Source organism: Flavobacterium tyrosinilyticum (assembly GCF_023656565.1).
GTDB classification, from domain to species: domain Bacteria; phylum Bacteroidota; class Bacteroidia; order Flavobacteriales; family Flavobacteriaceae; genus Flavobacterium; species Flavobacterium tyrosinilyticum.
Map to the genome: position 1 here is coordinate 1 of NZ_JAMOKG010000004.1, position 57671 is coordinate 57671.

At 32.7% G+C, this 57671-nt stretch carries 59 protein-coding genes and 4 tRNA genes (1 of these 63 running past the window's edge); 39 read left to right on the plus strand and 24 right to left on the minus strand.

Annotated features, from left to right (window positions below; all coding sequences use genetic code 11):
* Nucleotides 1-512 precede the first annotated feature (512 nt).
* The 12 genes from thrS (at nt 513) to NCC77_RS20125 (ending at nt 12320) form a co-directional block, all read left to right on the plus strand.
* Complete coding sequence (gene thrS / locus NCC77_RS20070) at nt 513-2459, plus strand: threonine--tRNA ligase (protein WP_250837182.1); 1947 nt, start codon at nt 513-515, stop codon at nt 2457-2459.
* A gap of 16 nt (nt 2460-2475) precedes the next feature.
* Nucleotides 2476-3030 (plus strand): translation initiation factor IF-3, encoded by a 555-nt coding sequence (gene infC / locus NCC77_RS20075; protein WP_095931668.1) that lies wholly within the window; start codon nt 2476-2478, stop codon nt 3028-3030.
* Between the two features lie 99 nt (nt 3031-3129).
* Nucleotides 3130-3327 (plus strand): 50S ribosomal protein L35, encoded by a 198-nt coding sequence (gene rpmI, locus NCC77_RS20080; RefSeq protein WP_026727505.1) that lies wholly within the window; start codon nt 3130-3132, stop codon nt 3325-3327.
* A 100-nt stretch (nt 3328-3427) separates the two neighbouring features.
* Entirely contained in the window at nt 3428-3772 is a 345-nt protein-coding gene (rplT, locus tag NCC77_RS20085) for a 50S ribosomal protein L20 (protein ID WP_007810721.1), read from the plus strand.
* A 140-nt stretch (nt 3773-3912) separates the two neighbouring features.
* A complete protein-coding gene (locus NCC77_RS20090) occupies nt 3913-4485 on the plus strand; it encodes a Crp/Fnr family transcriptional regulator (RefSeq protein WP_250837183.1) in 573 nt (190 codons plus the stop codon).
* Nucleotides 4486-4564: 79 nt separating this feature from the next.
* Nucleotides 4565-4999 (plus strand): carboxymuconolactone decarboxylase family protein, encoded by a 435-nt coding sequence (locus tag NCC77_RS20095; protein WP_250837184.1) that lies wholly within the window; start codon nt 4565-4567, stop codon nt 4997-4999.
* Nucleotides 5000-5166: 167 nt separating this feature from the next.
* On the plus strand, nt 5167-6891 hold the full coding sequence (locus NCC77_RS20100; protein WP_250837185.1) for a tetratricopeptide repeat-containing sensor histidine kinase: 1725 nt from the start codon (nt 5167-5169) through the stop codon (nt 6889-6891).
* 161 nt (nt 6892-7052) lie between these two features.
* Nucleotides 7053-8675, plus strand: coding sequence for an ATP-binding protein (locus NCC77_RS20105; protein WP_250837186.1), 1623 nt, complete (start codon nt 7053-7055; stop codon nt 8673-8675).
* A gap of 27 nt (nt 8676-8702) precedes the next feature.
* Entirely contained in the window at nt 8703-10457 is a 1755-nt protein-coding gene (locus NCC77_RS20110; RefSeq protein ID WP_250837187.1) for an ATP-binding protein, read from the plus strand.
* 8 nt (nt 10458-10465) lie between these two features.
* Nucleotides 10466-11134, plus strand: coding sequence for a response regulator (locus NCC77_RS20115; protein WP_250837188.1), 669 nt, complete (start codon nt 10466-10468; stop codon nt 11132-11134).
* Nucleotides 11135-11280: 146 nt separating this feature from the next.
* Nucleotides 11281-11448, plus strand: a complete 168-nt coding sequence (locus tag NCC77_RS20120; protein WP_172426959.1) for a hypothetical protein — start codon at nt 11281-11283, stop codon at nt 11446-11448.
* Nucleotides 11449-11516: 68 nt separating this feature from the next.
* On the plus strand, nt 11517-12320 hold the full coding sequence (locus tag NCC77_RS20125; protein ID WP_250837189.1) for an endonuclease/exonuclease/phosphatase family protein: 804 nt from the start codon (nt 11517-11519) through the stop codon (nt 12318-12320).
* Nucleotide 12321: 1 nt separating this feature from the next.
* Here the strand turns inward: NCC77_RS20125 and NCC77_RS20130 are convergent, their stop codons facing one another.
* The 10 genes from NCC77_RS20130 to tgt form a co-directional block, all read right to left on the minus strand.
* Nucleotides 12322-13581 carry an asparagine synthetase B gene (locus NCC77_RS20130; protein WP_250837190.1) on the minus strand — a complete coding sequence of 420 codons (1260 nt, stop codon included), beginning with the start codon at nt 13579-13581 and terminating at the stop codon, nt 12322-12324.
* A 350-nt stretch (nt 13582-13931) separates the two neighbouring features.
* Nucleotides 13932-14597 carry a response regulator transcription factor gene (locus NCC77_RS20135; protein ID WP_250837191.1) on the minus strand — a complete coding sequence of 222 codons (666 nt, stop codon included), beginning with the start codon at nt 14595-14597 and terminating at the stop codon, nt 13932-13934.
* A gap of 117 nt (nt 14598-14714) precedes the next feature.
* Complete coding sequence (locus NCC77_RS20140; protein ID WP_250837192.1) at nt 14715-15506, minus strand: sensor histidine kinase; 792 nt, start codon at nt 15504-15506, stop codon at nt 14715-14717.
* A 22-nt stretch (nt 15507-15528) separates the two neighbouring features.
* On the minus strand, nt 15529-16161 hold the full coding sequence (locus NCC77_RS20145; protein WP_250837193.1) for a hypothetical protein: 633 nt from the start codon (nt 16159-16161) through the stop codon (nt 15529-15531).
* A 20-nt stretch (nt 16162-16181) separates the two neighbouring features.
* Complete coding sequence (locus NCC77_RS20150; protein WP_250837194.1) at nt 16182-16535, minus strand: hypothetical protein; 354 nt, start codon at nt 16533-16535, stop codon at nt 16182-16184.
* A gap of 135 nt (nt 16536-16670) precedes the next feature.
* Entirely contained in the window at nt 16671-18215 is a 1545-nt protein-coding gene (gene dnaB / locus NCC77_RS20155; RefSeq protein WP_248727994.1) for a replicative DNA helicase, read from the minus strand.
* A 140-nt stretch (nt 18216-18355) separates the two neighbouring features.
* Complete coding sequence (locus NCC77_RS20160) at nt 18356-19309, minus strand: acetyl-CoA carboxylase carboxyltransferase subunit alpha (RefSeq protein WP_095931683.1); 954 nt, start codon at nt 19307-19309, stop codon at nt 18356-18358.
* 112 nt (nt 19310-19421) lie between these two features.
* Nucleotides 19422-20312: a DMT family transporter gene (locus NCC77_RS20165; protein WP_250837195.1), complete on the minus strand. Its 891-nt coding sequence runs from the start codon at nt 20310-20312 to the stop codon at nt 19422-19424.
* On the minus strand, nt 20299-21387 hold the full coding sequence (locus NCC77_RS20170; RefSeq protein ID WP_250837196.1) for an LptF/LptG family permease: 1089 nt from the start codon (nt 21385-21387) through the stop codon (nt 20299-20301). The genes NCC77_RS20165 and NCC77_RS20170 overlap by 14 nt, the downstream gene beginning before the upstream one ends.
* Before the next feature lie 97 nt (nt 21388-21484).
* Nucleotides 21485-22615 carry a tRNA guanosine(34) transglycosylase Tgt gene (gene tgt / locus NCC77_RS20175; protein WP_095931686.1) on the minus strand — a complete coding sequence of 377 codons (1131 nt, stop codon included), beginning with the start codon at nt 22613-22615 and terminating at the stop codon, nt 21485-21487.
* 375 nt (nt 22616-22990) lie between these two features.
* Between tgt and NCC77_RS20180 the strand changes: the two genes are divergently transcribed.
* The 3 genes from NCC77_RS20180 (at nt 22991) to NCC77_RS20190 (ending at nt 25406) form a co-directional block, all read left to right on the plus strand.
* On the plus strand, nt 22991-23293 hold the full coding sequence (locus NCC77_RS20180; protein WP_250837197.1) for a hypothetical protein: 303 nt from the start codon (nt 22991-22993) through the stop codon (nt 23291-23293).
* Between the two features lie 248 nt (nt 23294-23541).
* Nucleotides 23542-24390, plus strand: a complete 849-nt coding sequence (locus NCC77_RS20185; RefSeq protein ID WP_095931688.1) for a transketolase — start codon at nt 23542-23544, stop codon at nt 24388-24390.
* A 62-nt stretch (nt 24391-24452) separates the two neighbouring features.
* A complete protein-coding gene (locus NCC77_RS20190; RefSeq protein WP_250837198.1) occupies nt 24453-25406 on the plus strand; it encodes a transketolase family protein in 954 nt (317 codons plus the stop codon).
* 321 nt (nt 25407-25727) lie between these two features.
* Here NCC77_RS20190 and bamM read toward each other — a convergent pair whose 3' ends face one another.
* Entirely contained in the window at nt 25728-26921 is a 1194-nt protein-coding gene (gene bamM / locus NCC77_RS20195) for a BamM family beta-barrel-assembly machinery protein (RefSeq protein ID WP_250837199.1), read from the minus strand.
* A 79-nt stretch (nt 26922-27000) separates the two neighbouring features.
* Between bamM and NCC77_RS20200 the strand changes: the two genes are divergently transcribed.
* A complete protein-coding gene (locus tag NCC77_RS20200; protein ID WP_248728003.1) occupies nt 27001-27393 on the plus strand; it encodes an RNA-binding S4 domain-containing protein in 393 nt (130 codons plus the stop codon).
* A gap of 160 nt (nt 27394-27553) precedes the next feature.
* Nucleotides 27554-28054: a phosphoribosyltransferase domain-containing protein gene (locus tag NCC77_RS20205; RefSeq protein WP_250837200.1), complete on the plus strand. Its 501-nt coding sequence runs from the start codon at nt 27554-27556 to the stop codon at nt 28052-28054.
* Here the strand turns inward: NCC77_RS20205 and NCC77_RS20210 are convergent.
* The gene (locus tag NCC77_RS20210; protein WP_250837201.1) at nt 28046-28564 is read right to left on the minus strand and encodes a shikimate kinase; all 519 of its coding nucleotides are present in this window, start codon (nt 28562-28564) and stop codon (nt 28046-28048) included. The genes NCC77_RS20205 and NCC77_RS20210 overlap by 9 nt on opposite strands.
* Before the next feature lie 126 nt (nt 28565-28690).
* On the opposite strand from NCC77_RS20210, the gene NCC77_RS20215 reads away from it, so the two are divergent.
* The 3 genes from NCC77_RS20215 to NCC77_RS20225 all read left to right on the plus strand — a co-directional run bounded on the left by NCC77_RS20215 (nt 28691) and on the right by NCC77_RS20225 (nt 29002).
* Nucleotides 28691-28763, plus strand: a tRNA-Lys gene (locus NCC77_RS20215).
* Between the two features lie 40 nt (nt 28764-28803).
* A tRNA-Lys gene (locus tag NCC77_RS20220) sits at nt 28804-28876 on the plus strand.
* Nucleotides 28877-28919: 43 nt separating this feature from the next.
* Nucleotides 28920-29002: transfer RNA gene (locus tag NCC77_RS20225), tRNA-Leu, on the plus strand.
* 134 nt (nt 29003-29136) lie between these two features.
* Here the strand turns inward: NCC77_RS20225 and NCC77_RS20230 are convergent.
* On the minus strand, nt 29137-30054 hold the full coding sequence (locus tag NCC77_RS20230; RefSeq protein WP_250837202.1) for a beta propeller repeat protein: 918 nt from the start codon (nt 30052-30054) through the stop codon (nt 29137-29139).
* Nucleotides 30055-30309: 255 nt separating this feature from the next.
* Between NCC77_RS20230 and NCC77_RS20235 the strand changes: the two genes are divergently transcribed.
* The 9 genes from NCC77_RS20235 (at nt 30310) to NCC77_RS20275 (ending at nt 37851) form a co-directional block, all read left to right on the plus strand.
* Nucleotides 30310-30711, plus strand: coding sequence for a helix-turn-helix domain-containing protein (locus tag NCC77_RS20235; RefSeq protein WP_250837203.1), 402 nt, complete (start codon nt 30310-30312; stop codon nt 30709-30711).
* Nucleotides 30712-30895: 184 nt separating this feature from the next.
* Nucleotides 30896-30968 (plus strand) — tRNA-Lys (locus tag NCC77_RS20240).
* A 195-nt stretch (nt 30969-31163) separates the two neighbouring features.
* Nucleotides 31164-31664 (plus strand): tetratricopeptide repeat protein, encoded by a 501-nt coding sequence (locus NCC77_RS20245; RefSeq protein ID WP_250837204.1) that lies wholly within the window; start codon nt 31164-31166, stop codon nt 31662-31664.
* Between the two features lie 217 nt (nt 31665-31881).
* Nucleotides 31882-32781, plus strand: coding sequence for a MerR family transcriptional regulator (locus NCC77_RS20250; protein ID WP_250837205.1), 900 nt, complete (start codon nt 31882-31884; stop codon nt 32779-32781).
* A 39-nt stretch (nt 32782-32820) separates the two neighbouring features.
* Nucleotides 32821-34287: a phytoene desaturase family protein gene (locus tag NCC77_RS20255; protein ID WP_250837206.1), complete on the plus strand. Its 1467-nt coding sequence runs from the start codon at nt 32821-32823 to the stop codon at nt 34285-34287.
* A gap of 4 nt (nt 34288-34291) precedes the next feature.
* On the plus strand, nt 34292-35131 hold the full coding sequence (locus tag NCC77_RS20260) for a phytoene/squalene synthase family protein (RefSeq protein WP_250837207.1): 840 nt from the start codon (nt 34292-34294) through the stop codon (nt 35129-35131).
* Between the two features lie 235 nt (nt 35132-35366).
* Nucleotides 35367-35807 (plus strand): sterol desaturase family protein, encoded by a 441-nt coding sequence (locus NCC77_RS20265; RefSeq protein ID WP_250837208.1) that lies wholly within the window; start codon nt 35367-35369, stop codon nt 35805-35807.
* Between the two features lie 110 nt (nt 35808-35917).
* Nucleotides 35918-36388: an SRPBCC family protein gene (locus NCC77_RS20270; protein ID WP_250837209.1), complete on the plus strand. Its 471-nt coding sequence runs from the start codon at nt 35918-35920 to the stop codon at nt 36386-36388.
* Between the two features lie 167 nt (nt 36389-36555).
* Nucleotides 36556-37851, plus strand: coding sequence for a cryptochrome/photolyase family protein (locus tag NCC77_RS20275; protein ID WP_250837210.1), 1296 nt, complete (start codon nt 36556-36558; stop codon nt 37849-37851).
* Between the two features lie 287 nt (nt 37852-38138).
* On the opposite strand, the gene NCC77_RS20280 is transcribed toward NCC77_RS20275, so the two are convergent.
* Together NCC77_RS20280 and NCC77_RS20285 are read right to left on the minus strand one after the other, a co-directional pair.
* On the minus strand, nt 38139-39443 hold the full coding sequence (locus NCC77_RS20280) for an ABC1 kinase family protein (protein ID WP_250837211.1): 1305 nt from the start codon (nt 39441-39443) through the stop codon (nt 38139-38141).
* Nucleotides 39443-40102 carry a TetR family transcriptional regulator C-terminal domain-containing protein gene (locus tag NCC77_RS20285; RefSeq protein WP_250837212.1) on the minus strand — a complete coding sequence of 220 codons (660 nt, stop codon included), beginning with the start codon at nt 40100-40102 and terminating at the stop codon, nt 39443-39445. Before NCC77_RS20285 ends, NCC77_RS20280 begins: the two co-directional genes overlap by 1 nt.
* A 98-nt stretch (nt 40103-40200) precedes the next feature.
* On the opposite strand from NCC77_RS20285, the gene NCC77_RS20290 reads away from it, so the two are divergent.
* The gene (locus tag NCC77_RS20290; RefSeq protein ID WP_250837213.1) at nt 40201-41112 is read left to right on the plus strand and encodes a TIGR01777 family oxidoreductase; all 912 of its coding nucleotides are present in this window, start codon (nt 40201-40203) and stop codon (nt 41110-41112) included.
* A 3-nt stretch (nt 41113-41115) separates the two neighbouring features.
* Here NCC77_RS20290 and NCC77_RS20295 read toward each other — a convergent pair whose 3' ends face one another.
* From NCC77_RS20295 to NCC77_RS20310, 4 genes are all read right to left on the minus strand, one after another.
* Nucleotides 41116-41682, minus strand: a complete 567-nt coding sequence (locus NCC77_RS20295; RefSeq protein ID WP_250837214.1) for a YceI family protein — start codon at nt 41680-41682, stop codon at nt 41116-41118.
* Between the two features lie 242 nt (nt 41683-41924).
* Complete coding sequence (locus NCC77_RS20300) at nt 41925-42320, minus strand: VOC family protein (protein ID WP_250837215.1); 396 nt, start codon at nt 42318-42320, stop codon at nt 41925-41927.
* Between the two features lie 42 nt (nt 42321-42362).
* On the minus strand, nt 42363-42911 hold the full coding sequence (locus NCC77_RS20305; RefSeq protein ID WP_095929541.1) for an acyl-CoA thioesterase: 549 nt from the start codon (nt 42909-42911) through the stop codon (nt 42363-42365).
* Nucleotides 42912-43041: 130 nt separating this feature from the next.
* Nucleotides 43042-44415 (minus strand): DNA recombination protein RmuC, encoded by a 1374-nt coding sequence (locus NCC77_RS20310; RefSeq protein ID WP_250837216.1) that lies wholly within the window; start codon nt 44413-44415, stop codon nt 43042-43044.
* A gap of 183 nt (nt 44416-44598) precedes the next feature.
* Between NCC77_RS20310 and NCC77_RS20315 the strand changes: the two genes are divergently transcribed.
* The 5 genes from NCC77_RS20315 to NCC77_RS20335 all read left to right on the plus strand — a co-directional run bounded on the left by NCC77_RS20315 (nt 44599) and on the right by NCC77_RS20335 (nt 48798).
* Nucleotides 44599-45474, plus strand: coding sequence for a protease complex subunit PrcB family protein (locus NCC77_RS20315; RefSeq protein ID WP_250837217.1), 876 nt, complete (start codon nt 44599-44601; stop codon nt 45472-45474).
* A 7-nt stretch (nt 45475-45481) separates the two neighbouring features.
* Nucleotides 45482-45883 (plus strand): hypothetical protein, encoded by a 402-nt coding sequence (locus NCC77_RS20320; protein WP_250837218.1) that lies wholly within the window; start codon nt 45482-45484, stop codon nt 45881-45883.
* Between the two features lie 87 nt (nt 45884-45970).
* Nucleotides 45971-46486 carry an RNA polymerase sigma factor gene (locus tag NCC77_RS20325; RefSeq protein WP_235831011.1) on the plus strand — a complete coding sequence of 172 codons (516 nt, stop codon included), beginning with the start codon at nt 45971-45973 and terminating at the stop codon, nt 46484-46486.
* The gene (locus tag NCC77_RS20330) at nt 46483-48243 is read left to right on the plus strand and encodes a hypothetical protein (RefSeq protein ID WP_250837219.1); all 1761 of its coding nucleotides are present in this window, start codon (nt 46483-46485) and stop codon (nt 48241-48243) included. The genes NCC77_RS20325 and NCC77_RS20330 overlap by 4 nt, the downstream gene beginning before the upstream one ends.
* A gap of 45 nt (nt 48244-48288) precedes the next feature.
* Nucleotides 48289-48798 carry a MepB family protein gene (locus NCC77_RS20335; RefSeq protein ID WP_250837220.1) on the plus strand — a complete coding sequence of 170 codons (510 nt, stop codon included), beginning with the start codon at nt 48289-48291 and terminating at the stop codon, nt 48796-48798.
* 50 nt (nt 48799-48848) lie between these two features.
* Here the strand turns inward: NCC77_RS20335 and NCC77_RS20340 are convergent, their stop codons facing one another.
* The 3 genes from NCC77_RS20340 to NCC77_RS20350 form a co-directional block, all read right to left on the minus strand.
* A complete protein-coding gene (locus NCC77_RS20340; protein ID WP_250837221.1) occupies nt 48849-52217 on the minus strand; it encodes a T9SS type A sorting domain-containing protein in 3369 nt (1122 codons plus the stop codon).
* Nucleotides 52218-52606: 389 nt separating this feature from the next.
* The gene (locus tag NCC77_RS20345; protein WP_250837222.1) at nt 52607-53359 is read right to left on the minus strand and encodes an SDR family NAD(P)-dependent oxidoreductase; all 753 of its coding nucleotides are present in this window, start codon (nt 53357-53359) and stop codon (nt 52607-52609) included.
* Nucleotides 53360-53514: 155 nt separating this feature from the next.
* On the minus strand, nt 53515-53889 hold the full coding sequence (locus NCC77_RS20350; RefSeq protein WP_250837223.1) for a hypothetical protein: 375 nt from the start codon (nt 53887-53889) through the stop codon (nt 53515-53517).
* Nucleotides 53890-54034: 145 nt separating this feature from the next.
* Here NCC77_RS20350 and NCC77_RS20355 point away from each other — a divergent pair, with 145 nt between their 5' ends.
* The 4 genes from NCC77_RS20355 to NCC77_RS20370 all read left to right on the plus strand — a co-directional run bounded on the left by NCC77_RS20355 (nt 54035) and on the right by NCC77_RS20370 (nt 56250).
* Nucleotides 54035-54241: a hypothetical protein gene (locus NCC77_RS20355; RefSeq protein WP_250837224.1), complete on the plus strand. Its 207-nt coding sequence runs from the start codon at nt 54035-54037 to the stop codon at nt 54239-54241.
* 46 nt (nt 54242-54287) lie between these two features.
* A complete protein-coding gene (locus NCC77_RS20360) occupies nt 54288-54860 on the plus strand; it encodes a pseudouridine synthase (protein ID WP_250837225.1) in 573 nt (190 codons plus the stop codon).
* Nucleotides 54861-54921: 61 nt separating this feature from the next.
* On the plus strand, nt 54922-55380 hold the full coding sequence (locus tag NCC77_RS20365; RefSeq protein ID WP_250837226.1) for a tRNA (cytidine(34)-2'-O)-methyltransferase: 459 nt from the start codon (nt 54922-54924) through the stop codon (nt 55378-55380).
* Between the two features lie 51 nt (nt 55381-55431).
* The gene (locus NCC77_RS20370) at nt 55432-56250 is read left to right on the plus strand and encodes a hypothetical protein (protein WP_250837227.1); all 819 of its coding nucleotides are present in this window, start codon (nt 55432-55434) and stop codon (nt 56248-56250) included.
* Here the strand turns inward: NCC77_RS20370 and NCC77_RS20375 are convergent.
* A complete protein-coding gene (locus tag NCC77_RS20375; protein ID WP_250837228.1) occupies nt 56237-57013 on the minus strand; it encodes an ABC transporter ATP-binding protein in 777 nt (258 codons plus the stop codon). The two genes, NCC77_RS20370 and NCC77_RS20375, sit on opposite strands and share 14 nt — an antisense overlap.
* A gap of 107 nt (nt 57014-57120) precedes the next feature.
* A protein-coding gene (locus tag NCC77_RS20380; protein WP_432442330.1) for a FecCD family ABC transporter permease crosses the window boundary here: on the minus strand, nt 57121-57671 show its 3' portion. 475 nt of this gene lie beyond the right edge of the window; 551 of the gene's 1026 nt are visible here — the last part of the coding sequence; its start codon lies off the right edge, out of view — the gene reads right to left on this strand; its stop codon occupies nt 57121-57123.

Sequence of the window (57671 nt, forward strand, 5' to 3'; positions counted from 1 at the left end):
TCCCGTAAAGGCGCCAAAACGTCAAGTTTTCCCCTCTCTTGCTTCCAAAACCCGCCCTTTTCCCTTTAAGCCGCCTCTGAAAACTAGTGCCCTAGCCCCGATAGAAGCGGAAATCCTTTTGCTTTTTCTTTAAAAAGCAAAAGATTGGAGCGGATAGCGGGAAACAGCTCCTAATAAATGCCAAATCTCAATTTTTTAAAATCCCAAATTCCAAATGCTGACGCTAAAAGGGCTTCGGCTCCGCTCAGCCTGACAGCTTAAACTTTATCCTTATGTATAACGTATAAAAAACAAACCCGACTGGTTTTGGAAAACTCTCGGGTTTGCGATAACTTAAAGGCCCTCGGCCTCACTCAGTGGGACAGCTTAAACTTTCTTCTTATATATAGAAGTAGAACTACCTTATATATAGCAGAACAAAAACTATACTTATATATAATGAGTAAACTTGTACTTATATATTGTATGTATTTTTGTAATCATGTATATTTGCATTCACAAAATTATAAACAATGATCAAGATTACTTTACCCGATGGGTCAATTAGAGAGTTCGCTCAAGGCGTAACTCCAATGGAGGTCGCTAAAAACATTAGCGAAGGTTTTGCTAGAAACGTGATTTCTGCATCTTTTAATGGTACAACTATTGAAACCGAAACTCCATTAACGACCGACGGTAATCTTATTTTATATACTTGGAATGATGCGGAAGGAAAAAAAGCTTTCTGGCATTCGACTTCGCACGTAATGGCGCAAGCTCTTGAGGAATTATACCCTGGAATTAAATTAACTCTTGGGCCTGCAATTGCTAATGGTTTTTATTATGATGTAGATTTTGAAGATCAGAAAATTTCTGAAGCTGATTTCAAAAAGATTGAAGATCGTATTCTTGAAATTGCAAGAGGAAAGTTCGATTTCAAAATGCGTCCGGTAACTAAAACGGAAGCATTGGAAATGTATAAAGACAACGTTTACAAGACTGAATTAATTTCAAATCTTGAAGACGGAACTATTACATTCTGCGACCATTCTACTTTTACTGATTTATGCCGTGGTGGACATATTCCAAATACCGGAATCATTAAAGCTGTGAAAATCATGAGTGTAGCTGGTGCTTATTGGAGAGGTGATGAGAAAAACAAGCAGTTAACTCGTGTTTATGGAACTTCGTTCCCAAAACAAAAAGATTTGACTGAATATCTTGAACTTCTTGAAGAAGCAAAACGTCGTGATCACCGTAAATTAGGAAAAGAACTTGAATTATTTGCTTTTTCTCAGAAAGTTGGTCAGGGTTTACCTTTATGGTTACCTAAAGGGGCTGCTTTAAGAGAACGTTTGGAGCAATTTTTAAAGAAAGCACAAAAGAAAGCTGGATACGAGCAAGTGGTTAGTCCGCATATTGGTCAAAAGGAACTTTATGTTACTTCTGGTCACTACGCTAAATATGGAGCTGATAGTTTTCAACCGATTCACACACCAGCTGAAGGAGAAGAGTTTTTATTGAAACCAATGAACTGTCCTCACCACTGTGAGATTTACAATGTAAGACCTTGGTCTTATAAAGATTTACCTAAACGCTACGCTGAATTTGGTACTGTATATAGATATGAGCAATCTGGAGAATTACATGGTTTAACTCGCGTTAGAGGGTTTACTCAAGATGATGCGCATATTTTTTGTACTCCAGAGCAATTAGATGAAGAGTTCAAAAAAGTAATTGACCTTGTATTATATGTATTTGGTTCACTAGGCTTTGAAAACTTTACTGCTCAGATTTCATTAAGAGATCAAGAAGATAGAGAAAAATACATTGGTACTGATGAGAACTGGGAAAAGGCAGAAAATGCTATCATTAACGCAGCAAAAGACAAAGGTCTTAATACTGTTGTAGAATATGGTGAAGCTGCATTTTATGGTCCGAAACTAGATTTCATGGTAAAAGATGCTTTGGGAAGACAATGGCAATTAGGAACAATTCAGGTAGATTACAACTTACCTGAACGATTTGATTTGACTTACAAAGGCGCTGATAATGAATTACATCGCCCTGTAATGATTCACAGAGCTCCTTTTGGATCTATGGAACGTTTTATAGCAATTTTGCTAGAGCATACAGCAGGAAATTTCCCACTTTGGCTAATGCCTGAACAAGCTATTATCTTGTCTTTGAGCGAGAAATACGAAAATTATGCTAAAAAAGTTTTAGATTTGCTAGAAAATCACGAAATTCGCGCCCTAATTGACAACCGAAATGAAACTATCGGTAAGAAAATTAGAGATGCAGAGATGCAGAAAATTCCGTTTATGCTTATCGTTGGTGAGGAAGAAGAGAAAAACGGAACAATTTCTATTCGTCGTCACGGACAAGAAGGGAAAGGTAATATCACAGTTTCTATCGAAGAATTTGTTTCGATTGTAGACGAAGAAATAAAAAAGACATTAAAAGTATTTACAGTTTAACTTAAATTAGAAAGTCATAGCAATAAAAAGTAACAGAGGTTTTCAACCTCGAGTAGAGAAAAAAGATGCGCACAGAATAAACAATCTTATTCGTGTTCCTGAAGTACGTCTTGTAGGTGAAAACATTGAACCAGGGGTTTTTAAAATTGCCGATGCGCTACGTTTAGCTGACCAATTTGAATTGGATTTAGTTGAAATTTCGCCAAACGCTGAACCACCGGTTTGTAAAATCATGGATTACAAGAAATTTGTTTACGAACAAAAGAAAAGAGATAAGGCATTAAAAGCTAAATCTTCTCAGGTTGTTGTAAAGGAAATACGATTTGGTCCTCAAACTGACGAGCATGATTATGAATTTAAAAGAAAGAACGCTGAGAAATTCTTAAAAGAAGGAGCTAAGTTAAAAGCTTTCGTTTTCTTTAAAGGTCGTTCTATCATTTATAAAGATCAAGGTCAAATTCTATTATTACGTCTTGCTCAAGATTTAGAGGAACATGGTAAAGTTGAAGCTATGCCTGTTTTGGAAGGAAAGAGAATGATTATGTTCATTGCTCCGAAGAAAAAGAAATAGTGTTCAGTTTTCAGTCTCAGTGTTCAGCATTGAACTTGAAACTTTAAACCTGAAACAAAAAATATAAGTAAGTAAGAATAAATTAAAACACTAGGAAAAATGCCTAAAATGAAAACAAAATCTAGCGCTAAGAAACGTTTTAAAGTTACTGGCTCTGGAAAGATTAAAAGAAAGCATGCTTTTAAAAGTCACATCTTGACTAAAAAATCTAAAAAACGTAAATTAGCTTTGACACACTCAGCGCTAGTTCACCAAACAGATATGAAAAGCATCAAACAACAATTAAGAATTATCTAATAATTCTTTAGGTTAAAAAAATATTTATATAACCTTGGAGTATGGCTTTAAGTTCCTTTGATTCAATTCAGGACGCCTGCTACAAAAACACATTAAAATTATGCCAAGATCGGTAAATTCAGTTGCTAAAAGAGCAAGAAGAAAAAAAATAATGAAGCAAGCCAAAGGTTTCTTTGGAAGACGTAAAAACGTTTGGACAGTTGCTAAGAATGCAGTAGAGAAAGCAATGTGCTACGCTTACCGCGATAGAAAACAAAACAAAAGAAATTTCCGTGCTTTATGGATTCAACGTATCAACGCTGGAGCTAGATTGGAAGGAATGTCTTATTCTCAATTCATGGGGAAAGTTAAAGCTAACGGAATCGAATTGAACCGTAAAGTTCTTGCAGATTTAGCTATGAACCACCCAGAAGCTTTCAAAGCTATTCTTAATAAAGTAAAATAAACGTTTTATAAACTCAATTTAAGATTACTTACTTATTATAAAAAAACCATTCGTTTATTCGAATGGTTTTTTGTTTTTAAGGAAATTCTAATTAAGAAACCAAATAATAAATTACTTTTACTTAAGTAACTTTCTTCGTAATGCAAAACGCACTTATCCTACATATCAAAAAATTCATTTCTCTTGAGCCTTCAGATATTGATAAATTGGAATCATGTCTAGAACTTTCGAAAATAAAAAAGAAAGAGCAGATTTTAAAAGAAGGGCAAATTTGCAATACTATGTACTTTATTACGAAAGGCTGTATTAGGCAATATATCATCAATTCTAAAGGAGTTGAACAAACTTTGCAATTCGGTATCGAAAATTGGTGGATTACGGATTATTTAAGTTACCATAATGATGTTGCTTCAAGTTTTTATTTACAGGCTGTAGAGAATTCAGAAGTGATTGCCATTGACAAAACAATTTTAGAATCACTGTTAATTGAAATACCAAATCTAGAAATGTATTTCAGAATAGTGATGCAAAAAAGTTTTGGCGCTATGCAAATGCGCATCAAGTTCTTGTTTACAATGTCGGCGGAAGAAAGATATCATCACTTTAATGACCATTTCCCAGAATTTGTTCAACGTGTTCCTCAGTATATGCTTGCCTCCTATTTAGACTTCTCTGCTGAATTTATGAGTAAAATACGAGCTGGAAAAGTCTGATTGGAATTTCTTGAAGTAGTTCAAGTTTTTAAAAGCATGCATTGCTGACCTTTGTAATGAACTTTTAAAACATATAAAAATGAAACCAAGAATTGTTATTCCGAATGTTGCTCCAGAAGCTTATCAAGCATTAATGAACTTAGAGAAATATATTTCTACAACTTCATTAACTCCCGTTCATAAAGAATTAATCAAAATCCGTGCTTCTCAAATTAATGGTTGTGCATTTTGTATTAATATGCATACTGCTGATGCTAGAAAACACGGCATTTCTGAACAAAGAATTTATTTAATTAGTGCTTGGCGCGAAGCTGATTTTTACACCGAAGAAGAAAAAGCAATTTTAGCTTTAACAGAACAAGTAACCTTAATTGGCAATCACGTTTCTGATGAAGTTTACGAAAATACAGCTAAATTATTTGATGAAAAATACCTTGCAGAAATACTTTTGGCTATCATCACAATTAACTCTTGGAATAGATTAGCAATTACTACCGGAATGCGTGCATCATAATTTATAAAGAGAATATTTACAAGCAATTAGAACTCAAAAGCCCTTATCGATAAAGGGCTTTTCGTATTCATTTAGAAATCAGAATTAAAAAAAGTGTAAATTGAAAATATTTTAAAATACCGTATTTATACTCTTTCATGATTTCTAGAATTTTTTATTTTTGGCGCATGATACCAAAAAGATTACAAATAGTTACCTCTCTAATAACTACTTTATTACTGCTTTTTTCTTGCCAAAAGCAAAATACAGATAACTCAAAAAAAACAAAAAGAGAGAACGAAATTCATAAGCTCATAAGCAAAGCAGACCAATTTTACAAGAATCACAACAATACTGACAGCGCATTTTTTTATTACAATAAAGCTAGAGCCGTTTGCGATCTTAAAGAAGATCTGAAAAATTATGTTTCCTGCATGTATTACATGGCCGAAATTCAACAGGACCATGAGGATTTTGTGGGAAGCATTAAAACATCAATGGAAACAATTCCGTTTTTAAATCGAATAAAAAATCCAGATTATGTATGGAATATCTATAGTGTTTTAGGAAGAAATTATTATTACACTTATGACTATCCAACTGCTATATACTATTATTCTAAAGCTTTTACTTTAAATACCAGTAGAATTAACAAACTTGAAGCTAAAAATAATATCGCAGTTATTTACCTAAAGCAACAAAAGTTTGAGAAAGCATTGCCTATTTTTATTTCAGTAAGTAATGAGAAAATTGTACAGCAAAGTCCTGAAAACTATTCTAAAATATTAGATTATATAGGTTATTGCTATTATAAACTTAAGAATCCAAAAGCATTGTCTTTTTTTGAAACGAGTTTAAAAATAAAGTCACAAGCAAATTATACCGATGGTTTGGGCAGAACTTACTACAATCTTGCCGAATACTACAAAAACGACAAAGCTGATTTAGCAATGAAATATGCGCAATTAAGCTACAAAAATCACACATTATCGGGCAACACCGACGACCGTTTAGTTGCTTTAAAATTTATTATAGAAAACAGTTCTGATATTGATTCAAAAAAATATGCACTTATTTATACAAAAGTGATCGATAGTATTTATGAAGTAAGGCAAAAAGCTAAAAATCAATTTGCAAAAATTAAATACGACTCTAAAAAAGAAAAAGAGGAAAACCTGAAATTAAGAGCACAGAAAATTAAAAATGAGCTCCAAATAGCAAAACAGGAAAGCAGAAATATTGTTTCATATGTCATAATTATATTTGCCTCATGTCTAATTGTTTTTCTATATTTTTTTCTTACTGTACGAGCTAATCGCCAAAAAATTGAAGCAACTTATCAAAGCGAAATCAGGATTTCAAAAAAATTACATGATGAGTTGGCTAACGATATTTACCATACCATGGCATTTGCCGAAAACAGAAATCTTTCTTCTGAAGAAAACAGAAATCATTTATTAAAAAGTCTTGACAATATTTATTCTCGAACAAGAAATATTTCGAAGGATAATACTCCTGTTATTAGTAATCAAAATTATATAGTCTCTCTGAAAGAGATGATCTCAGGATTTGACACGCCAAATATTAATCTATTAATAAATGGTTTGAATACTATTTCTTGGGATAAAATTGATAAAAATAAAAAAATATCAATTTACCGAACTATACAGGAATTACTTGTAAACATGAAAAAACATAGCGATGCAACTCTAGCAGCATTAACCTTTAAAGAACTGGAGAATACTATAATAATCAATTACACCGATAACGGAAAAGGAATTGATACAAACAAAATGGTTTTAAAAAATGGTTTGCATAATATTGAGAACCGAATTCATGCTGCCAAAGGCCATATTGAAATTCATTCAGATTTGGGAAAGGGTTTCAAAGTTTTAATTAAACTTCCAGTATAATGATTAAAGACCTATTTTTCTTTTTTCAAAAAAAGCATCTTGTTTTTTATTTGCTAATCTTCGTTCTAATTTTAGCACTATTCTTTTCTATACAGTCTTCTGAAACAAATGAACACCGAGTAAATTATAATAAAACTGACCATTCAGCTGAAATAAAACAAATGATGCAAAAAGCAAATGCTTTTTGGGATTTAGAAAAAAACGACAGTGCCCTTTTTTATTTCAACAAAACACAATTATTATGTGTTCCAAAAGCTGATTATGCAGATGATTATGTAGGTGCATTAAACAATATGGTAGAAATCTTTCAGCAATATGGAAATTATTCTGAAGCAGAAACTACCCTTATAAAAGCATTCCCTTATTTAGAAAAAACTACCAATGTAAAGTATGCCGTTAATGCTTATACCTTCATGGCCTATAACTATTTGTATATGTACGACTATGAAAAGGCGTTATATTATCATAGAAAAGCATTAAAAAAGGCAATCTCAACTTTTAGAAAAGCACGGATATTATCTGAAATTGCATTTGCATATATGCACCAGGAAAAATATCAAGAGGCAATAGATCTATTAGAACCAATTTCTAGATACAGAATTGAAGATAAAATCACACCTTCAAACACAAATATTCAGCGTGCAGCGATATTGTATAATTTAGGTCTTTGCTATTTACGACTTGGAGGCCATAAAGAAGCTTCATTCAAATGCTTTAACGAAAGTTTAGAATTGACTCTTACACTTGATGACGATTATGAACTAATTGGCAATTACTATGCTTTTTATTTATATTACTCGAAATACAATAATCCAGAGCTAAGAAAAATTAATGCAGAGAAAGCCTACTATTACTCTAAAAAAGCAAAATCGGCAACAAATGAAATTAACATGTTAGCCCATCTACTGGAAGCGGATAATGCTGGAAATTCAAAAAAACACTGGAAAGTTTATAGTAAAAAAATTGACAGTCTCCTTATTAGCAGGAAAAAAGCAAAAAATCAATTTGCCGATATTATATATACTTCAAAGAAAGATAAAGAAGAAAATTTAGAACTCAAAAATCAAAAAGCAGAAAACGAATTAGAGCTTCAAAGGCAAAAAAATAGAAGTTTTATTTCATACATAATGATTTCTATCAGTACTTTCGCTTTGTTTTTTATTGCTTATTATATTACTCATAAAGGGCGAAAGGAAAAAAACGATGCTGTTTTTGAAAGCGAGATACGTATATCAGACAAATTGCATAATGAACTAACAACAGATATCTATGATACATTAGTTTTTGCAAAAAATCACAAATTAGAAAATCCTGAAAACAAGGAAAAATTTCTTTATAACTTGACCAATATTTATTCAAAAACAAGAAATATTTCAAGAGAAAATAGTGCAATCATAGTTAATGAAGATTACGAAAAAGTCCTAAAAGAAATGATTTCAGGATATACAACTTCTAATTTAAATATTATTATAAATGGTTTAAACTCATTATCTTGGTCTAAAATTGATCGTGTAAAAAAAATAACTATTTTCCGTGTTGTTCAAGAAATTTTTGATCAGGCAAAAATTATCAGTGATGCTTCGCTGGCAAGTATCACATTTAAGAAGAATGAGAGAACTATAGTAATTACCTATGCTGACAACTCTACCAAAATTCAGGATGATGTTAATTTAAACAAGAGATTTGCTACTATCGAAAATCGCCTTAAACCAGCACGAGGAACCTTTAATGTTGCTTTAAATCCAAATCAGGGATTTAAGGTTTTTGTAAAACTTCCAATATAAATAAAGCTTTAACCATAAGGTCCTCAAATGAAAATATCTGCTTTTGTTCCAATTTTAGTTTCCGTTCTTTTTCTGCTGGTCATTCCGACTTCTTGCGAAAAAGAAATTCCGGCAGTTATAAAAAGAACTGACAACACCGCAGAAATAAAAAGGCTGACCATAATAGCTGACAATGATTTTGACCAAAATGAATATTTGAAGGCCTATAAAAATTACCTAACTATAATTCACCTTTCAGACCCTGAAAAAAACAGAATAGATTATGTCGACGCCTTAATTTCTATAGCGCTAATTCAGCTATATGAAGGCAATTATCTGGAAAGTGAAGCTACCGCTACTAAAGTATTACCGCAACTTAAATACCTAAAAAAACCAAGGTTTGCTTGGGAAACGTACAAAATTATTTCAGAAAATTATTCTGCAACAAACGATTATGACAATGCGCTTATATATGCAAAAAAAGCATACAATCTCCATGCAAGCCCGAGAAGGAAAGCAAATGCATTAGCTAATATTGCATTAGTTTACATGTATCAGGGTGATCATAAAAAAGCGATTAAAATCTATACACAACTAACCACTACTGGTTATTATGGAAATAAGAAAAAAACAAATTCTTTAAAAGATTATGAAGCATTAGACTATGCAGTAATGAGGAACAATATAGGGATTTCTTATGCCAATTTAAATGATTCTAGAGCGCTACCCTACTATCAAGAAGCTCTTAAAACTAGAATTAAATTAAATGATAGACAGAACTTACCAGATAGTTATTCAAATCTTTCCGATTATTACTTAATTTCAAATCCTGCTTTGGCAAAAAAATATGCCGAAACAGCTTATAAACATGCGTGTGTTGTAAATACCTATAAGCAAAAAAAGTACGCTCTGGAAACTTTAATAAGAACCAGTACGGGAAATGATACAAAAAAATATTCTAAGATTTATATCGATTTTAGAGACAGTATTAATAAAATTCGTTTAACACAAAAAAATCAATTTGCTAATATAAAATATAATTTCACCAAGGATAAAGAAGAAAACTTAGAGCTTAAAATTCAAAGAGCAGAACATAAATTGGAAATGCAAAGACAAAAGAACAGGAGTTTTATCTCTTATATCGCATTATCAATAACCATTTTCATATTCATTTTTCTAATTTTTTACCTGACTTTAAAAGGCAAAAGAGAAAAAAATGATGCTGTTTTTAAAAACGAAATTCGAATTTCTGACAAATTAGAAAACGACCTTGAAAAAGATATTCATGAAACTTTATCTTTTGCCCAAAACAACAACCTTGAAAACGTCAGTAATAAAGAACAATTTCTTAATTACCTAAGCCGCATTTATTCAAAAATGCGCAGTATTTCTAGAGAAAATAGCACTATACAAACCAATGAAAATTACTCAAATGGTCTAAAGGAAATGATTTCGGAATACTCTACTTCAAATTTGAATATCATAATAAATGGTTTAAACACTTTTTCGTGGTCGAAAATTGATCGTGTAAAAAAAATTGTTGTTTACCGCGTTATTCAGGAAATTTTTGATTCGATGAAAACCCTGAACAATGCTTCGCTAGTAAGTCTAACCTTCAAAAAAGAAGAGAAAAATATCATCATAATGTACGCTGACAACGGCACAAATATCACCCAAAAAAGTACTATTTTAGAAAAAAGACTACAAAATGTGGAAAACCGTATTAAAACAATAAAAGGAACTCTTAATTTTGACCCATATTCAGAAAATGGTTTTAAAGTAAATTTCAAATTTCCAATATAAGAAAATATATGTTTAAAAAAGTTTTAGTTGCCGAAGATCTAGATAGTATCAGCATTGCAGTTGTTCAAGTACTTGAAGAATTACAAGTTCCCGTAATTCATCACGTGAAATATTGCGACGAAGGATTACTTAAAGTAAAAAAGGCATTGGCTGAAAAAGAACCTTACGATTTAATGATTACAGACTTATCGTTTAAATCTGATCATAGAAAAGTAACTTTAAATAGTGGCGATGAACTTGTTGAAGCTGTAAATAAAGTGCAGCCAGAACTAAAAAAAATAGTTTTTTCTATAGAAGATAAAAGTTATAGAATTAAAACTCTCTTTAATGAACTTGGCATTAATGCTTATGTTACAAAAGGAAGAAATAGTATTTCTGAATTAAGAAATGCTATAGAAAGCACATTTAATAACGAAGAAAAAATTCTTTCTTCTGATTTGTCTTTTAATTTTAATGATAAAGCTTTAATTGAAATTGAGTCTTATGATATCTCCATTTTAAAACTTTTATCTCAAGGATATATTTTAGAAAGCATTTCTAGAGAGTTTAAAGATTCATCTATAACTCCTAACGGAACAAGTAGTATAGAAAAAAGAATCAATAAGTTGAAGATTTATTTTAAAGCTAATAATAATGTGCATTTAATTGCAATTGCAAAAGATTTTGGGCTAGTATAATTTTTTATCATGCTTTACGGTTTCCCGTAAGGATAACACTTTTTATACTCCTAAATTTGTGATGACCTATTAACCTACCAATGAAACCAAAAAGTAAAGCGAGTATTATATTCTCTAGACTTAATACCACACAAAATAGAATCCTTATGAAAACAATGCTACTTTGCCTCTTTTTATCAATAAGCTTTGCAGTTATTTCTGAAAAAACTGGATGGCTAGAAATTGATTGGAAAATAATATTTATTCCAGCATTATTAGTTTTACAAATTATAATTATCGGGACAGCTCTAAAAAATCGATATAAAAAACATTAATTAATTTTAAGAAAGGCTTAATTATTGCTGGAAGAGAAGACTTATATCTTAGTTCCATTAAATTTTTCATGAAAAAAACGCTTAGCCTCGTCTTATTATTATTTGTATTTATATCTTTTGCACAAACCAAAGTAGTATCATGGAATATCGAAAACTTTGGAAAATCGAAGTCTGATACTCATTTAAATTATATCGCCAAAATAATTTCTAATTATGATATAATCGCAATTCAAGAAGTGGTTGCCGGAAACGGAGGTGCTCAAACTGTTGCTAAACTTGCCGCAGCACTTAATCAAAAAGGAAATAAATGGGATTACAGCATAAGTGATCCTACTTCTGGAAGCAGTTACAAAACGGAACGGTATGCTTTTATTTGGAAAACTAATAAAGCCAAATTGAAAAGTAAGCCTTGGCTAGAAAGAAAATATAGCCTAGAAATTGATCGCGAACCCTATTTCGCCACATTTGAAATTAATAAAAAGACGATCACTCTAGTTAATTTTCATGCCATAACGCAAAAAAAACAACCCGAAACCGAAATCAAATACTTCAAGTTTTTACCAAACGAATATCCTGATTTGAATCTTGTTTTCTTAGGCGATTTTAATTGCCCAGAAAAACACACTGTTTTTAATCCGTTGAAAAAAAATGGATATGCTTCTGTATTAAAAAATCAAAAAACTACTCTTAAACAGCAATGCAAAAACAATATTTGTCTTGCATCTGAATTTGACAATATCTTTTATAAGACATCCAATCTAAAGGTAAGTAATTCTGGAATTATTAAATTCTACGAAGATTTTGATTCTTTACAAAATGCAAGAAAAATATCCGATCATATTCCGATCTGGTTTGAGTTTTCTCTCAACTAATCTAAGTTTTAAGTTTCTTTTTTCTAGCAGCTGGAAATAGAACATTATTCAAAATCAATCTATATCCAGGCGAATTAGGATGCAAATCTAAAACCGTTGGCGGATCTCCAACCTGATGTTGAAAATCTTCTGGATCATGTCCTCCAAAAAAAGTAAACATTCCCTTGCCTTTTTCTCCATGAATGTATCTTGACTCGCCATTTAATTCGCATGTTCCCATAATCAAGATATTCGATTTTATTAAAGACGTATCAAAAGAAGTGGTCTGTCCCATAAAACCTTTTACTAATTGTGTATGGTTCTGACATAACATACTTGGAATCGGATCCCATTTTGCAGAAAATTCCATTAACGTAAAATAATCTTTATCCATCACAATGCGTCTTTTCGTCGTCATGTCGATATCCGAAAACTCATAAACTTCCGGTCTTCTTTCTAAAGTAAAGTTTTTGAAGGCAAAAGAATTATTATAATTTAATTTTGACTGATAATTTGATTCGCTAGGATCTCCGTCAAACATAGCTTCGCAAATATCAACTCCATCTGCTGCAAGGGCAATATCAAAACTATCTGTTGCAGAGCACATGGCAAACATAAAACCGCCACCAATTACAAAATCTCTAATTTTTTTTGCAACTGCTCCTTTTTCCTGCGACACCTTTGCATATCCTAATTTTGTCGCCAAAGCTTCAGCATCTCTTTTTTGATCAATATACCAAGGTGTGTTTTTGTAGGCTGCATAAAACTTTCCGTATTGTCCGGTAAAATCTTCGTGATGCAAATGAAGCCAATCGTACATTAATAACTGATCGCTTAAAACTTCCTCATCATAAATGGGAGTAAAAGGAATTTCGGCATAAGTTAAAACCAAAGTTACAGCATCATCCCACGGTTGTTTTCCTTTTGGAGTATAAACAGCAATTTTAGGTGCTTTTTCTAAAATCACCGATTCCATGTTTTGAGAAGGGCTCGAAATTTCGTTTAAAATAGAAGCCTGTTCACTATCTGAAATCACTTCAAAACTAACTCCTCTTATTTTACATTCTTTTCTAATTTCATCAGCATCAGGAAGCAAGAAAGAACCTCCTCGATAATTTAAAAGCCAGCTTGCTTTATAATCCCTACTCAAGCACCAGTAAGTAATTCCATATGCTTTTAAATGATTTTGCTGCGTCGTTTCGTCCATCGGAAGTAAGATAAACGAAGCTTTTGCATTAAATGACATTAATAGTATAAAAAGGTAGAATAAACTTTTATTCATCAGAAAATTATTTTAGTAAAGATATAAAAGCCATCAGCAAAAAAGGAATACTTAGAATCTTTTCTTACTTATAAAGAATGTTAAATAAAAAGCTTGAAGAAAACTTGATTTTTAAACCATAAAAAAACAGGTAAAAACACCTGTAATTACGAAGAATATTCTCTATACATTTGCTATCCCAGGTTCATAAAACTAATCGCTGTAAAAAAACAACCAACCATGAAGTTTAATGAAAGTAATAACCAACAAAAGGGTCTGAATATAATTCAGAAAATAGGACTATGTGTTCTAGTCATAACAATCATATTATATTATGTGCTGTCAATTCAGTTTTTGACAGCATAATATTTTTAGATTGTTAAAACTGCTAATTCATTCTGAATAGCATAAACAACTAAGCCAGCTATATTTCGTGATTCTGTTTTAAGTAATAAATTATTTCTGTGTCCTTCTATAGTTCTGGGGCTTAAAAAAAGATGTTCTGCAATTTCTGCTGTAGTTTTTTGCTGGCAAATTAATTGCAGAATTTCTATTTCGCGCGGCGAAAGGAAATTAGTTTCTAAACCTCCTCTTGTATTTTTAGGAGAAACTATTGTTTCTTGAATTGTTTTTAAAACATTTTCGTTGTAATAGAATCCTTTTTTTGCTACTTCGTTTATGGTATGAATTAAATCTTTTGGAGTTGTATTTTTTATTAAGTAAGCTACTGCTCCAACTTGAATCATATTTGCAACAAACGATTTGGTATCGTAGCTAGTCAATGCAATAATTTTAATATCGGGAAACGTTTTTCTAATAATTTTTGTGGCTTCGACTCCGTTTAAGACCGGCATCTTTAAGTCCATTATTATTATATCGGGCGTTATTTCTCTTTCGTTCAGTTGCGTAATAAGCTCGTCACCATTTGAGGCTTCAAAGAGAATATCTATATTTTCTTCTCTCTGTAGTAAAAAAGAAATTCCTTTTCTAAACAAAATTTCATCATCGACTAGAGCAATTTTAATAGAAGCATTCATCGTATTTTGGTTTTGGTCGTTTAATTTGGTTTGTCGAAATTACAAAATATGAATTAGAAAAAATCTAAATACCTTTATTTTATTGACCAAAAACCTTAATAAAACACATAATTTGCCTTAAAAAGTAAAATTTACAACAATCCCTTTATTAATTTCAGAGTTAATTTCGATTGTTCCCTGCAAAAATGATATTCGGCTATCGATATTTTTCATACCCAAACCTTTTTGATTTTCGGCATTTGAACAATTAAAGCCAACGCCGTTATCTACATAATCACAAGTATTTATTCCGTCTTTATTTGCAAAAGAAATCCATATCTCTGATGCTTTTCCATGACGAATAGAATTATTCATTAATTCCTGCAGAATCCTAAAAACATGCAAATGCCTGTCTATGTCTTTCTCATCAAAATCGATGTCATTTTTATAATATGTTTTTACCGATTTACTCGATTCAAATTCTTCGCATAATTCTTCAATACCAGCACTTAAACCAAATTTTTCGAAAACCGGTGGCAGCAAATTGTGCGCAATTTTTCTAGAATTGTCTAATGCCTTTGTAGTCAAAGCAATTATGTTTTCTGTAATTTCTGCAGTTTCTGCTTCGGTAAGATTTGGCGCTGTAAGCAAATGACTGTTTAAGGAGACAATATTTAATTTCGAACTAATATCATCATGAAGATCTTGCGCAATTCTTTTACGCTCTTCTTCTTGCGTTACAATAATAGCATGCAGCTGCTCTTTTTGATATCGAAGTATTAGGTCTATTTTTTCTAATTCTTTTTGAATGATTTTTTTTCTAGAAAAATAAAAGAATATAATTAATGCAACTGCAACAATTATAAAAAATAGCGAGATATACAATATAATAGCTACTAGTTCTTTTTCAGGGATTGAATTGGGTTTCATAATCTATTTTTAATAATACAAATTAGTTTTCTAAAGATTTTTTAGAAAAACTTACCTTCCATTCATATAATATAACTAATTGATAAACTAAAAATAAAAAAGCATTTAGTTTCCATGAAAAATATTTAACTTCTAAACTTAATGTCAAGGTTAAATTTCCAATTAAATACAAAACAGTAGATCCTAACATAAAAAAGATAACCGCTATTGTTATATAATAATAAACCTTCTTTTCGGTCAGCATATTATAAAAATGTAGCAAGCCGAAAATAACACAACACAAAGATGTTAAAGTAATAGCAAATAAGTTGAATTTTAAAAACTCTTTTGGTTCTAAAAGAAATTGAACACAAAAAATGAGTATCCCCGCTAACAAAATACTTTTTACAAATATTTTTTGACTTCTTATTTTTATCAATGAATTATAAAATAGACCTAATAAAACCATTTGTCCTATAATAAAAACATTAACTAAAAATAAATTATTAAAATGCAAATGATATAGTAACTCCATTGACATCTGCATTAAAAATGCAAATGCTAAATAAAGAACAAAAAAACCATTAACTTTTTCCTTACGGAAAAAGCTAATGGAATATAATACTAGATTAATTAATAAAATCAAATAACCTGAATAAATTAAAAAATCGTCCATTCGTAAAAAAAGATCTTTAATTAATACGGTGGGCTTGGTCTAGTTCCATCGTATACAATGTCATCAGCAGCTCCTTCGCCACCTTCTACTCCATCTCCTTTACCGTAAACATTAATCCATTTTTTAGTTTTCTCATCGTATTTGGCTCCTACAAAAAGTAATGTTTTTTCATTTTGATCATTTATTCCCAAATAAGCCCAAACAGCTTCTGTATCAAGTTCTAGCACTTTTTTCAAACTTTCTTTAGGTATTAAGAAAGCTTTTACTTTGTTCTTTGAGTCTTCGACAGATTTATCGTCGTCATATCTCTTTTCCCACTTGTCTGCAGTTGCTACAGGAATCTGAATAGGTCCTGGAAAGGTTTCTTCATTCATAATTTAAATTTGTTATTGGTTAATAATTTATAAAAAACTAATAGTTTGTAATTGGTTTAGCTAAACTACTGATTTTTATTAGACGATTAACATAAAAACATAAAAAAAACCTTAATAATAAGGCTTTTTTAACTTTTAAAATGGAACATCGCTGTCGTCATCATCATCATTTAAATTACTTCCGAAAGCTTCGTTAGCAGATGGTAAATTTTTTGTTAGGAAAGGATTATCATCATGATTCATTTTAGATGGCAAATCATCGTAACCTCCAGTAAACTCTTCAAGGTTATCAAACTTACCTAAATGTCCTAAGAATTTAAGACGAATATTTTCAAGACCACCGTTACGGTGTTTGGCTATAATAAACTCTGCCTGACCTTGTGTCGAAGATGCTTCATCATCATCCCATTCTTCGATTTTATAATATTCAGGACGATAGATAAACGATACGATATCGGCATCCTGCTCGATCGCTCCAGATTCACGAAGATCCGAAAGAAGCGGACGTTTACTAGATCCACGGGTCTCAACGGCACGCGATAACTGAGAAAGTGCAATTACAGGAACGTTCAACTCTTTTGCCAAAGCCTTTAAGTTTCGGGAAATTGTCGAGATCTCCTGCTCACGGTTTCCTCCTCCTTTTCCGCTTCCCCCTGCAGTCATCAACTGCAAGTAGTCAATAATAATTAACTTAATTCCGTGCTGTGAAGCCAAACGACGACATTTTGCACGTAAATCGAAAATTGAAAGCGACGGTGTATCATCAATAAATAATGGCGCTTTTTCTAAGTTTTTCACTTTAGTACTTAGCTGTTCCCATTCGTGCTTTTCTAATTTACCTGTTCTTAGTTTTTCTGAAGACAATCCTGTTTCAGAAGAAATAAGCCTTGTAATTAACTGAACCGATGCCATCTCCAGAGAGAAAATCGCAACTGCATGTCCGAATTGAATACTTACGTTTCTCGCCATCGAAAGGACGAAGGCCGTTTTACCCATCCCGGGACGAGCCGCAATAATAATTAAATCGGAAGGTTGCCATCCAGAAGTTACTTCATCTAGTTTCTCAAATCCAGTTGCAACACCACTCAAACCTTCTTTACCAGCGATTTCTTCAATACGTTTTTTCGCTTGAAGAACCAAACTTTGAGCGGTTTCAGAACTACGCTTGATATTTCCTTGCGTTACTTCATATAATTTAGATTCGGCTTTATCCAGCAAATCGAATACGTCTGTAGTTTCATCATACGATTCTTCGATAATTTCAGATGAAATACGAATTAAACTTCTCTGAATAAATTTTTGAAGAATAATACGCGAGTGAAACTCGATGTGGGCAGAAGACGCAATTTTTTGCGTAAGCTGAATCAGATAAAAATCGCCTCCAGCCAAATCTAACTTTCCGTTTTTCTTTAACTGTGTCGAAACCGTTAAAATATCAATTGGCTGTGTTTCGGTAAAAAGCTGTAAAATCGCTTCAAAAATATGTTTGTGCGCGTCTTTGTAAAAAGCATCTGGCTGTAAAATATCAATTACATCATCTACCCCTTTTTTATCAATCATCATCGCACCAAGAACAGCCTCTTCTAAGTCTATAACTTGAGGAGGAAGCTTACCTTTTTCTAGATTGATAATTGTGGTTTTGTCGACCTTAACAGGGTTTACATTTTTGAAATTTTCCATATAGCGAAAGTAGCAAAATTTAAAAAAAATCTGCTATCGAGTTATAACTAATAATTGTTTATAAATAATATTGATTTGTTCATAACCAAAAAAAAATCCGAAACCGCAGGGCTTCGGATTTTTAATCGTTAAATATGAATTTACTCTTTATACTCGCCCATATTACTGTATTTGTCCATTCTCTGGGCAATTAAATCGGCTGTTGATAAGTCTTTCAATTCGTTATATCCTTTTGTAATATATTCCGCTACTGTTTTAAAAGTAGTTTCTCTGTCATAATGCGCTCCGCCTAATGGTTCTGGAATTACATCGTCAACCAATTTTTGTTTTTTCATATCAGAAGAAGTCAGTTTTAATGCTTCTGCTGCACGCTCTTTGTACTCCCAGCTTTTCCATAAAATAGAAGAGCAAGATTCTGGAGAAATTACAGAGTACCAAGTGTTTTCTAACATATATACACGGTCTCCAACACCAATTCCTAAAGCTCCACCTGAAGCACCTTCACCAACAATAATAGTAATGATTGGCACTTGCAGACGAACCATTTCAAAAATGTTTCTAGCAATAGCTTCTCCCTGTCCTCTTTCCTCAGCTTCAAGTCCTGGGTATGCACCTGGAGTATCTACCAAAGTAAGAACTGGAATTCCGAATTTCTCTGCCATTTTCATTAAACGCAAAGCTTTACGGTATCCTTCTGGATTAGCCATACCGAAGTTACGGTACTGACGTGTTTTTGTATTGTAACCTTTTTGCTGTCCAACAATCATAAACGACTGACCGTTTATTTTTCCAAGACCACCAACCATTGCTTTATCATCTTTAAAACCTCTATCTCCATGAAGTTCTAAGAAAGTATCTCCACAGATTGCTCTAATGTAGTCTAAAGTATAAGGTCTATTTGGGTGTCTTGACAATTGTACCCTCTGCCAAGCCGTAAGGTTTTTATATATTTCTTTTTTAGTCTCTACTAATTTTTTGTTGATTTCCTTGCACGTCGGCGTTACGTCAACGTCAGATTCTTTTCCAATAATAACGCACTTTTCTAACTGTTCTTCAAGTTCTTTAATTGGAAGCTCAAAATCTAAATATTCCATGGATTTTTGAATTTTGTTTGTAAATCGAACCGCAAATATAAAAATATTATATCATTGGCGAAGTTAATTGTTATTTAAAGTATAAAAATGCAATTTAAAAATAAGTAAACTATTACAAGTTTTCTTTCTTGTTCTGATAATGTTTGAAAACACCGTTTAGAATAACTGTTATGATGATTATGACAGCTCCGATGTAAAACTCGACACTCATTTTTTCTTTTCCTCCCAAGATAAAATAAGCCAAAACTATCCCGTAAACCGGCTCCAAATTAGTCGTTAACATTACGGTATAAGGCGTTAATCGCTGCATCACTTTTACCGAAGCAGTAAAGGCGTAAGCTGTACAAATTGAGGCCAAAATCAATAATAAAACCCAATTATTTAAAGACATTTGGAAAAAATCCGCTGTAAATTTTCCTTGAAATAAAAAATAAATGGTGATGAAGAAAACGCCCGCTCCAAATTCATAAAATGTAATTACTGAAGGTTCGTGATCTGAAATTAATTTTCCATTCATTAAGGTAAATAAAACCCCTAAAATGATGGCTGCCAAAGCGTAATAAACTCCCGTAAGATATTTTATTTCAACTTGAAGAATCAATCCTAAACCAGCTATAATTATTAGTCCGAAGAAGACTTCGTACCAAAGCACTTTTCTTCCATAAAATAAAGGTTCTAATAAAGAAGCGAAAAAAGCTCCCAAAGAAAATATGGAAAGCGTAATGGACACGTTGGACACATGAATTGCTTTAAAAAAGAAAATCCAGTGTAATGCTATCAATAATCCAACAAAAATCAATTTAAAAAATTCTTTTATCGGAACTTGAAAAGATTGTTTTTTAAATGCAATAAATCCGCCAAGAAAAATCATAGCAATTAACATTCTGTACCAAACCAGATTATCGGCATCAATTGTAATTAAAGCACCTAGAATGGCTGTAAAACCCCAGATAAAAACAATTAAGTGTAGATTTAAATAACTTTTTAAATTATCGTTTCGCATTACGTAATAAGTAAACTGCCAAAATTCCGAAAACAATATTCGGGAACCAAACAGCTAATAAAGGTGAGAATGTAGATTTTTCGGCAAGTGTACCAAATATTTTATCAAAGAATACAAATGAAAACGCGATTGCAATTCCAATAGCAAGGTTCATTCCCATTCCGCCACGGCGCTTCATAGAAGAAACCGAAACCGCAATAATCGTCAAAATAAATGCTGAAACCGGAATACTGTATTTTTTATAAAGAACAACCAAATAGGTATTGATGTTTCCTGAACCTCTTTTTCTTTCTTTTTCAATAAAATCGATCAGTTTACCCAAAGTTAGCGTTTCGGCAATATAAACTACTGGAGTTAAATCTGCCAATTCAAATTTAAAGGCAACATTTTTTTCTGGAGCTTTTTCAATTACATCATTTAATTCTCCTACAGTTCTTTTAGTATAATCGTATAAAACGTAAATCTTCTTTTTAGGATCCCATTTTATGCGGCTTGCAGTGATTTTATAAGTCAGTTTTTCTTTTTCAAAATGTTCTAAAGAAAAGTTGAAGGCCGTTTTTGATTCTTCGTTAAAACTGTTTACAAAAATAAAATCGTGATCGTTAATTTGTCTGAAAACATTGGTATTTTCACCACGCATGAGTTCCTTTCCATTACCTTTCAGATACGTGTATCTAAAATTGTTATAACCTTCACTCGCAGCAGGAACGATAAAAAATCCCATTAGCAAAACAAAAATCGAAACGATAGTTGCACCTATAATATAAGGACGCAAGAAACGTGTATATGAAATTCCAGAACTTAAAATCGCAATAATTTCTGTATTGTTGGCCAGCTTTGAAGTAAACCAAATTACTGATAAAAACAAGAATATCGGAAACAGTGAATTAATAAAATAAATTGTGAAATTGTAATAATAGAAGGCAATATCTCCAAACGGAATCTTGTTCTCAAGCATTTTATTTACCTTTTCAGAAACATCAATTACGATTCCGATTGGCGCAAATAAAAGAAGCATCACAGAAAATGTCCCGAGGTACCTTTTTAAGATGTATTTATCTATTATTGAAAGCATATAGTTTTATTGTTTCAAGTTTTTTAGTTTCAGGTTTCAAGTTGTTGGATTTCGTCCTCTAGAGAACCTGAACCCTGAAACTTGAAACTTTAAATTCTTAAAGGCGCTGACTCATATTTTTAACCATCATTTCTTTCCATGGTCTAAAATCTCCGGCTAAGATATGTTTTCTTGCCTCACGAACCAACCACATATAGAAACCTAGATTATGAATGGTAGCAATTTGCTTTCCTAAATATTCGTTGGCCGCAAACAGGTGACGTAAATAGGCTTTTGTATATTCTGTATCTACAAAAGTATGTCCCATTTCATCAATTGGAGAAAAATCTGCTTCCCACTTTTTATTTTTGATGTTGATTGTTCCGTTTGCTGTAAACAACATACCATTTCTGGCATTACGAGTTGGCATAACACAATCGAACATATCAATTCCTAACGCAATATTTTCTAAAATATTAATTGGAGTTCCAACCCCCATTAAATAACGAGGTTTATCTTCAGGAAGAATTTCGCAAACTACCTCAGTCATGGCATACATTTCTTCAGCTGGTTCTCCAACAGAAAGTCCGCCAATTGCATTTCCTTGCTGTCCTGCATTAGCTATATATTCTGCCGACTGGCGACGTAAATCCTTATAAGTACTTCCTTGAACAATCGGGAAAAACGTTTGCTCGTAACCGTATTTATAAGGAACTTTTTCTAAATGATTGATACATCTGTCCAACCAACGATGTGTCATGTGCATAGAACGTTGCGCATAACGGTAATCGCAAGGATAAGGCGTACATTCATCAAAAGCCATAATGATATCGGCACCAATGGTACGCTGAATTTCCATTACATTTTCTGGCGTAAAAAAGTGGTAAGAACCGTCAATGTGCGATTTAAATTTCACCCCTTCTTCTTTAATTTTTCTATTTGAAGAAAGAGAATATACTTGATATCCTCCAGAATCAGTCAAAATATTACGATCCCAGTTCATGAATTTATGAAGTCCTCCGGCTTTCTCTAAAATTTCTGTCTGCGGACGCAGATACAAATGATAGGTATTTCCAAGAATAATATCCGGATTAATATCGTCTTTCAATTCACGCTGATGCACTCCTTTTACAGAAGCAACAGTACCAACTGGCATAAAAATAGGAGTTTCTATAACTCCGTGATCTGTAGTAATACTACCCGCTCTTGCTTTTGACTGCGGATCTTTTTGTAATAAATCAAACTTCATAAATTCGTTTTTCAGTCGGCAAAGATAGTTTAATTTCAGGGAAATATTATGAATTAGAAAAATTGTCAATTAGAAATTTAGCTAATATTTTCTTAATTTCAGATTCTATTTTTAAGATTTGAACTTATCCTGATTTGGGCGTTCCCTAACGGTCGGGCTATCCGCTATATCTTTTGCTCAAGAACGTATCATTTTAATTAAGAAGAAACATTTATCGCAAAAGGATGCCGCTTCTATCCCTAACGCAAACGGTTCCAAAAGAAATTTCATCCGTAAAATCGGAATGTAAAAACTGCAACAATCCTATTATTAAAGTATAACAAACTCATTTCTTTCTTTTTGTAATTTTAATATTCAACTAAAATTTTAGAAATCATGATAAATTCAGAAGATAAATTAGACGAAATCAAGGATGAACAAATTGAGAAAAACCTTGAAAACATGGATTACCCAGCAAACGAAGATATTTACAATCAAGAAGAAAGATTAGAAGATATCGATCCTCAAGATATTTCTGGAGAAAGAATAATTAATAATGACAATCACGAATGGAAGCAGAACAGTGATAAAATCGGAAACGATTTGGATGTTCCAGGTGCTGAGCTAGACGACACACAAGAAGACATTGGCTCTGAAGATGAAGAGAATAATTATTATAGCGAAAGCGATACCAATTAGACACCTTACTAAATTCTAGATTTTTTTTGCCGCAAATTAAACAGATTCAGCTGATTTTTAAAATCATTCTAATCCGTTTAATCTGTGGCAAAACTTTTATATACAATTATCAATTTCTTTGATTTTATTTAAATCTGATAAAAAAAGATCAAAAAAATTTAACAATTGAAACAAACTAAAGCAGAAAATCATTTGTCTCCCCACAAAATATCCGTTACTTTTGCTACAGTTTAAAATTTTACATATAAATGAAGCCTAACACACAACAATTAAGCGATTTAACGATCCAAGTAAGAAGAGATATTCTTAGAATGGTACATGCTGTAAACTCTGGACACCCAGGTGGTTCATTAGGTTGTACTGAATTTTTGGTAACATTATATCAAAACATAATGGACCGCAAAGAAGGTTTTGATATGGACGGAATTGGAGAAGATTTATTTTTCCTTTCAAACGGACACATTTCACCTGTCTTTTATAGCGTTCTAGCACGCAGTGGTTATTTTCCAGTTTCAGAATTAGCAACCTTCAGATTATTAGATTCTCGCTTACAAGGACACCCAACAACTCACGAAGGTTTACCTGGAGTTCGTATTGCATCTGGTTCATTAGGACAAGGTTTATCTGTAGCTTTGGGAGCAGCTCAAGCTAAAAAATTAAACAAAGACAATCATATCGTATATAGCTTACACGGAGACGGAGAATTGCAAGAAGGCCAGAACTGGGAGGCGATTATGTACGCTTCTGCTAAAAAAGTAGACAACATTATTGCAACAATCGACCTTAATGGCAAACAAATTGACGGAACAACTGATGAAGTTCTGCCAATGGGAAGTATTCGCGCTAAATTTGAAGCTTTTGACTGGGATGTTTTAGAAATCAAAGAAGGAAACAGCATTGATGCTATCATCGCTGGTTTAACTGATGCTAAGTCAAGAACAGGAAAAGGAAAACCAGTTTGCATTTTATTGCATACAGAAATGGGTAATGGTGTAGATTTCATGATGCACACTCATGCTTGGCATGGTAAAGCACCAAACAATGATCAATTGGCTAGTGCTTTAGCTCAAAACATTTCAACTTTAGCAGATTATTAAAAAGTGCTCAGTCTAAGCAGACAGTTTTCAGCTTAGAAACTTAGCATCTCAAAAAATAAAAAATGAAAAAATACGAAAATACAGGAAGTAAAGATACTCGTTCTGGTTTTGGAGCGGGAATGACTGAATTAGGTCAAAAAAATGAAAATGTTGTTGCATTATGTGCTGACTTAATTGGATCATTAAAATTTGATGATTTCAAGAAAAACCACCCAGAGCGTTTTTTCCAAATCGGAATCGCTGAAGCTAACATGATTGGAATCGCTGCAGGTTTAACAATTGGTGGAAAAATTCCTTTTACAGGAACTTTCGCAAACTTTTCTACAGGTAGAGTTTACGATCAAATTCGCCAATCTGTTGCTTACTCAGATAAAAATGTAAAAATCTGTGCTTCTCACGCTGGTTTAACTTTAGGAGAAGATGGAGCAACGCACCAAATCTTAGAAGATATTGGTTTAATGAAAATGTTGCCTGGAATGACTGTAATCAATACTTGCGATTACAATCAAACTAAAGCTGCAACTTTAGCATTAGCAGATCACCATGGTCCAGCTTATTTACGTTTCGGACGTCCAGTTGTACCTAACTTTACTCCTGCTGATGAGCCTTTCGTAATCGGAAAAGCAATTTTATTAAACGAAGGAACAGATGTTACAATCATTGCTACTGGACACTTAGTTTGGGAAGCTCTTATTGCTGCTGAAGCTCTTGAAGCAAAAGGAATTTCTGCTGAAGTAATCAACATCCATACAATCAAGCCTCTTGATGAAGAAGCTATTTTAAAATCTGTTGCCAAAACGAAATGTGTAGTTACTGCTGAAGAGCACAATTACCTAGGAGGTCTTGGAGAAAGTGTTTCTGGCGTATTAGCTTTAAACAATCCAACTCCACAAGAACTTGTAGCAGTAAAAGATAGTTTTGGAGAATCTGGAACTCCGGAGCAATTAATGGAAAAATACAAATTAAACAATCAAGCAATTGTTGAAGCTGTAGAAAGAGTTATCAAAAGAAAATAATTTAAGTTTTCTTACTTATAAAAAAACCTCGGAATTTGCATTCCGAGGTTTTTTTTTTAGTTTTATTAGTACCAAGAGATATGTCAATAGATTTTTTGGGCATTGGTATTACTCCATCAATACTGCAAGTAATAATGAAATTTTCATTTGATGGTAAAGGAGCCATAAATCTCTAAGATCTATTCTACTTCATAAATATTGTAATGTTGCTCTTTACTATTGGTAAAATGCGCAAAATAAAAAAACACAGCATCAATAATCAATACCAATAAAAAAGCCTCGAAATTAACATTTCGAGGCTTTTTATTTAAATTCTAAATTTTAGTTCTTTTGGTAAGGATACGTTTTATCCAAATGAATTCTTAATCTTCCTGGCGCTGTATAATCCTCCTCAACAAACTTACGAGGATTTGTGATTGACTCTGGCTTTGCAGGATCAGTAAGTTCTCCTGTTGGTCTTCTAGGAATAGCCCACAATTCGCTTTCATCTACATTTGGAGTAGCAGGATTATCCAAAATAGGATCGTAAGGATAATATTTGCTTAATCCTGAAAAAGGAGCATCTGTAGGTTTTGTAAGTTCAAATCTTGTTGTATAACCATCGCCATCATCATCATGATCTAGAAAATCTGGAATACCATCACCATCTGTATCATCTGGGTTAGCAGGTGGATTAGGATATGTAGTTGTGTCTCTATAATCGCGAACAAAACCGTCACCGTTAATATCCTCCTGATAATCAAATACACCATCTGGATTTTCTAATAAAACACCATTAGAATAACCATTATTTTCATGATCCATTCTTCTGATATCATAAAGCTTAAAGCTAAAGATTAAAGGCGCATAAGTTGGAATGGTACTTGAAGAAGGTGGCGCAGCATAGTATCCTAATCCTGAAGGTATGAATAAAACACCAGCACCAAAATCTTGGTAATTTGGGGTTCCATCGTCATTATAAGTCGTTGTTCCTGTTTTAAACAGAGGAAAGATTTCACTCCATCCTTTTATAACATTACCTACATACATATCAATAATACTCTTTGGATATATAACCTGATCAAAGAAAGTAGTTGTTAAGTGTTCTGGCTCTGTATCTGTCTTTTCTACACGTTTTAAATATTCTCCTCTATAAGCAGTAAAAACACCATCCGTATTCATTGGAGCAACACCACTACCTTCTCTTAAAATCAAATAATACATTTTATAAGTTATACCATGTATGTATGGGATTTCTCTTAAAACCAGCTTTGGATAAGTAGCACTATTTAAGTAAGACATTATTGAGGGTTGTGAAGCAGCATCCGTTATGGGCGAAATTGTTACATCCATATCGGCTGTCACAGTAATATAATTTGTCTTTAAATACTCTTCAATATCTGCATTATCAGTATTAAATTGCTCTTGATAATCCCTTAAAGGAACAACTTCTGTTTTATCATCGTCATTTTTATTACAAGAAACGATGGCAAGACCAGCAAGTAACAAAACAAAATAATATTTAAATTTATTCATTATTATCATTTTTTTAGGTGCGCAAGATACAATATTGATTTATTTTTGTAAAGAATTTAACTTGGATTTTAGAAAAATTATGAGAATAGATAAATACTTGTGGTGCGTTCGATATTACAAGACTAGAAACATGGTAACCGAAGCTTGCAAAAAGAATCAGATCACTGTAAATGGGCAAGTTGCAAAACCTTCAAAAGAAGTTTTTCCCACAGACCGAATTACATTTAGAAAAGATCAAATTACACAAATTATAACGGTTTTAGACATTCCGCAAAATCGAGTTGGAGCTAAGTTGGTAGATATTTATCAAAAAAACGAAACGCCTCCAGAAGCTTTTGCACATTTAGAGCTATTAAAATTATCTAAAGAACATTCGAGAAGAACTGGCGCAGGACGTCCGACCAAAAAAGATCGAAGAGACATTGACGATTACGGAGACGATATTTATGATGAAGAGGAAGAAATAGAATAAATCTTCAATCTTGAAATTCCAAATTCCAAAAAAAAAGCAATCAAATTCCAGATCCTAAAAATAAACTTATCTCAAAACTTGGAATTTGGAATTTAAAAAATTGAAATTTGGATTATCTATATTGGATTTTAAATTAATTACCTTAGCAAAAAAACACACTATGAGCAGCAATATAATCTTGACCAATCAAGAAATCGAACATAAAATAAAACGTATCGCTTACCAAATTTACGAGACTTTTGTAGACGAAGAAGAAGTTGTAATTGCCGGAATTGCTTCTAACGGATTTCTTTTTGCCGAAAAAATCGCTACGGCGCTTAGCAATATTTCAACCTTAAAAGTTTCGATCTGCGAAGTCAAAATAAACAAACAAAATCCACAACAAGCCATACAAACTTCATTAACGCGTGAAGAATACAAAAACAAAGGCTTAGTTCTAGTTGATGATGTCTTGAACTCTGGAACTACATTAATCTATGCTGTTCGTCATTTCTTAGACGTTCCGCTTAAAAAATTCAAAACAGCAGTACTTGTTGACCGAAATCATAAAAAATATCCTGTAAAGGCAGATTTCAAAGGCATTTCGCTTTCAACTTCTTTACTAGAGCATGTTCAAGTTGTTTTCAATTCAGAAAACGGCGACTATGCTTCTTTAAGTTAATATATCTAAAATATCCTGAACCGTTTCTTCGACAGATTTATCATCAACGGAAACTTTATGTTTTGCTTGATTGTAATAATAACTTCTGTCGAATAAATGTTTCGCGATAAACTCTTTCATTTCTTCCTCATTCATATTGGCAATCAAAGGGCGTTTGCTTTTGTTATGAATCAATCTATTATATAAGGTATCAATTGATGCTTTTAAATATACAGACACCACATCGTCTCCTTTTAATAATTCATGATTATTGGCATAACATGGAGTTCCTCCTCCAAGACCAATAATAGTATTTTCTGAAGATTGCAGCAATTCGACGAACATTTCATGCTCTAATTTTCGAAAATACACTTCTCCATGCTTCTCAAAAATCTCATTTATGGATAAATTCACTCTTTCTTCGATACATTTATCTAAATCTAAGAACGGAATATTTGTAATTTTTGACAAATTTTGGGCAATTGTAGACTTTCCGCAGCCCATATAACCTAACAACACAATTTTTTTCATATTAATAAAACCTTATAAACTAAGCATTTGAGAATTTTTCCAAAAAAAAGACAAATTTATGATAAAATAGCTTGGAAACTTCAAAAAAAACTCCTTATATTTGCACCCGCATTCAAGAAATTAAATGACTCGATAGCTCAGTCGGTAGAGCACATCACTTTTAATGATGGGGTCCTGGGTTCGAGCCCCAGTCGGGTCACAAATTTTGTGATTAACAAATTAAATTTCTTGAAAGCAATGACTCGATAGCTCAGTCGGTAGAGCACATCACTTTTAATGATGGGGTCCTGGGTTCGAGCCCCAGTCGGGTCACAAAAGGTCGGGTAATTTATTTTACTCGACCTTTTTTCTTTTAGGCCATGTGGAGAAACGGTAGACTCGCCATCTTGAGGGGGTGGTGCTCGCAAGGGCGTGAGGGTTCAAATCCCTCCATGGTCACTAGAAAAGCCTATTTCGTTTTGAAATAGGCTTTTTTATGTTTTGTCTCGTCCTAAAATAAGTTGACGCATTGGTGTTAGAACAATTTTTAAATAAAGAGAACTAAATAAAGTTATCTTATTTTCCCACAAGACTTAATACAGCTGTTTTATTTTTCCATCTTTTACAATATACAATCCATTTTCACACATGATATATACATTAAATTTGGTTTTTTTAATATTTGTGAACCAGCCAGGAAGTTTATATTGTTTCAATGTTTCATCATGGATTAACTGCCCATAATACCCATATTGCTTACCTGTTTTCCTATCTGTTCCTGTTCCTGAAATATGCACAATGTTATCTTTTTGAAGAATTTCTCTAGCTTCACTACATAAATCTAAGCATACCAACGTGTCCGTTTTATTCTTACTTTTTTTATAAAGCTTCACGTTATCACTTTCATCATTTATTCCGTATGGATAATCAACTACATCTCTTGTATATTCCGTTTCTGGTATCGTTTTTACATACACCCAATCTTTCTCATAATCAGTTCCTTGGAATTTATAGACTTTATTTTCAGCTGTACGAACACAAAGTTGCTCCTTTGGATTTGAAATTATTTCCATTGGAAAAAATTTTTTAGTATCAAAAGTTATTGTTTCCCAAGAATATCCAAAATCTTTTGAAATATGTATTCGAGAATAATCCGATTCGTGAATTCCTCCCCAACTATCAATCCCAACAAGAATCTTTTTATCAGTAAAAGTTACATCTTTAAACATCAATGATGTTTTAATATTTTTCCAAGTTTTTGCGCCATTTGTCGAATACATTAATTCAAAATACCTACAGGCAATAACTGAGTCTTTTGAAATATCAGCAACATTATTAACATACCTATTTCTCTTTTTTGAAATTTCAGCAGTTGTATCACCTATAGTTTTCACTATATCAGTTGTACTTTTAAAAGTTTCACTTTTAACTTCCAGTTTATCTATTGCGTTCTTTTTACAACCAATTGCAAAAAACAAAATAACAAAATATACCCTGTATTTTCTTTTCATAAAAAAGCAATTAACTTTATTTGTATAGCTAATATATCATTATTTTTAAAAGATAAAACTAATAAACATCATTCAAGATTTTTAAATCTTCTCGTAAATGGTTCGAATTCTACCCGATAATTTTATTTACAACACACAAAACAGATATAATATCTGACAAAAAAATAATTTGCAGGATATTTTTTTATCTTTGGCAATCAAATTTTTTCAACCTGCATGGCTTTATCTTTAAGCTTTTAGAAAACAATACTCATTATGGAACAAAAAATACATCAAGGAAGAAACGTGAAACGTTTTAGAGAAATGCTTAACATAAAACAAGAAGCATTGGCTTATGATCTAGGAGAAGACTGGAGTCAAAAGAAAATTTCTTTATTGGAGCAGAAAGATGTAATTGAGGAGAATCTTCTAAAACAAATTGCAGCAATATTAAAAATCCCTGTAGAAGCATTTCAGAATTTTAACGAAGAACAGGCAATAAATATTATTTCTAGTACTTTTCACGGCACTCAAGGTTTAATAAATTACAGCCCAACTTTCAACAACAATCCAATCGACAAATTGATTCAGTTGCATGAAGAAAAAATAGCTTTATACGAGCGTATGTTGAGAGAAAAAGATGAAATGATGCAAAGACTTGAAAAGCTTATCAAATAAATAATTCAGAAAAATCAGCAGTTTTTATTCTGCACCTTATATTATCACAGAAAAAAAACAAAATATATTCCATTGCAAAGTAAGCACTTACAACAACAATTGAAATTAATTTAAAATTCCTTTCCAAAAAGGCTTTGCAAACTAAATAAAGTACTTATATTTGCACCCTCATTGAAGAAATGAAGACTCGATAGCTCAGTCGGTAGAGCACATCACTTTTAATGATGGGGTCCTGGGTTCGAGCCCCAGTCGGGTCACAAAAGGTCAGGTAATTTATTTTACTTGACCTTTTTCTTTTTAAGGACTATCAAGTCTTAAAAATATACCTTTAGAAAAACCTGCTTTAATTTTCTCTTACTATTTCTTCATTTACCAAAAGAAATTTTCTCACAAGATAAAAACTTTCTTAAATTCGTTGGGAAATAATTAAATCACTAATCCCAAATTAGTTTATGAAAAACCTACTATTAGCATCACTTATTATGATGTCTTGCTCAATCTGGGCACAATCAGCAACAGGCTATTTTGACAAAGCCATGAAAAAAGCTGAAGCTGGAAATACAAAAGGCGCCATCGCCGATTACACCAAAGCTATCAGCATGAATTCTAAATTTGTCGAAGCTTATCAGAACCGTGGTGTAGCAAAATTCAAACTAAACGATTTAAAAGGTGCTCAAGCTGACTTTAGCAAGACAATCGAATTGGACGACATGAATGCAGATGCTTTTACCGGCAGAGCCAATGTCAATTACAAACTGCAGAATTACGAAGGAACAATTGAAGATTGCACCGCTTCTTTAGACTTAAACCCGAAAGATTATGTCGCCTACAATTTAAGAGGATTGGCCTATAACAAAATTGGCGATAAGAAAAATTGCTGTAAGGATTTCACAAAAGCAATTGAGTTAGGAAGCCAAAGCGCCGCAAAAAACAGAGCTACTTTCTGTAAATAATACATAAAGCAAAAAAACAAGAACAGTCTGTCAAGATTTTAATCTGATAGGCTGTTTTCTTTTTTATCAAAGTAATATATTTCTTAAGAAATAAATACCTGATTTTAGGTAAAAAATATATTATGAATACGTAAACCTCTAATTCTCTATCTTTTTAATTTAGTTTTAATGTCGAATCTAAGATTTTATTTTACATTTGTTGACTTAATCGCGAAAAATGATAAACAATATTAAAACTGTTTTCAGCATTAAAGATCTTGAGAACTTATCTGGAATAAAAGCGCATACCATACGCATCTGGGAAAAGAGATACAATATCCTTGAACCTATGCGAACTGATAGTAATATTAGATTTTACAATCTTCATAACCTGCAGAAACTTTTAAACATTACGTTACTGCACGAATACGGTTACAAGATTTCTAAAATTGCAACCTATCCTGAAGAAAAAATACCACAACTGGTACGCGAAATCATTTCAAAGAAAAATTCTCAAAACTACGCTATCACTTCTTTTAAAATGGCGATGATGAACTTTGATCAAGAATTATTCTTCAATACATTCGATTGGCTTATTACCGAAAAAACGTTTAAAGAAGTTTTTAAAGAACATTTTTTACCCCTTTTAAAAGAGTTGGGATTATTATGGCAATCTGAAACGATTACTCCTGCAAATGAACATTTCATGAGTCATTTAATCAAGCAGAAAATATTGATTTATACAGAAAGTCTTCAAATTAGAAAACCAATCAAAACCGATCGAATTTTTGTTTTATCACTTCCGTTAAACGAAATTCACCAAATAGGATTGTTATACCTGCAATACGAAATTCTTGATAAAGGCTACAAAACCATTTATCTGGGAGAAAGCATGCCAATTGAAAACTTGCAGGATTTAACCAAACATTTTGAGAACATTACGTTCGTTTCCTTTATGACTGTTCAGCCAGACCGAAGCGTAATTAATCAATATGTAAAATCTATGGGGCAGAAATTATTGCAGAAAAACAACGAAATCTGGCTTATGGGTAAAATGGTGGAATACATTGATGAGAAAGTCCTAACAGACAGAATTCGAGTTTTTGATTCGATGGAAGAAACTATTAACATGCTTTAATTTATTTTTGTTTAGGTTTTTCTTATATTTGTTAAACAAATGAGAAAAACTATCCAAATAATAGGCTCAGGCTTCTCTTCTTTAGCAGCCGCATGTTACCTTGCACAACAGGGAAACAAAGTTACTGTCTACGAGAAAAACAGTACAATTGGCGGCCGCGCCAGACAATTTAAAGAAGACGGTTTTACTTTTGACATGGGACCAAGCTGGTATTGGATGCCAGATGTTTTTGAACGCTTTTTTCAAGACTTCAATAAAAAACCTTCTGATTACTATGAACTGATAAAATTAAATCCGGCCTATCGTGTTTATTTCGGAATGGATGATTTCATCAGCATTTATGATAATCTAGAAGAGATCAAATATACTTTTGAGACGATCGAAAAAGGAAGCGGTCAAAAACTGCAAAGCTTTATTGACCAAGCCAAAAGCAATTATGACATTGCAATCAAAGATTTGGTTTATCGTCCTGGAGTTTCTCCTCTTGAATTAATTACCAAAGAAACGGCATTAAAGCTCAATCAGTTTTTTAAAAACGTAAGCACCGATATTCGGAAAAATTTCAAGAATGAAAGATTAATTCAAATTCTCGAATTTCCAGTTTTATTTCTTGGAGCAAAACCAACTAAAACGCCTTCTTTTTATAATTTTATGAATTATGCCGATTTCGGTTTAGGAACTTGGCATCCTAAAACTGGAATGTTTGATGTTATTCGAGGAATCGAAAAATTGGCATTAGAACTCGGCGTAACCATTAAAACCAATTCGCCAATTGATAAAATAATTGTCGAAAATAAAATAGCTAAAGGAATTGTAATTAATGGCGAAATCCTTAAGGCTGATATTGTTTTGAGTGGTGCCGATTATCATCATTCTGAAATTTTACTCGAAAAAGAACACAGAATGTATTCTGAAAAATATTGGGAAAGCAGAGTTTTTGCTCCCTCTTCTCTCCTATTTTTTGTTGGCTTCAATAAAAAAATAGAAAACATTTCGCATCACGCTTTATTTTTTGATGTCGATTTCAACCAGCATGCTGCAGATATTTACGATAATCCTAAATGGCCTGATGCTCCTTTATTCTACGCCAACTTCCCATCCAAAACAGATTTGACCGCGGCGCCAAACGGAATGGAATCTGGATTTTTCTTAATTCCGTTAGCGCCTGGAATCGAAGATAACGAAGTGTTACGAGAAGAATATTTCGAAAAGATAATCGCTCGTTTTGAAGAACTTACGCAACAAAAAATAAAAAATAATATTATCTTTAAGAGATCATTTTGTAAAAATGACTTTGTAAGCGATTATAACGCCTACAAAGGAAATGCTTACGGAATGGCCAATACCCTCTTGCAAACCGCTTTTTTAAGACCAAAATTAAAAAGCAAAAAAGTCAAGAATTTATATTTTACAGGACAATTAACCGTTCCTGGGCCAGGTGTTCCGCCTGCTTTAATTTCAGGAAAACTCGCAGCTGAATTAATTCAAAAATCTTTTAGATCTTAAAAAAATGAAATCACTATTCGACGCCGTTTCTTTCAAATGCAGCAAACTGGTAACCCAAAATTACAGTACTTCATTTTCGCTAGCCGTAAAAATGCTTTCGCCAAGCATTCGAGATGCCATTTACAGTATTTACGGATTTGTTCGTTTTGCTGACGAAATCGTGGATTCATTTCACGATTATGAAAAAGAATATCTTATTGAAGATTTCGAAAAAGAATATTACAAAGCAATGCAATTGGGCATTAGTTTAAATCCGATTTTAAATTCATTTCAACATACTGTAAAAGAATATAATATTAGTGATGATCTAATTCAGGCTTTTCTAAAAAGCATGAAAATGGATCTTATAAAATCAAATTACCAAACACAAACCGAATACATAGATTACATTTACGGTTCTGCAGATGTTGTTGGATTAATGTGTTTGAAAGTTTTCGTATCTGGAAAAGAACATAAATACGAACAGCTGAAAAACGAAGCTATGCGTTTAGGTTCTGCTTTTCAGAAAGTCAATTTTCTAAGAGATTTAAAAGACGATAATACGATCTTGAATCGCACTTATTTTCCTGGCGTAAATCTGAATAATTTCAACGAAGATTCGAAAAATCAAATCATCAAAGAAATCGAAGAAGATTTTAGAATTGCCTATCAAGGAATTGTAAAACTACCAATCGAAGCCAAATTTGGTGTTTATACCGCTTATGTTTATTACAAAAAACTACTTCAAAAGCTAAAACACACACCTTACTATGAGATTGGAAATTCGAGAATTCGCGTTTCTAATTATACCAAAGCGGGACTTTTGGCACAGTCTTTTGTGACCTACAAATTGAAGCTGGTATAAATTTAAACACATAGAAACATAGAATGCTAGACCTAAAAAAGACGTTTCACTTGCATAAAAAACATAGCTATGTGTTAGAAACTAGTTTCTTTCAACAATCTTTTCAAGAAAACAAAAATCTATGTCTCTATGTATTTAAAAATACAAACCAAAACCTTTTGAGTCAACATTTTATAATCCAAAGCTAAACTTAAAACCAATAAAACGATAATTTTAAAACCTCAACATTTATAAAATGATTTCTTTTTTAATCTTTTTAGGCGTTTTTCTTTTCATGGAATGTGTTACGTGGCTCACGCATAAATACATAATGCATGGGTTTATGTGGTATTTTCATGCGGATCATCATCAGCCGAAATACGAAAATACCTTTGAGCGCAACGATATTTTCTTCGTCATTTTTGCTATGCCAAGTATTATTCTATTCTACTTTGGCGTTCAAGGCGGATTTAATTACTTGTTTTTCATTGCCTGCGGAATTACACTTTACGGCATTTGCTATTTTCTAATTCACGATGTCTTGATTCATCAGCGTTTTAAATGGTTTAAAAACACCAAAAACAAATACCTCATCGGATTACGAAAAGCTCATAAAATTCACCATAAACACCTCAACAAAGAAAAAGGAGAATGTTTCGGAATGTTGTTCGTACCATTCAAATATTATAAAATGTAGCATTATTTGGGTGTTCGCTTTCTACTTTTTGTCTCTGGCCAAAAATGCCTGCTACAAAATAGCTCACTTTACACCTTAACGCTCACGTATTTCAAGAAAGATTTGTGATTATGAAATTATACAAAATAGTTACCGTACAGCATATAAATGCAAGTGTAGAAGATTGCTGGGATTTTTTCTCAAGTCCGAAAAACCTGCAGACCATTACTCTCGATAATATGAATTTTCAAATTCAGGATTACGATGGCAAGCGCATGTATCACGGACAAATAATTTCATACACCTTAAGACCTCTTTTCGGAATTAAAACTTCTTGGGTTACCGAAATCACTGCTTGCCAAGAAAACGATTATTTTGTAGATATTCAGCAATTTGGACCTTATAAACTTTGGCATCACAAACATTTCTTTGAACCAACACCAGATGGAGGAACCAAAATGACCGACATTGTTCATTACGCTCTCCCATTCGGAATCTTAGGCCGAATCATGAATCGTTTAATCGTAAAAAACAAACTGAAAAGTATTTTCGATTACAGATTTAATAAAATTGAAGAATTGTTTAATTCTAAAAAAGCTTAAAAAAAAATTTAAATACATAGAATCATAGTTTTTTGAATCTCGCAAAGACGCTAAGTCGCAACGTTTTGCTTACAGAGACTTAAAAAAGAATTGCTTTGCGACTTAGCGTCTTTGCGAGCTATTCGACACCAAACAAAACTTTAAAATTACTTTAGTAAGACAAAACAATGACAAAACAAAAAGTTACTTTATTCTGGTTTAGACGTGATTTGCGTTTAGAAGACAATACCGGATTATTTCATTCTTTACAATCCAATTTTCCTGTTGTACCTCTTTTTATTTTCGATGATGATATTTTAGAACATCTCCCAAAAGACGATGCAAGAGTAACTTTCATTTATGATTCATTAAAAAAAATAAACTCAGAATTAAACCAATTTGATTCTTCCATTTTAATCAAAAAAGGAAAAACAAAAGACGTTTGGAAATCGCTTGTCGAAGAATTTGATATTCAAAATGTTTACTTCAATAAAGATTATGAACCATTCGCTATTAAACGTGACCGCTTAATTTCATCTTTATTAAAAGAAAATAATATTGAAACGATATCTTTTAAAGATCATGTAATTTTTGAAGAAAAAGAAATAACCAAAGCAGACGGACTTCCTTATACTGTTTACACGCCTTACAAAAACAAATGGCTGGAAAAATATCATCTCTCTGGATCTGCTCCAGAATATGATTCGACGCCATATCAATCTAATTTTGCTGAAAATAAATTCAAGTTTCCAGATTTAGCCGAAATAGGTTTTGAAAGAAGCTCTATAAAAGTTCTTCCTCACAACTTAACGCAAATTGCCCATTACAAAGAAACCAGAGATTTCCCAGCTTTGGACAGCACTTCTTATCTGTCTCCACATTTACGCTTTGGAACTGTAAGCATTCGAAAATTAGTAAACTGGGCGAACCGAAAAAATCAGATTTTTTTGAGCGAATTAATTTGGAGAGAATTCTTTATTCAGATTCTATTTAGTTTTCCAAATTGCGTTAATCATAATTTTAAATCCAATTACGACGGAATTCAATGGCGAAATAACGAAGAGGATTTCAAACGCTGGTGTTCTGGAACAACAGGATATCCAATGGTTGATGCTGGAATGCGGCAATTAAACGAAACAGGCTATATGCACAATCGCGTGCGTATGGTTGTAGCTAGTTTTCTTTGCAAACATTTACTGATTAACTGGCAATGGGGCGAAGCCTATTTTGCAGAAAAGCTTTTAGATTTTGAATTGGCTTCAAACGTAGGAAACTGGCAATGGGCAGCAGGAACAGGCTGTGACGCCGCTCCTTATTTCAGAGTTTTTAATCCCGAAATCCAACAAAAGAAATTTGACGAAAAAGGAGAATATATTAGAAAATGGATTCCCGAGTTTGATTTTGGCTACGCAGAACCTATGGTTGATCATGCTTTTGCGAGAGATCGCGCGATTGCGACTTATAAAGCAGGGATTTTGAAGTAGTTTTTTTTTGTTTCAGGTTTCAGGTTTATACTGCATGCTTAGTTTTGGTTCACGCAGATTTTGCAGATTAAGCAGATTTATACTCATTTTTGTCATCCTGAGGAACAAAGGATCACAAAAGAAACTCCGCACAGAATGTCTCCAAACTTTGTCGATTTACGAGTGTCATCCTTCGTTCCTCAGGATAACAAACTAAATAAAAAAACCTTTGTCAAAGTTTAAAACTTTGACAAAGGTCTATACATATAAAATTGGAATTTGGATTTTTTACATTGGAATTTCCTCAACTAGTACTTCAAATAATTATCCACTACAATTTTAGCTTTCAGATCAAACATTAAATTGTATAAACCAAAGAAAGTACGGTTCATGTAAATAAAGTGCTTAGAACCACGATTTCCGTTCATTTTTTTCAGGTTTGTATCTTCTGAGAAACGTTTTCCTAATTCAGCAATTGCATTAAAGAATTTTTCATCGGAAAAATCGAAAGTTTCGTTTTGAAAAGGTTTTGTAAAAAGCGACAATAAATCATGAAACATTTCTGTGAAATATTCCACTTCTGCAGGTGTATCATCTTTGCGCAGAATTTCTAATTCGAATAATTTCTCATTAAAAAGCTTCTGGTCTGTAATCACATTTTTATTGATCAATTCGAAATAAGGGGTATAAAAATCTTCTGGAATTTGCTTCATACAACCAAAATCTAAAGCGATCAATCGGTTTTGATCGTCAACCAAAAAATTCCCCGGATGCGGATCTGCATGCACTTTTCGTAAAACATGGATTTGATACATGTAAAAATCCCAAAGCGCTTGTCCTAACTTATCACCCGCTTCTTGATCTTTATTTATGGCTGTAAATTCAGAAAGATGAATTCCCGTCATCCAATCCATTGTAATAATTTTCTCTGATGAAAATTCTGGATAGTAATTCGGAAAAGTAATGTTTTCAATTTTACTGCAAGCATCAACAACTTCCTGACTTTGTTGTAATTCTAACAAATAGTTGGTTTCTTCAATGAGTTTGTCTTCAACTTCTTTAAAATATTTATCAGAATCTTTTCCTTGAAGATTAAACATTCTGATTGCAATTGGTTTTACCAAAGCCAAATCAGACGAAATACTATTTGCAACTCCAGGATATTGAATTTTAACCGCCAGCTTTTTATCGTTTTTCTTTGCCAAATGCACCTGGCCAATACTTGCCGCATTTACAGAATTCGGATTGAACTCATCGAAAATTTCGTAAGGTGTTTTTCCAAAATTGTTTTTGAACGTTTTTAAAACCAAAGGAGCAGAAAGTGGCGGAACAGAAAACTGCGATAAAGAAAATTTCTCTACATAAGCTTGAGGCAGAAAGTTTTTATCCATACTCAGCATCTGAGCTACTTTTAAGGCGCTTCCTTTTAAGCTTTTTAGTCCGTCATAAATATCTTCTGCATTGTTCTCATTTAGCTTATCGCGGGTTAAATCTGGGTTTACCATTTTTTCGGCATAATGCTTTACATAGTTTACACCAATCTTAGCACCAGTCTGAACCAATTTTCCCGCTCGTTCAATTTTAGAAGTTGGGATATAATCAATTGTTTTCATTATCTGCTGTGTACTTTTTCTTTAAACAAAAATTTTCCAAAATCAATCAGGTGATTCATTGGTGCAACATTCATTAACTCAAATGAAGCGTTAACAGACTTTTCAATAAAAATATCCGTTTTCTCAAAAGCGGGAGATTCATCTTCCATCCAAAATTTAATGGTCATCATCAATTGCAACCAAGAAGATTCTTGAATAGCTTTTTCTTGAAATTTCTGGAATCTTTCTTGCTCTAATCTGTAATCATCAGTTAAAATCTCAGCAACATAGTCTTTGAAACTATTGCGAAGTGTTGTTAACTGAACTAAATTTTTGATTGGGTTTCGATCTATTTTAAGGGATTGCAAAACATAACTTCTGTTGGCTGTCAGGATTTCGAAGAAAGTAAAATAAAAACTTAACATTTTATTCTTCATATCATATCCTTGATATTCTCCATTTTTGTGAAGAAGGTTCACCGTGTTTTCAAAAAACAGTCGAAAAATTTCTTTTTCTAAACCTTCTAATGTTCCAAAGAAAGTATAAAACTCAGCTTCAGTAAAATCATTTTCTTTAGCAAAATGATAAACCGATTTTGGTTTTTGACCTTTTTCTAAAACCTCTTCCATATATTTTGAAACGATATCATCTTTGGTAATTACCTTTTTTTTAGTCGCCATTTTATTAAAATTTAGAATTTGCCATAAAGGTAAACATTGTTTAAGTACCTTTACTAATCCTTAAACACGATACACTGTTAAATATATTATAAACTATTATGGCTCAAAATGTTCTATTAACAGGCGGAACTGGTTTCGTCGGGAAATATTTGACAGATGTTCTGATCGAAGCAGGTTTTTCCGTATCCATTTTGAGTCGTTCTGATAGAGAAAGTACTCCAAGAGTGACCTATTATAAATGGGATCTAAAGAAAAACTACATTGACAAAAATGCGGTTTTAAATGCCGATTATATTATTCACCTTGCTGGAGAAGGAATTGTCGAAAAGAGATGGACTAAAAGACGCAAAAGAGCCATTATTGAAAGTCGCGTAAGACCGGTTGAAATGATCTATGCTATTTTGGAGATGAACAATAAAAAGCTGGAAGCGTTTATTTCTGCTTCAGGCATTGGAATTTATGGTGCCATTACTAGTCATAAAATCTGTACTGAAAATACCCCTCCAGCCGATGATTTTCTTGGCATTACTTGTCAGAAATGGGAAAATGCCGCCGATAAAATTGGTTCTTTAAATATTCGAACAGTCAAAATTAGAACTGGAATTGTTTTTGGTAAAAACGAAGGTTTCTTAAAAAAAATGGTTCCTACATTTAAATCTGGTTTTGGTGCTGTTTTAGGTTCTGGCAAGCAATATCTTCCTTGGATTCATATTGAAGATTTGTGCCAGATCTATTTAAAAAGCATTGAAGACACCAAACTCGAAGGTGCCTACAATGCATGTGTAATCGACAATACCACAAACTCCCGATTTTCTAAAACTATGGCTAAACTCTACGATTATAGTATATGGATTCCTAAAGTTCCGGCAATTGTATTAAAAATTCTGTTGGGACAAATGAGTGAGGCCATCTTAACAGGACAGCGCGTTTCTTCAGAAAAAATTCAAAAAACAGGTTTTGAGTTTCAATTTACAGATTTAGAAAAGACACTTATTAATTGTATAAAGTAATTCTTATTTCAAAGTCAGCATGGTCTCATCGCTACGAATAATACCCGTTAGTTCTGTATTGGCCGTTTTTGCAATTTTCGATGCTATAGGAGTTGGAATATTAATATTAAAATCGGATACTGCGATTGGAAAATCTGAAATTATCTGAATTCCCTCTGGAACTCTTTTAATCAAAGCATTTACAATAATCTCCTTCGATTTTCCGCGTAGATTAAGTTTCCCTTTTATATGATATTCTTTTTCTACTTCATTAATATCTTTCAAATCAAATTTTTCAATCTTTCCTTTAAACACCGCTTTAGGATAACGATTGCTTTGCATGTAATTTTCATTGAAATGCTCTTGCATTAAATCCAATTTGAAACGAAAGTCTTTGATGATAACAGTACAAATAAAAGTACTTGTTTTAGGTTCTAAAAGTATAGCAACTTGTCTATTTACAGCTCTCACTTCTTCAAATAAAGGAACAGACGCCTCAAAGTTTATTGTTCCCGTATTAGTGAAAAATTTGTCTTGGGCAATGACTGAAAAGGCCGTAAAAAATAAAAATAATAAAGTAGTTGTTTTCATAATCGTCTGCATTTAAACAATTATGTCATTCAATTTATCTGGACTAAGAGAAAATAAAAAAATCAGATTCTTAATAATCTGAAAAATCGAACGGCAATACTCAGTGAAAAAATTCCGTAACCCAATAATTATACTTAAAGTTACGGAATTTATGCATGCAAAGTTTTGGTACTTATGCTAAATATTTGTGAATATTTTTTTGTTGTGAAATGGGAATTGTTTGAAGTGAAATGTTCTCAAAATTACATTTTAACTTCTGTACAAATCTCGATTAAAAAGCCATTTAAATCTCTTGCGTACGCTACAACTTGTCCCCATGGTTTTTCTACAGGTTCTGAAACCATAACTGCTCCAAAGGAAGTGGCTTTTTGTAAAACTTCTGGTACATTCTCTACTATAAAACCAATTTCTATTGCAAAAGGTTTGTCTTCTAAACTGCTTTCGATAAAGCCATCAGGCAAATTCTTTGAAGCTAATTTTTTTGAAGCGAATGAAAGTGTTGTTTCTCCTGTAATTAATTCGCCATAATCACCATCTGGCGAGACAAATTTTCTCGAAAAACCAAATGCATTTTCGTAAAATGCAATAGATTCTTCGACATTTTCAACGTATAAAATTGTATATCCAAACTTGATCATATTTTCTAGTATTTAATGTATATCAAATAAATATAAGAAAATTTAGCTGATTTCTAATAGAACATTATATTTTTCTAAGCTTGCTAGATCTTCGATAGAATTTATATTGGCTAATTTTTCGTGTTCTTCAACTTCTTTTCGCACTTCAATATGTTTTATTGCTTTTCTAAAACGACGTACTTCTTGCAAATTAGACAGAATCAATCCTGGAACCTGAACGCTTTTTCCTTCTTTATCTTTGGCAACCATTGTAAAATAAGACGAATTACAATGTTTAATAACGCCTGTCTGAATATTTTCTGCTTCTACACGAATTCCTACTACCATAGAACTTCTTCCGACATAATTTACAGAAGCCTTCATGGTAACCAATTCTCCCACTTCAATTGGCTTAAGAAAGTTTACGGTATCTACTGAAGCGGTTACACAATAATTCCCGCTAAATTTTGATGCCGATGCAAAAGCAATTTGATCTAATAATTGCAAAATATAACCCCCGTGAATTTTACCACTAAAGTTGGTATGCGAAGGCAACATTAATTCTGATATACTAACTTTTGATGATGAAACTGGCTTAAAATCTGTACTCATGTTTTTGGTATTGGTATTGTTGATTAGTTGTATTCTATATTCTATATTCTATATTCTATATTCTATATTCTATATTCTTTTCTCTTGCTTCTTTTCCCTCGCTTCTTTTCCCTCGCTTCTTTCCTCTTCTCTAATTCAATAATTCATTCTCATCTGAATTGATCGCTCTTGCAATAATATTTTCTGGAAGCGCTTTTTTTGCCTTTGCTCCCATTTTCTTTAATCTTTCTACGCTCGAAATTAAGTTTCCTTTTCCGTCAACCAATTTATTCATAGCGCTTTCGTATTCTGTTTTGGTATCTTTTATTTTATTTCCAATTCGGACTAAATCAGAAACAAAACCTTCAAATTTATCATACAAGGCTCCAGCTTGTCTAGCAATTTCCAAAGCATTTTCCTGCTGCTTTTGATTGGTCCACATGCTGTCAATTGTTCTTAACGTTGCCAAAAGTGTACTTGGCGTTACAATTACAATATTCCGGTCAAATGCTTTTGTGTACAAAGAAGGATCTTCGTTTAAAGCAATGGCAAAAGCGGGCTCCATCGGAATGAAGAGCAGTACAAAATCTGGGCTTTCCATGTGGTACAAATCGTGATAGTTTTTACTGCCCAACTGCTCCACATGCCTTTTTATAGAGATTACGTGTTCTTTAAGAAATTCTATTTTTAAAAGTTCAGATTCTTCATTAACCCATTTTTCGTAAGCAGAAAGCGAAACTTTAGAATCGACAATCATTTTTTTACCATCTGGAAGATTAATGACAACATCTGGCAAAACTCGGTTTCCTTCACTATTTGTAAAACTCTGCTGTACTTCGTATTCCCTTCCTTTCTCTAATCCCGATTTTTCTAAAACACGTTCTAGAACCAATTCGCCCCAATTTCCCTGCATTTTACTGTCGCCTTTTAGTGCTTTAGTAAGATTTAAAGTTTCCTTGCTCATTTGCGCATTCATTTCACTCAAACCAATAATCTGCTGACGAAGCGCTGCATGATAGTCAATACTTTCTTTATGAGTCTGTTCTACTTTTTGTTCAAAAACCAGAATCTTATCCTGCAAAGGCGTCAGGATATTTTTCATGTTCACGGTATTTTGTTCTGTAAACTTTGCCGATTTTTCTTCTAGAATTTTGTTGGCAAGATTTTCAAATTCTTTGGTGAATTTTTCCTGAAGTTCATTGATTTCACTTTTTTGCTCTTTATGGCGTTCCCATAAATTTTCAAAATCTACTTCTTTTTTAGAAAGCTGAATGGCCAAACTATCTTTTTCTGTTCGAATGTTTTCTTTCTCAGTAATACTCAGCTGCAATTGTTTCTGCAAATTATTTTTTTCGTTTTCAAACTGCTCTTTCTGCATTTGCAATTGACCGTTTATGGCATTTAATCTTTCCTCATAAATAGCTTTTTCTGACTGAGATTTTGATGCAGAAAGCATCCTGCCTACGTATATGCCTATAAAAAGCGCAACAACAAATCCTAATAAAAACGGTATATAATCGGTCATAACTAAGTCTATTTTACGTAAAAGTACGCAATAATACGTAGTGCTTAGTTTTTAAAATAGAAATTTCACTAATTCATTCCCAATCCAAACTAAACCAACATTTTATTTCAAAAAAAATTTCACCTCAACGCAACCTTTTTTTGAAACCCCTATCTACTAAAATATAAACCTATTAAAATAATTATGAAAAAATTAATGATTGGCTTATTTGTAGCCTTCGGATTCAGCGCCTGTTCTCTCAATGACGGAAATAACTATGTAGATTGCGGTACAAATACAGTTGTAAATTTTACTGGTTTTCCTTTCTCTTGTAATTATACTGAAAAAACATTGCAAAATAATCCAGCGGCAATTGTTGTGGGATCTCAAGAAAAAATGAATGAGTATTTCACAAAACATGCGAACAGCTGTCCTGTAGCAAGTGACCCAAATATTGATTTTACAAAAGAATATTTAGTTGGAATTTTTGCTGGTGCTAAACCTACAAGTGGTTACGAAATTGTAATTAGCTCTATTGTAGAAAACAATTGTGAAATCGTAGTGAACTATTACGAAAGAACTCCTGCTGTAGGCGAAAACGTAACTCAAACTCCTACATATCCAACTGATTTTGTTTTGATTCCGAAAACATCAAAAGGAATGATTTTCAATAAAACTACAGAAAATGCAGATAATATTATTATTGGAAGCTTCAATAACCAATGTTTAAGTTCAGACTGTCAAAAATTCTATCAAATTAATGATTACAACACTTTAAAATTCTTAAATGTTGGAGCAAAACAATATGATTTTGGACAATACAGATATACTCCAACAATCAAAAGGGGCGAATATACTTTACTATTAAAAGATGTTCCTGCAGAGATTTTAGCTTTAAAAGGACAAACTAAAACATACGGTACTCCGGATGCTGGAGATCAAGGCGGAATTTATTTTGAACTGCGTCAAGGAGCAAGCCTTACTAAGGTTTATATCGACAACAACGACACTGCAGACCAAAGTGCTGAAATAAAAATTTTCAAAAAAACGATTCAAGAAAAAATTACTAGCTTAAAATAATACAATCATGAAGAAACTCTTTTTATCTTTTATTGTCTGTTTTCTTTTTACATCAATGATTTCTGTAAATACTTCTAGAGAAGCAGCAGCGGGATCAATAATAAATACTTGGATTTGGGAAAAATCTATAGGAGGTTCTAACAATCCTTATGTGGCAACCCCAAAATCAATCGGGTTTAACAAGAAAATCATCTTTACTGCAGAGGGAAGGGTTATTACTTATAAAGACAATGTGGAGATAAGAAACAGTGCTTATCTAATAGAAAAAAGAAAAGGATATTTTGACCAGTCGGAACATGATCTAATTACGTTTGAAGGCAAAACTTACGTAATAGAAAACCTTGACAATCAAAACCTAACAATTGTAAGCAACAGTCAAGACGGCACTCGAACTATTTTTAAAAGATAGTTTTGTAAGCTATTTAAAACTATTTTTGCAAAATCAAATTTGAACCATTTCTTGAAAGACGAGTTAGAAAAATATATCAAACTGTGCATGAAAAATGACAGGGAGGGACAACTGAAAATTTATCAGTTGTTCTCTCCTGTTTTGTATGGTATCTGTTTGAAATATATGAAGAACGAGGATGACGCGAAAGATGTTTTTCAAGAGGCCTTTGTAATTGCGTTTCAGAAAATAAGCCAATATAAATTTGAAGGAAGTTTTGAAGGCTGGCTGAAACGGATTTTTATAAACAAACTTATCGAGACTTTAAACAAAAAGAAAAAGGAGAGTTTCTTTTTAGATGTTTTTGATCCCGATACCGATTTTGTTGAAGAAGAGGAACTAGAAGCTATTCCGATAGAACAGGAAAAACTGCTGGAGTACATTCGGGATTTACCAGATCAATATCGGACGGTTTTTAACTTGTATGTATTTGAAAAAATGAAACACAGAGAAATCGCCGAACTCTTAAAAATCTCCGAAGGGACATCAAAATCAAATTTAAATCGCGCCAAGCATATATTACAAAAGCGAATTTTGAGCATAAAAAATTTTAAAACAGCATGAAGAAGCAAAAAATAGAAGATATTTTTTCATCAATGGAAGACTTTTCCAGTGTTCCGCCTCCAGAGTTATGGAGTCAGATTGAAGAAAAATTAGACAAACCTAAAAAGAAGAAGAGAGTTGTTCTTTGGTGGTCGGCTGCTGCATGCTTATTATTAGGGTTGCTTCTGCCTTCAATATTACATTTTACTGCTTCGCCTGAAAATATAAAAATCAACAATGGCGGTTTAGAAAACAACAATAACAGTGTTGTTTTGGATAAAAAAACAAACGATAATTCTAACAACAGAAATTTAGATCAAAATAAAAATCTTGGAAAAACAGAAGATTCTTTAAACCACAATTCGACAAGAAAAAATCAATTTAATACAGAATCAGGAATTCCAGTTCAAGAAACTTCTGTAGCGGAAACAAATTCTAAAAACGAAACCAATAAAAAAGATTCTAAACACATTACACCAACTCCTGCCAATGTTCCGAATCAATCTGTCGCTTATCAAAACTCGGGTGTATCAGAAGAAAAAGCAATTGCAAAATCTTCTAAAAAATCTAGTACAGGAGTTCCAGCAAATGCTCCGAACCAATCTGTCGCGTTTCAAAACTCTGGTTCAGCAGAAAATAAATCTATTTTGAAATCTTCTAAAAAATCTATTTTAGAAAATAATGCAAAATCTTCTAATAAAGGAATTTCTGAAGAAAGAGTTGCATTTGGCAAACAAAACAAATTTAATTCGACAGCAAAAAAACAGCTTTCAAATTCGATTTTTGAAGAACAGATTACTCCGAAGAACAATAAAAATCTTGCTTTCAATAATCAGCGCTATTCTGTAAATAATAACTCTTTTACAAACAGCAATGTATACAATTCAAATAATGCGGTTTCTAGTAAAAATGAGAATAAACGCAATGACAAAGCAGTTATTATAAAAGACGATGTAAAAATCACCAACAGTTTGAGCAAAACCGATTCTATGCAGTTGGCTGAACTTCAGAATTTAGAAAAAGGAATCTTAACTCCAGAAAAGCAAAAACAAGAAAAAGAGAAAAAAGATAATTTGATTGATAAAAAAGAAAGATGGGCAGTTGCCGTTTTTGCTGGTGTTGCAAGTTCTGAAAACACTAAAAACGAAAAAACATTAGGTAACGTAAACGATTCTAAACAATCTAATTCTTATGGTGTAAAAACAAAATACAGCATTAACAAAAAATGGGCTGTTGGTTCTGGTTTAAAAATTAGCGAATTAGGACAAAGCGTTGCCAATGTCTCTTATGTAAGCGCCAAAAACAATGCTTTTTTTGCTCCTGCCGCTTCCTATGCCGACAGTAGTCCAGTTGCGTCATCAGATGCAACAAGGCAAGAATATTTTTTGGTTTCAAATAGCACAAAAGAAGCTATGAAAAATGAAAATGTGCAAACAGGTAAATTGGATCAAAATTTAAGATATGTAGAAATGCCTCTTGAGGTTTCTTATTCTATTTTTAATAAAAATAAAGCCAGCATTAATTTAAATACAGGTGGTTTTGTGGGTAAATTAATTTCTAATAATGTGAATTTGGATGGGCATTCTATAGGAGAAAACATGAATGCAAATGATTATGTTTATGGTTCTACTTTGAGTAGTACGGTTCAATATCGTGTCTATAAAAAAACCAATGTTTTTGTTGAGCCTGCTATGAATTATTATATCAATCCGTTAAACAGTCAGTCTTTCAACCAATTCCAATGGGGATTAAATTTTGGTCTGAATGTTTCTTTCTAAAGTAAATTTGTAGTAATTTTCAGAAAAATTTAGAGTTGATTTTTTATGGATTTTATTGCTACATCCCCTGATTTATTATTATGCAAAAAAAATGTTTTTGACAAAGCCGAATTACAGGCAATTTCTTTGCAAAAGGAACTTGAAAGCGAAGAATACAGCGCGTATCGTTTTCTGCTAAACCATAAAAACATTTGTTATCGAGAGGCCAAAATAACTCCAACCAAAACGGGGCAGTTTGTTACTTTGTGGAAAAGAAATCAAACCGGAACGATAGAACCTTTTGATTATTCTGATGCTATTGATTTTGTAATTGTCAATGTTCGAAAAGATCATAATTGGGGACAATTTATTTTTCCGAAGAAAACGCTACTTGAAAAAGGTATTTTTTCTACCCAAAATAAAGAAGGAATTAGAGCGACAAGAGTTTACCCTCCTTGGGATGAAACCACGAGCAAACAAGCTCAGAAAACGCAGAAATGGCAATTGGATTATTTCTTTAACTTTTCAGATCAAAGTAAAATTGATTTAGAGGAATTAAGAAAATTATTTTTATAAAAAAAAGGCAGTCACTAAAATGACTGCCTTTTCTGTTCTATTAAAGTTCCTTATTTCTTAATAACTTTATCTTTAAAAATTACTTTATTGTTTTCTGAAACCGTGTAGAAATAAACTCCAGAAACTAGATTTCCAACTGCAACAACAGCTGTACTAACTTCAGATTCATTTTTAACGGTAATTGGATTTCCAATCGCACGACCATTAAAATCATATAATCTAATTTTCAAATCTCTTCCTTGCGTTGTTTTAATATCAAAATTTAAAACATCTGTCGCAGGATTTGGATATGCTTTTACGAAATATTTATTTTTCCCAAAATCAGGTGTCGAAAGCACGTCTTTTTTCAATTCGAAACGAGCAATTACTGGTCCGTGATCTGAAGTTGTTGTTGTATAATTTGCGATATCATTTCTTGGATCGTAAACTGCAATTGATTTGGCGATATAATCTTCATTCAATTCGTTTGAAATTAAGATATGATCTAAAAATCCTTGCGAACTTAAGAAACTATATGCTCCAGCCTGACTAATACCTAATGTTAAAGCATTATAATTAGTAGTATCATCTACAAATTTCTTATAAGACGAAGCTGTATTTGCATTTCCAACCCACGCTTTAACATCATCATTAAAGTCTCCTAAAAGAATCAAATTTGCATCTGGATATTCAGCATCTAATGCATCTTTTAGATAGTCAATATCATACTTACGCTGATTGTATTTTGAAATATCAGTTCCGCTGTTTGCACGTGCGTGAAGATCAATCAAGTTAATTTCTTTTTTTACTCCGCCAACATTAGCTTCAACCTGAACCAAATAAGGAAGACGTCCTGATGAGAAAAAACTATCATCGTTTTTTTCTGGAGTATCTGTTCCTGGATAACCTGGTAAAACTACCGTGTTAAAACGAACTTGATCGTACAAATCTTTAAACAATACTTTTGTGCTTTTTACAGTAGTTGTTTGGGTATTGTAAATCACAACCAATTTTTGAGGTGGAAAATACGGATCTAAAGCTTGGAATGAGTAAGACCAGGAAGTTGAAATTGTTTTATCGAATGTTTTTCCGTTAACACTAATTTTTTGAATTAAAACATCTAGTGCCGGTTCATCTGAAACTTCTTGAACGACATAAACGTCTGCATTTAATTTGTTCATTACTTTGGCCACGTTTTCTATTTGCAACGCATCATTTGTTGGTCCAAATTCTTTACCCGTTTTATCTTTAACATCAGTTCCAAAAAACTCTAAATTATAAGACACCACATCATAAGTATCTTCCTTTAGTATAGAAGATCCTGTAAGTGAACCAATTTCTTTATTAAGAGAGGTTCCTGTAATAGTTAAAACACCAGAAATAGTTGGTTCTTTTGTTGTTGGTGCAAATCTCGCATAAACTGTTTTTCCTATTAAGGCATCTGCAGAAGAAACAATAATGCTTGACGCAAATGAGATATTATCTCCTGATAATTCATAAGAAGATGGAGCAGCAATAGTAATATCGCCATAACCTGCTGCATTAAAAACAAAAGATTGACTAGCAGAAACTGAATTCGGGCTTACATCTGCAAAATCTAAACGCGGGTTAGAATCTACATATTTCGATTCGTCGATAATAGCAAAGTCATCAAAAGACCATTCTGCAGCATTATCAAGTCCGCCAGAAGCAGTTTCGTAAACCCAAGCCAAATAGGTATGATCTGTTTTATAAGCGGCTAAATTTATAAACTCAGATTTTGCATAACTTCCTGTAGTTTCCGGAAATTTACCATTTAGTGGTGTCCATATTGCTGTATTTGGATCGCTAATTCCATCATAATTGGTTGAAACCATTAATTTTAACGATGGTCCATCATAAAATTGACGAGAATAAAAAGATAACAACGGAATTTGAGTAAAGCCATCTAAACGTAATCTTGGAGAAATTAACCAATCTTTACTTGCTCCACTGTCTGAATATCCATTCATTAAAACCGCTCCAGTTCCAGAATTAACATTACGTGATTGCGTAGTGTGAGTCCATTGGTTTAAAGGTCCTGCCTCATTGTATTGTGACCATTTACTGTTTACAAAAACATTTGGATCGTCAAAATTTTGCACATAAGGATTTACTCCAAAAGCAGTTAAATTAACTGTTTTAGTTGTACCTCCTGTTGTTTCATGAGTTATAGAACCCGTGAAACTGCCAACAGAAGTTGGAGTAAATTTTACATAAACAGTTGGTGTCGCATTAGAATCAAAATCAGTAGGAATAAATGATAAAGATGTTGTGAATGTCGTATTATCTTTTGAAATAGTAAAACTTCCTGATGCAGTAACGACTACATTCGCAGTAAGATCAGAAGCTCCTATTTGGTAGCTTTTTGTTAAAGCATCAAAATTTGGTTCAGTACCTCCTAAATTCAATACAGCAACAGATGGAGATATCGCAGGGGGCATCACGCTCAGTGTTGTAACATCTGTTTTACTAACTGAATTTTGTAAATTATCATAAGGATCCTCAGAAATAGAGAAAACACTATAAGCAGTATTTAAATTTAATCCCGTAAAACTTTTTACATATTCCTGAGCCGGATTTGTTATATCAAAAACCCCAGATTGCAGTGCTGCGGTTCCGTTTGAATCCTGTCCTGCTTTTATTTGTGCAACTGTTGGTTCTGTACTGCCACCAGGCAATAGTACATAATATGTCTTTCCGATTTCATCTATTTTATCAATAAAATCGAAACTATCACCTAAAACATTAGTTGCCTTTGGATAGCCTGTAATATTAACTGGAGCAAAAAGATCTTTTTCAATATCTATATTATCAATTGCAAAAGATGGACGAGAACCCGCACCTGAAATTTGTCTTGAAATCCATCTAATTTGAATTTCCTCCTGATTATTACATGCTGCTGGTAAAGTTACTTTTATAGTCTGAAGATTTTGCGGTTCGGTAGTATTTCCAGTCTGCAAAACTGTATTATTAGTATAAACTGTCCCTAACAAAGATGTAAACTCTCCAGTTGTTCCAATACGATATTGCAATACCATTTCATTTATTCGGCTTGAAACTGGATTTCCAGGAAGCCCATATGGATTACGAATAGTCATTGCATCATATTTAACCCTTACATTTGTTACTCCAGAAGTTGAAAAGGCAAAACCAATAGTATAATCAACACTTCCAGTGTTTAAAAAGCCTAGTTTACCATCATAATTATAAACATTCCCCGTACCAGATGCAGCAGATGCTGGCGAATTAGATGCAACAGCTGCCAAAACTGCATTGGCTGCAGGCGCAATAGTTTTAAAATTGGCTCCTGGTTGCCCGGTAACTGTCCATCCCTGAAAACCAACAGGGTATGCTGTAGTAGTTCCGGCTACTAATTCCTCAAATTTTTGCGTGTAAGGTATTGAACGTTTATCTGGCATGTTCTGCGCACTTAGCACAAAACAATATAAAAAAACCAAAAAAGTCATTACATGACGAAAAGAGTAATTGTTTTTCATACGTTAAAGAATAGAGTTTTTAGAGTTCAAATTTATTGCCTTTAAAATTAAGCTAATGTTACAAAACTATAAATTTAATGTTTGGTCATTTATCAATATAATTCAATAAAACTTAACACAATCTTAAAGATAATAAAATAAAATCAATAAAAAACATCTAACACAAAACATTATTCAAAATAACAATCACATCAAAAACCCTCAGAAACTCCTGTCTTTCCTACAAATTCAGCCTATTTTAAACAAAAAAAGCAGTAAACTTTCGCTTACTGCTTTTTTCCAATTGTCTTGTTATTTACTCTAAAAAATAATTAGACTGCTGTATAACCACCATCGGCTATTATATAACTTCCTGTTGTGAAAGAAGATTTTTCAGAACTTAAAAAAGTTACCAATTCGGCAATTTCTTCTGCTGTTCCTAAACGATTCATTGCAGATTTTGCCGCAACGGCCTGCATCATTTCTTTATTTAAATTGTCTTTTAAAAGTGCAGTTTCAATATAACCTGGCCCAACAGCATTGCATCGAATATTTTTTTGTGCATACTCTACTGCTATATTCTTTGTCAATCCAACCACGGCATGTTTAGAAGCAGTGTAAGCTGGACTAAGCGGAGCCGCAACTTGCCCGTGAATTGAAGCGATGTTGACGATGCTTCCTCCTCCGTTTTTTTCCATTTGTTCTAATTGGTAACGACAGGCATAAAAAACACCATTTAAATTTAATCCTATTACCTTATCCCAAGCCTCTGGATCATATTCTCCTGTTGGTTTGGCTGGTCCTCCCATACCTGCATTATTACACGCGATATCCAGACGACCATATTTAGAAACTGTCACCTCAACCATATGTTTATTATCAGCTGCACTCGACGAGTCTCCTTTTACGAAAAAAGCTTCTCCGCCCTTTTCTTTTATATTATTTACGGTTTCTTCACCGTGTTCTACATTTATATCAGATACTACTACTTTTGCTCCTTCTCGAGCGTAGGCTTCTGCAACTGCGCGTCCGATTCCTGATCCTCCGCCAGATACAAAAGCTACTTTGTTTTCTAAAAGTGCCATTTTAAATATGTTTTTAAATTGATACCTCTAATTTACGAAGATCTCAGCCGATACCGAAGCTTTAAAAAGAGTTTACAATAACATTAACGCGAACCGCTAATCTTATGTTATTTGACATTAATTTGACTCCATTTTGCTTAAAATTTCGTATTGTCTTATTCCTCTTCATCCAATTTCATATTCCCACGATCTTTATGATTATCGGGATGTGAGTTTGGATATCGATTGGGTGTTATATCAGAATTGTGATCTTTATTCTCAACCGTTTTTTTTACCTCATCCTCTGTTTCCACTCCACGATTTGCATTTGCATTATCAGGATTTACTTGATGATGCGTTTCATTAATATCTTCATTTTCGTTTCGGGCTCTTTCCACAATTTTTTTATCCCCATCGGTATCGGTCACCAATTCTTTATTCAATTTGGCATCTTTTAGTTCTTTATCGTGCGAAACGTTTTTTCCTTTAGATTCATCAATATCCTTTTGCGTTCCGTTTATCTTTTTTGTTCCTAAATTATTCGTTTCCATAACAATATCATTTTTAGATTTAAATGATAATATTACGAATTCTAACTCCAAAAAAATTATGACTTAAGATTGCATTTCTTTTATAATTGCCATCTGCTTTTTTATTTATTATCTTTATTCAAAGCAACTTAACAACCTTATCACTATGAATTTCTTCAAAATCAAAACCAGTTGGTCTAATGCCGAATTTATCTTGATTAAACTTTGTATGGCTTCAATTTATATTTTAGTTGGAAGTTATTTTCATGATTTTTTTAGAAACTATTATCCTGTTTTAATTGTCATTTTTGCTGTAACCGTAATTTGGTTTGTGTACCAATGGCTGAAAAAAATGAAATCTCAAAAGCCGTAATTGGTTTTAATTTTAAGAAAGGAACTATCTTTGCAAAAAATTAAAAATGCACCAACACTTCATTCTTTTTAAACCTTACGGCTATTTAAGCCAATTTATTTATGAATTAAAAAGAAAGAAAAAGCTTTTGGGCGAATTGCACGATTTCCCTGAAGGAACAATGGCAATTGGAAGATTGGATGAAGATTCTGAAGGTTTACTTTTATTGACAACTGATGGAATGGTAAGCGAACAAGTAAGAAGCAAAAAAGTAGACAAAGAATACTACGTTCAAGTTGACGGTGTCATTACTCCCGATGCAATCGAGCAATTGCAAAAAGGTGTCGAAATTGGTCTTGATGGCGGAAAATACAAAACAAAACCCTGTACTGCTTTTATCGTTACTGAAATTCCAGATTTTGGACCGAGAGCCAAAAAAATTAGAGACGAACGGCATGGCCCGACTTCTTGGGCTTCTATTACGGTAAAAGAAGGAAAGTTTCGTCAGGTTCGAAAAATGACTGCAGCAGTTGGTTTTCCAACGCTTCGTCTGGTTCGTGTTCGAATAGGAAATGTATATTTGCAAAACCTAAAAGCAGGAGAAGTTTTAGAAGTTTCCGATTTTCAATTAGAAAATTAGATAATGTGACAATTAGATAATTCCAAAAAACTCATAACTCATAATTCATAACTCAAAAAAGATGTTAAACGTTGTTCTTGTAGAACCAGAAATACCAAATAATACTGGAAATATCGGCCGATTATGTGTGGGTACAGAAAGCCGTCTTCATTTAATTCACCCTTTCGGATTTGTAATAAACGACAAGAATCTAAAACGTTCGGGATTGGATTATTGGGTTCATCTAGACGTTACCGAATATCAAAATGTAGAGGAATGGATTGCACAGATTCCAGATCAATCTCGTGTTTTTTTAATGAGTTCGCATTCTGATAAATCTTATTTAGAAAACGAATTTCAAGATGGTGACTGGCTGGTTTTCGGAAAAGAAAGCGTTGGTTTGAGCGCAGCATTTATGGCAAGATTCGAAAATCATTTAACGATTCCGATGTCTCCGCTTATTCGCAGTTTTAATATTGCTAATTCGGTTGCTTTTGTGGTTGGTGAAGCGAAGAGGCAGATTGGATTAAAAAAGGTTTAATTGTTTATTTGCTTAATTGAAATAATGTAATTAAAATTCTTCTTTAACTTTATGAAAGAAAGCGTAACTGTAGAACAGGCATTAAGCAAAGGCAGATGGCAATTAAAATATTTGCCAATGATTGTAACTTTTGGCCTTATTTATGGCGGAATCTACCTTTCGTATATACAATTACTAGAAGGATGGATTATTCCCGTAAGCTTTGTTTTGGGATTTGTGTCTGGATGGCTTGTATGGAGCTATTTTGTCAATAACTGGAAAATTTGGGCATATGAAAATGTTCGAAATATTCACGAATTACAGAGAAAAGCTGTTGAAGAAAAATTGATTTGGAAAAGCGGAAGTTGGTTCGAAAAGACAGAATTTAAAAACTATCAGCAAAAACAAAAATTAAAACAGTTAGATAAAAAATTTCTAGAAAATGACATCTATAAAGATGACATTTCTGTTCCAAAAGAAACATTAATTTATTATTCAAGAATTACTGTTCTTTTCTTATTGGGAATTTATTTAAGCAGTATTTTACTAGGTCTATATATGCTGTATGAAAAAGAATATTGGGGGCTATTATTTTTAGGTTTTGGTCTTTATTTAACTAATGGTCAAATTAAAAAGTCACGAGATAAAAGCCCTCAAATTATAATTAATGCTGAAGGAATAAAATTAAAAGATGAAAAGCTTATTAAATGGAAAAACATAAAAAACGATAGAGTTTTTACCGAAACAACAGGACGAAATTCCACAACATATTTGGCATTTAATAATGAAAAGATTGATATTGGAGAATTGGACGTAAAAAATCAAGAATTAGAAAATTTGCTTCATGTCTACCGTATTCGTTTTGAAAACAATAATATTAACTCACAATAAACTTCCCTTTTTCAGCATCAAAAACAATATTTTCATCTTTGAACAAATTGCTAAAACTTCCATTCGAAATTAAATTACAAGGCTGATCCTGCACTATATTTTCCGGCGTCATGATAATCATTTCATCACTTAATTGAATGGCCAAATCGATATCATGTGTAGAAAACAGAATGCATTTTTGGGTTTCTTCTGTAAGTTTTTTTAATAATTTGAATAAAGAAACTTTATGAAGCAAGTCAAGATGTGTTGTGGGTTCATCTAGAATGATTAACGGTGTATCTTGTGCCAAAGCTCTTGCAATTAAGACTTTCTGTAATTGTCCGTCACTAATTTGGAAATGTTTTTTTGAAGCCAAATGCTCGATTTGCGTCAATTGCATTGCTTCCTGAACTTTTAGAATATCTTCGTCAGACAATTTATCAACCCAATTGGTATAAGGCTGGCGACCCAAAGCAACTAATTCAAAAACAGAAAGATTACTTGGCGGTAGTTTTTCGGTTAAAACCAAACTAAGATTTTGTGCCAATTCTAAAGGCTGATAGTCTGAAATATTTCTTTCGTTCAAATAAACATTTCCCGATAAAGGCTTTTGAATCCCAGTAATCGTTCGTAATAAAGTTGATTTTCCAATTCCGTTTGCCCCTATCAAAGTGATTAATTTACCTGCTTCAAGATTAAGATTAAGATTCTCAGCAATAGTCGTAACTCCTTTCTTGGATTTGTATCCAATATTTAGATTCGAAGTTGTTAAGATGTTTTTCATTTTTAAAGGTACTAAGGTTCTGAGATGCTAAGGTTCTAAATTTCTTTTCTTTGTCTAATGATTTAAAAAAATCTGTATAATCTTGTAATCTGTGGCAGAATAAATTACTAAAAATTTCTTTTTCTCATTACCAGCCAAATAACAACCGGTGCACCAATAATAGACGTAACTGCATTTATTGGTAGCGTGACATCATAACCAGGCATTTGTGAAACAATATCACAAAACAGCATTATTATCGAACCAAAAAATAAAGTACTCCAAAACAAAATAGTATGATTGCTCGTATGAAAAGTCAGCTTTGCAATATGAGGCACTGCTAAACCAACAAAAGCAATTGGCCCTACAAATGCAGTAATTGCCCCAGATAATAAACTGGTTGCCAATATAATTATTAATCTAGCCTGTTTAAAATTCAACCCCATGCTTTTGGCATAATTTTCTCCAAGCAGCAAAGCGTTTAATGGTTTGATACTTTTGGCACTCAAAAGTAACCCGATTCCAACACAGAAAGTTAAAATTACTATGTTTGTCCATGAAAGATTTCCGAGGTTTCCCATTGTCCAAAAAGTAAATTTCTGAAGCTGTTCAGCCGTGCTAAAGTAAGTCAGAATACTTACGATTGCCGTGCTAAAACTTCCAAACATCAATCCCACAA

Coding starts and splice junctions, on each gene's coding strand:
- thrS (WP_250837182.1), top strand. CDS start 513: ATGATCAAGATTACTTTACCCGATGGGTCAATTAGAGAGTTCGCTCAA.
- rpmI (WP_026727505.1), top strand. CDS start 3,130: ATGCCTAAAATGAAAACAAAATCTAGCGCTAAGAAACGTTTTAAAGTT.
- rplT (WP_007810721.1), top strand. CDS start 3,428: ATGCCAAGATCGGTAAATTCAGTTGCTAAAAGAGCAAGAAGAAAAAAA.
- NCC77_RS20090 (WP_250837183.1), top strand. CDS start 3,913: ATGCAAAACGCACTTATCCTACATATCAAAAAATTCATTTCTCTTGAG.
- NCC77_RS20095 (WP_250837184.1), top strand. CDS start 4,565: ATGAAACCAAGAATTGTTATTCCGAATGTTGCTCCAGAAGCTTATCAA.
- NCC77_RS20100 (WP_250837185.1), top strand. CDS start 5,167: ATGATACCAAAAAGATTACAAATAGTTACCTCTCTAATAACTACTTTA.
- NCC77_RS20105 (WP_250837186.1), top strand. CDS start 7,053: ATGATGCAAAAAGCAAATGCTTTTTGGGATTTAGAAAAAAACGACAGT.
- NCC77_RS20110 (WP_250837187.1), top strand. CDS start 8,703: ATGAAAATATCTGCTTTTGTTCCAATTTTAGTTTCCGTTCTTTTTCTG.
- NCC77_RS20115 (WP_250837188.1), top strand. CDS start 10,466: ATGTTTAAAAAAGTTTTAGTTGCCGAAGATCTAGATAGTATCAGCATT.
- NCC77_RS20120 (WP_172426959.1), top strand. CDS start 11,281: ATGAAAACAATGCTACTTTGCCTCTTTTTATCAATAAGCTTTGCAGTT.
- NCC77_RS20125 (WP_250837189.1), top strand. CDS start 11,517: ATGAAAAAAACGCTTAGCCTCGTCTTATTATTATTTGTATTTATATCT.
- NCC77_RS20130 (WP_250837190.1), bottom strand. CDS start 13,581: ATGAATAAAAGTTTATTCTACCTTTTTATACTATTAATGTCATTTAAT.
- NCC77_RS20135 (WP_250837191.1), bottom strand. CDS start 14,597: ATGAATGCTTCTATTAAAATTGCTCTAGTCGATGATGAAATTTTGTTT.
- NCC77_RS20140 (WP_250837192.1), bottom strand. CDS start 15,506: ATGAAACCCAATTCAATCCCTGAAAAAGAACTAGTAGCTATTATATTG.
- NCC77_RS20145 (WP_250837193.1), bottom strand. CDS start 16,161: ATGGACGATTTTTTAATTTATTCAGGTTATTTGATTTTATTAATTAAT.
- NCC77_RS20150 (WP_250837194.1), bottom strand. CDS start 16,535: ATGAATGAAGAAACCTTTCCAGGACCTATTCAGATTCCTGTAGCAACT.
- dnaB (WP_248727994.1), bottom strand. CDS start 18,215: ATGGAAAATTTCAAAAATGTAAACCCTGTTAAGGTCGACAAAACCACA.
- NCC77_RS20160 (WP_095931683.1), bottom strand. CDS start 19,309: ATGGAATATTTAGATTTTGAGCTTCCAATTAAAGAACTTGAAGAACAG.
- NCC77_RS20165 (WP_250837195.1), bottom strand. CDS start 20,312: ATGCGAAACGATAATTTAAAAAGTTATTTAAATCTACACTTAATTGTT.
- NCC77_RS20170 (WP_250837196.1), bottom strand. CDS start 21,387: ATGCTTTCAATAATAGATAAATACATCTTAAAAAGGTACCTCGGGACA.
- tgt (WP_095931686.1), bottom strand. CDS start 22,615: ATGAAGTTTGATTTATTACAAAAAGATCCGCAGTCAAAAGCAAGAGCG.
- NCC77_RS20180 (WP_250837197.1), top strand. CDS start 22,991: ATGATAAATTCAGAAGATAAATTAGACGAAATCAAGGATGAACAAATT.
- NCC77_RS20185 (WP_095931688.1), top strand. CDS start 23,542: ATGAAGCCTAACACACAACAATTAAGCGATTTAACGATCCAAGTAAGA.
- NCC77_RS20190 (WP_250837198.1), top strand. CDS start 24,453: ATGAAAAAATACGAAAATACAGGAAGTAAAGATACTCGTTCTGGTTTT.
- bamM (WP_250837199.1), bottom strand. CDS start 26,921: ATGAATAAATTTAAATATTATTTTGTTTTGTTACTTGCTGGTCTTGCC.
- NCC77_RS20200 (WP_248728003.1), top strand. CDS start 27,001: ATGAGAATAGATAAATACTTGTGGTGCGTTCGATATTACAAGACTAGA.
- NCC77_RS20205 (WP_250837200.1), top strand. CDS start 27,554: ATGAGCAGCAATATAATCTTGACCAATCAAGAAATCGAACATAAAATA.
- NCC77_RS20210 (WP_250837201.1), bottom strand. CDS start 28,564: ATGAAAAAAATTGTGTTGTTAGGTTATATGGGCTGCGGAAAGTCTACA.
- NCC77_RS20230 (WP_250837202.1), bottom strand. CDS start 30,054: ATGAAAAGAAAATACAGGGTATATTTTGTTATTTTGTTTTTTGCAATT.
- NCC77_RS20235 (WP_250837203.1), top strand. CDS start 30,310: ATGGAACAAAAAATACATCAAGGAAGAAACGTGAAACGTTTTAGAGAA.
- NCC77_RS20245 (WP_250837204.1), top strand. CDS start 31,164: ATGAAAAACCTACTATTAGCATCACTTATTATGATGTCTTGCTCAATC.
- NCC77_RS20250 (WP_250837205.1), top strand. CDS start 31,882: ATGATAAACAATATTAAAACTGTTTTCAGCATTAAAGATCTTGAGAAC.
- NCC77_RS20255 (WP_250837206.1), top strand. CDS start 32,821: ATGAGAAAAACTATCCAAATAATAGGCTCAGGCTTCTCTTCTTTAGCA.
- NCC77_RS20260 (WP_250837207.1), top strand. CDS start 34,292: ATGAAATCACTATTCGACGCCGTTTCTTTCAAATGCAGCAAACTGGTA.
- NCC77_RS20265 (WP_250837208.1), top strand. CDS start 35,367: ATGATTTCTTTTTTAATCTTTTTAGGCGTTTTTCTTTTCATGGAATGT.
- NCC77_RS20270 (WP_250837209.1), top strand. CDS start 35,918: ATGAAATTATACAAAATAGTTACCGTACAGCATATAAATGCAAGTGTA.
- NCC77_RS20275 (WP_250837210.1), top strand. CDS start 36,556: ATGACAAAACAAAAAGTTACTTTATTCTGGTTTAGACGTGATTTGCGT.
- NCC77_RS20280 (WP_250837211.1), bottom strand. CDS start 39,443: ATGAAAACAATTGATTATATCCCAACTTCTAAAATTGAACGAGCGGGA.
- NCC77_RS20285 (WP_250837212.1), bottom strand. CDS start 40,102: ATGGCGACTAAAAAAAAGGTAATTACCAAAGATGATATCGTTTCAAAA.
- NCC77_RS20290 (WP_250837213.1), top strand. CDS start 40,201: ATGGCTCAAAATGTTCTATTAACAGGCGGAACTGGTTTCGTCGGGAAA.
- NCC77_RS20295 (WP_250837214.1), bottom strand. CDS start 41,682: ATGAAAACAACTACTTTATTATTTTTATTTTTTACGGCCTTTTCAGTC.
- NCC77_RS20300 (WP_250837215.1), bottom strand. CDS start 42,320: ATGATCAAGTTTGGATATACAATTTTATACGTTGAAAATGTCGAAGAA.
- NCC77_RS20305 (WP_095929541.1), bottom strand. CDS start 42,911: ATGAGTACAGATTTTAAGCCAGTTTCATCATCAAAAGTTAGTATATCA.
- NCC77_RS20310 (WP_250837216.1), bottom strand. CDS start 44,415: ATGACCGATTATATACCGTTTTTATTAGGATTTGTTGTTGCGCTTTTT.
- NCC77_RS20315 (WP_250837217.1), top strand. CDS start 44,599: ATGAAAAAATTAATGATTGGCTTATTTGTAGCCTTCGGATTCAGCGCC.
- NCC77_RS20320 (WP_250837218.1), top strand. CDS start 45,482: ATGAAGAAACTCTTTTTATCTTTTATTGTCTGTTTTCTTTTTACATCA.
- NCC77_RS20325 (WP_235831011.1), top strand. CDS start 45,971: ATGAAAAATGACAGGGAGGGACAACTGAAAATTTATCAGTTGTTCTCT.
- NCC77_RS20330 (WP_250837219.1), top strand. CDS start 46,483: ATGAAGAAGCAAAAAATAGAAGATATTTTTTCATCAATGGAAGACTTT.
- NCC77_RS20335 (WP_250837220.1), top strand. CDS start 48,289: ATGGATTTTATTGCTACATCCCCTGATTTATTATTATGCAAAAAAAAT.
- NCC77_RS20340 (WP_250837221.1), bottom strand. CDS start 52,217: ATGCCAGATAAACGTTCAATACCTTACACGCAAAAATTTGAGGAATTA.
- NCC77_RS20345 (WP_250837222.1), bottom strand. CDS start 53,359: ATGGCACTTTTAGAAAACAAAGTAGCTTTTGTATCTGGCGGAGGATCA.
- NCC77_RS20350 (WP_250837223.1), bottom strand. CDS start 53,889: ATGGAAACGAATAATTTAGGAACAAAAAAGATAAACGGAACGCAAAAG.
- NCC77_RS20355 (WP_250837224.1), top strand. CDS start 54,035: ATGAATTTCTTCAAAATCAAAACCAGTTGGTCTAATGCCGAATTTATC.
- NCC77_RS20360 (WP_250837225.1), top strand. CDS start 54,288: ATGCACCAACACTTCATTCTTTTTAAACCTTACGGCTATTTAAGCCAA.
- NCC77_RS20365 (WP_250837226.1), top strand. CDS start 54,922: ATGTTAAACGTTGTTCTTGTAGAACCAGAAATACCAAATAATACTGGA.
- NCC77_RS20370 (WP_250837227.1), top strand. CDS start 55,432: ATGAAAGAAAGCGTAACTGTAGAACAGGCATTAAGCAAAGGCAGATGG.
- NCC77_RS20375 (WP_250837228.1), bottom strand. CDS start 57,013: ATGAAAAACATCTTAACAACTTCGAATCTAAATATTGGATACAAATCC.